Below are 41,102 nucleotides of genomic sequence, written 5' to 3' on the forward strand. Positions count from 1 at the left end.
CCCCCGCAACCCCCTCCCCGCCGCCCGAAGGCCCCACGCCGCCCGAAGGCCCCACGCCGGCCGCAGGCCCCACGCCGGCCGCAGGCCCGACGCACGCCGCAGGCCCGAAGTCGGCCCCAGGCCCGAGTCCGTTCGTCGACCTCACCCGGGACCAGTGGAGCGCCCTGCGCGACCGCACCCCCCTCCCGCTCACCGCCGCGGAAGTGGAGAAGCTGCGCGGCCTTGGTGACGTCATCGACCTCGCGGAGGTCGAGGAGGTCTACCTCCCGCTCTCCCGCCTGCTCAACCTCTACATCGCCGCCCACAGCGGCCTGCGCGGAGCCCTCAACACCTTCCTCGCGGGAACCGCCGGCGACGGCGGCGCCCCGCAGCCGGGCACGCCCTTCGTGATAGGCGTGGCCGGCAGCGTCGCGGTCGGGAAGTCGACCACCGCCCGCCTCCTCCAGGCACTGCTCGCGCGGTGGCCCGAGCACCCCCGGGTCGAGCTGGTCACGACCGACGGCTTCCTCCACCCGAACGCCGAGCTGGAGCGCCGCGGGCTGATGTCGCGCAAGGGCTTCCCGGAGTCATACGACCGGCGCGCGCTGACCCGGTTCGTCGCGGACGTGAAGTCCGGCAAGCCCGAGGTCACCGCCCCGGTGTACTCGCACCTGTCGTACGACATCGTGCCCGGCGAGCGGCTGGTGGTGCGCCGCCCGGACATCCTGATCGTCGAGGGGCTGAACGTGCTGCAGCCCGCGCTGCCCGGCAGGGACGGCCGCACCCGCGCGGGCCTCGCGGACTACTTCGACTTCAGCGTGTACGTCGACGCCCGCACCGAGGACATCGAGCAGTGGTACCTCGGCCGCTTCCGGAAGCTGCGCGAGACGGCGTTCCAGAACCCGGACTCGTACTTCACGAAGTACACCCGCGTCGCGGAGCCCGAGGCGATGGACTACGCCCGGATGATCTGGCGCACGATCAACCGCCCGAACCTGGAGGAGAACGTCCTCCCCACCCGCGGCCGCGCGACCCTGGTGCTGCGCAAGAACCAGGCCCACAAGGTCCGGCGCCTGTCGCTGCGCAAGCTCTAGGACGGGCCGCGCCCGGCGGGGGCGAGAACCCCCACCGGGCGCGGCCCGTCCGTCAGAGCCCCGGCGGTCAGCCCAGCGCCGACTTCACCGCGTCCGCGAGCCGGCCCGCGACCGCGCGCGCGTGGTCGATGTCCGCGGCCTCCACCATGACGCGTACCAGCGGCTCCGTCCCGGACGGGCGGAGCAGCACGCGACCGGTGTCACCCAGCTCGGCCTCGGCCTCGGCGACGGCGGCGGACAGCTCCGCGGAGGTGTGGACGCGGCTCTTGTCGACGTCGGGGACGTTGACGAGCACCTGCGGCAGGCGCTGCATGACGGACGCGAGGTCGGCCAGCGAGCGGCCGGTCTCGACGACGCGGGCGGCGAGCAGCAGGCCGGTCAGCGTGCCGTCGCCGGTCGTGGCGTGGTCGAGCACGATGACGTGCCCGGACTGCTCGCCGCCGAGCGCGTAGCCGTGCTCCTTCATGGACTCCAGGACGTAGCGGTCGCCGACCGCGGTCTGCACGAGGGTGATGCCCTCGCGCTCCATCGCGAGCTTGAAGCCCAGGTTGGACATGACCGTGCCGACGACGGTGTCGTGCCGCAGCTGGCCTCGCTCGCGCAGCGCGAGCGCGAGGATGGAGAGGATCTGGTCGCCGTCGACCTCCTCGCCGTTGCCGTCGACGGCGAGGCAGCGGTCGGCGTCGCCGTCGTGGGCGATGCCGAAGTGCGCGCCGTGTTCGAGGACGGCGGCCTTGAGCGGTTCGAGGTGGGTGGAGCCACAGCCGTCGTTGATGTTGAGGCCGTCGGGGCGGGCGCCGATCGTGATGATCTCGGCACCGGCCCGGGAGAAGGCCTCGGGCGACACGCGGGACGCGGCGCCGTGCGCCTCGTCGAGGACGACGGTGATGCCGTCGAGGCGGTTGGGCAGGACGCCGATGAGGTGGGCGACGTACTGGTCGAAGCCCTCGTCGTAGTCGCGGACGCGGCCGACGCCGTCACCGGTGGGGCGCACCCAGGGCGCACCGGTGCGGTGCTCCTCGTACAGCTTCTCGATGCGCTCTTCGAGGTCGTCGTCGAGCTTGTGGCCGCCGCGGGCGAGGAACTTCACGCCGTTGTCGGGCATCGCGTTGTGGCTCGCGGACAGCATGACGCCGAGGTCGGCGCCCAGCGCGCCGGTGAGATACGCCACCGCCGGGGTGGGCAGCACACCGACCCGCAGGACGTCCACACCCGCGCTCGCGAGGCCCGCGACGACGGCGGCCTCCAGGAATTCGCCCGAGGCGCGTGGATCGCGCCCGACCACCGCGACGGGCCGGTGCCCGGCGAAGCTGCCGGCCTCGGCGAGTACGTGCGCCGCGGCGACCGACAGGCCGAGCGCCATCTCGGCGGTGAGATCCGCGTTGGCGATGCCCCGCACCCCGTCGGTGCCGAAGAGTCGTCCCACTGTTGTGTCCTCCGATGTGTTACGGCTGCGCTGCCGTCTCGGCGATGTGCTGCGCCTGCGGCGCGCCCGCGGCGCGTCGTGCTGCACGGGCCTGCGCCGTCCGGTGCCGCCCGCGTCGTCCCGACACGGGCCTGGCAGCTCTTTGACGCCCGACGCCCTGCCTTTGGTTGTACCAGTCGTACAACCCGATGTCGCACAAGCGGACGTCCTACAACCCGATTAATACGCGCGCGACGCCCCATGCGAACGCCCCGGAGGCCATGGTGTGCCTCCGGGGCGTTGCGATACGGCTACGGCGTGCCGCCGACGACGGCGACCGCGCGTATGGCCCAGCCGAAGGGCCGACGGCGCAGAGCGCCGCCGATTAGCGCTTGCTGAACTGCGGCGCCTTGCGGGCCTTCTTCAGACCGGCCTTCTTCCGCTCGACCGCGCGGTCGTCACGGGTCAGGAAGCCGGCCTTCTTGAGCGGGCCGCGGTTGTTGTCGACGTCCGCCTCGTTGAGCGCACGGGCGACGCCCAGCCGCAGCGCACCGGCCTGGCCGGAGACGCCACCGCCGCTGATGCGGGCGATCACGTCGTAGCGGTTGTCGAGTTCGAGCACCTTGAAGGGCTCGTTGACTTCCTGCTGGTGCACCTTGTTCGGGAAGTAGCCCTCAAGGGTGCGGCCGTTGATCTTCCACTTGCCGCTGCCCGGGACGATCCGGACGCGGGCGATGGAACGCTTGCGGCGGCCGGTACCGGCAGCCGGCTGCGGGTCTCCGAAGCGCGAGGCGAGGGACTCGGAGGTGTACTCCCCCTCGACCGCCTCGGACTCGAAGGTAGTGATCTCCTCGTAGGACTCTTCGCCCTCGACGACGTTCTCGGCAGTGGTCTCAGCCACGACTCTCCTCTGATTCCTTCTGGTAGCTGGTGGCCGGAACTACTGCGCGACCTGGGTGATCTCGAACGGCACCGGCTGCTGAGCAGCGTGCGGGTGCTGGTCGCCCGAGTAGACCTTGAGCTTGGAGAGCATCTGACGGCCCAGGGTGTTCTTGGGGAGCATGCCCTTGACGGCCTTCTCGATGGCCTTCTCCGGAGCCTTGGCGAGCAGCTCGTCGTAGCGCACCGAACGCAGACCGCCCGGGTAACCGGAGTGGCGGTAGGCCATCTTCTGGGTGCGCTTGTTGCCCGAGAGGTGGATCTTGTCGGCGTTGATCACGATGACGAAGTCGCCGGTGTCCACGTGGGGCGCGTAAATGGGCTTGTGCTTGCCCCGGAGGAGGGTCGCGGCCTGGGTCGCCAGACGGCCCAGGACAACATCCTGCGCGTCGATGACGTGCCACTGGCGCTGAACGTCGCCGGGCTTGGGGCTGTACGTACGCACGGTCGTAGCCTTCGCTTCTTCTCAGTAGTGGTTTCTCCCGCTCGCCCGCGGGCCGCGGAAGAAGGGTCCTGACAAGGCCACCCGGACGATCACGACAGCCATGGCGGCACACGGCGACGCAACCGTGTCCCTGCCGCTGGTCATCGGCCCGGTGGACCGGCGTAAGGGCCCCTCACGTGAGATAGAGCAAGCCAATACGCATAACAAACCAAGAGGATACCCGGGCGCCCCCGGCAGGGTCAAAACGCGCCCCTTCGGGTGACGGGCCCCTCACCGCTCCCGTACGACCCGCGGCTCGTCCCACACCGGCTCCCTCGTCTCGCGTACGGTGCCGTCCGCCGCGAAGAGCAGGAAGCGGTCGAAGGTGCGGGCGAACCAGCGGTCGTGCGTCACCGCCAGCACCGTGCCGTCGTAGGACTCCAGGCCCTCCTGGAGGGCCTCCGCGGATTCCAGGTCCAGGTTGTCGGTGGGCTCGTCCAGCAGCAGGGCCGTGGTGCCCTGGAGCTCCATGAGCAGGATCTGGAAGCGGGCCTGCTGCCCGCCGGAGAGCTTGTCGAAGGGCTGGTCGCCCTGCCGCTCCAGCTCGTAGCGGCGCAGCACCGACATCGCGCGGCCGCGGTCGCGCGCGTGCTCGGCCCACAGGATGTCGACGAGGGTGCGGCCGGCCAGCTCGGGGTGGGCGTGCGTCTGCGCGAAGTGGCCGGGCACGACGCGCGCGCCCAGCTTGAAGTCGCCGGTGTGCGCCACACTGCCGTCCCCGGCGAGCAGCCGCAGGAAGTGCGACTTGCCGGAGCCGTTGGAGCCGAGCACCGCGACCCGCTCGCCGTAGAAGACCTCCAGGTCGAACGGTTTCATCAGGCCCGTGAGGCCGAGCTGCGCGCAGGTGACGGCGCGGACGCCGGTGCGGCCGCCCTTGAGCCGCATGCTGATCTCCTGCTCGCGCGGCGGCTCCTGCGGGGCGCCCGCGTCCTCGAAGCGCTTCAGCCGGGTCTGGGCCGCGTGGTAGCGGGAGGCCATGTCGGGGCTGTTGGCCGCCTGCTGCCGCAGCCGCAGCACGAGCGCCTTGAGCTTGGCGTGCTCCTCGTCCCAGCGGCGGCGCAGCTCCTCGAAGCGCGCGAAGCGCTCCTTGCGGGCGGCGTGGAAGGTGTCGAAGCCGCCGCCGTGCACCCACGCGGTGGCGCCGGTCGGGCCGGTCTCGACGCTGACGATCTTCTCGGCGGTGCGCGACAGCAACTCGCGGTCGTGGCTGACGAACAGGACGGTCTTGCGGGTCTGCGCGATCTGCTCCTCCAGCCACCGCTTGCCGGGCACGTCCAGATAGTTGTCCGGCTCGTCCAGCAGCAGCACCTCGTCGGGGCCGCGCAGCAGCGCTTCGAGCACCAGCCGCTTCTGCTCGCCGCCGGACAGCGTCCGCACCTCGCGCCACTGGGCCCGCTCGTACGGGACGCCGAGCGCGGCCATGGTGCACATGTCCCACAGCGTCTCGGCCTCGTAGCCGCGCGCCTCCGCCCAGTCGCCGAGCGCGTGGGCGTACGCCATCTGCGCGGGCTCGTCGTCCTGCGCCATGATCGCCAGCTCGGCCGCGTCGACGGCCTCGGCGGCGGCGCGGATACGCGGGTGGGCGACGGAGACCAGCAGGTCGCGGACGGTCGAGTCGTCGCGGACACTGCCGACGAACTGCCGCATCACGCCGAGCCCGCCGCTGGACGTGACGGCGCCGCCGTGCGGGGCGATCTCGCCGGAGATCAGCCGCAGCAGAGTGGTCTTCCCCGCGCCGTTCGCCCCGACGAGCGCGACGGCCGCGCCTTCCCCGACGCGGAAGGAGACGTCGCCGAGCAGCGCCCGCCCGTCCGGCAGGTAGTACTCCAGATGCGCTGCTTCCACATGTCCCATGCAGCCGATTGTCCCTGCCCGGCCGGATGCCCCCCAACCCGTTTTTGCCGCTCACCGGTCGCCGGGGAGCGGGCCCCGCGGACGGCCGCGGATACGGCGCCGGGGGCGGGGCCGGCGGCGGTAGGCCGGGGGGCGGCGCGGCAATATGATGCGCGACATGACCGATGGCCCCGGGCAGCAGCCACCGCAGGAACCGCGTCGCAACGCCGCCGACGGCGAGCGCGAAGTCCTTGAGGGACGTGTCATCCCCTCCCGCCGGAACTCCGCGGACCCGCGCGCGCAGTTCCGGCAGCAGACCTCGCCCCCGCAGGCTCCCGAGCCCGGCCCGGCCTGGTCCCCGCAGCCCGACGCGGGCGCGCAGTCCGCGCCGCCCGCCGAGCCCCGGCCGGGCGCGCCCTGGGCCCCCGGCCCGGGTGAGCAGCCACCCGCGCAGGACGCGCTGCCGCGCGACAACGACCCGGCGACGCAGGTCATCCGCCCCGTCCCGCGCCACCGCGGCCCCGCGGAGCAGCAGCCCCCGCAGGGCCCGGCCCCCGTCGAGCGCCCGGCGTACGCCGGCGAGCCCGCGCCCGCCCCGGCGCCCGGACCCGCTCCCGCGCAGCCGCAGCCGCAGCAGGCGTACGCGGCGACGCAGCAGACGCCGGTCGAGCCGCCGCCGTACGCGGGGCCGCAGCAGCCGCCGTACGCGGCGCAGGGGCAGGTCCCGGCCCAGGCCCAGGCGCCCGCGCCCGCTCCCGCCGAGCAGCAGCCGTACGTGCCGCCGCAGCAGCAACAGCCGCCGTCGCACTACGTCCCGACGCAGCCGTACGGGGCCCAGCCGCAGCAGCAGGCCCCCGCCCCGGCCCCGGCGCCCGCGCCCGCCCCGCAGCAGCCCGCGCCGAGCCGGCAGCAGGCCCCGGCACCCGCTCCGGCGACCTCCCCCGCCCCCGCCCCACGGCCGGACCGCGGCGGCGGCGACCTCGGCGGGACCCCCGACTGGAGCGCGCTCGCCGAGCAGCAGGAAGCTTCCGGCGCCCGCCGCAAGCGGGTCCTGATGCTCACCGGCGGGGCCGTCGCCGTCGCCGTGATCGCCGGAGGTGTCGCCACGGCCGTGGTGATGTCCGGCAAGAGCGGCGACGACAAGCCCGTCGCGTCCCCGTCCGCGTCCGGCAGCACGTCCGCGAGCCAGGAGCCGCTGCCGCCCGCCCCGTCCTTCTCCTCCGTCGCCCCGCCGCCGCCCGCGAACCCGCTCGACTACATCGGCACCGCCGCGAAGGACAAGGCGCCGCTCACCCCGGACAGCCTCTTCCCCGGCAAGCAGTTCGTGTGGGAGGGCCGCGCGTACGTCAAGACGAAGACCGACGTCACAACCTCCTGCGCGGCGAACGCCCGCGCCGCCCTCGCCCCGGCCCTCACCGCCAACGGCTGCCAGAAGCTCATCCGCGCCACGTACACGAACGGAGCGCTCGCCGTGACCGTCGGCGTGGCCGTCTTCGAGGACGCCGCCCACGCGAAGAAGGTCCAGGCCGTCTCCCAGTACGTCGCGCCCCTCAACGGCGGCGCCGTCCCCTCCTTCTGCCGCGGCGTCCGCTGCCAGATGACCTCCAACGCGGTCGGCCGCTACGCCTACTTCGCGATCTCCGGCTTCAAGAACGGCACGACGCTCGCCGCGAACGACACGGTGGGCAAGCAGGCGGCGAACGATGCGAGTGATTTCGCGTTCACGCGCATCGTCCAGCGCGGCAAGGACGCGGCTGCTGCGGATCCCGCTCGTCGGTAACCCCCGCGGCGGGGTGGCCCGGCGGCGTGCGCCCCGGACTGCCCCTCCCCGCGGGGCTCGGCAGCGTGCGCCCCGGACTGCCCCTTGCGGTGGGGTTCGCGACCGTCCGCCGGTGGTGGGCTGGTCGCGCAGTTCCCCGCGCCCCTGAAAACGCTCACCCTGCGCGACAAGCCGCGGACCCAGCGGCAGCCGCCCTGCAAGGGCAAGGGGCAGCCCCTTACTCGCCCGTACCCCGCGGAGCCTTACGCGCACGTACCCCGCGGAGCAAGCGTGCGGAGGTTGCGGGATTCGGCGTTGCGCTGCGCCAGCAGGTGGGGCGGGGGGTAGCCGACCTCTTCCAGGGTGAGGCCGTGGGGGCGGACGACGTTGACGGCGGAGTGGCGGACCCGTCCGGCAAGGACCTCCGCGGGGAAGCCGACGTGCTTGTGGCCGTCGCCGACGAGAATCATCGCCCCGACGAGCGCCCGCACCATGTTGTGGCAGAAGGCGTCGGCCTTCACCGTGGCGACGGCCACCCCGTCCTCCCGCCGCTCCCAGCTGACCTGGAGCAGCCGGCGGATCGTCGTCGCACCCTCCCGCTTCTTGCAGTAGGCGGCGAAGTCGTGCTCGCCGAGCAGCAGCTGCCCTGCCTCGTTCATGGCGGCGACGTCGACGGGCCGGTCGTGCCACAGGACGTGCCCGCGCAGCAGCGGGTCCACCCCGCCCGGGTGGTCCCCCACCCGGTAGGCGTACCGCCGCCAGATCGCGGAGAAGCGCGCGTCGAAGCCCGCGGGGGCCTCCGCGACGCCGAAGACCCGGACGTCCCACGGGAGCCGCCCGGCGAGCCGTCGCCGCAGCTTGTCCCGCTCGGCGTCCCACACCTCACCCGGCAGGTCGACGTGCGCGACCTGCCCCCGCGCGTGCACGCCCGCGTCCGTCCGCCCGGCCACGGTCAGCTCGACGGGCTCCGCGAGCCGCAGCACGGTGCGGATCGCGTCCTCCAGCTCCCCCTGCACGGTCCGCCGCTCCCGTTGCTTGGCCCACCCGGAGAAGTCGGCCCCGTCGTACGCCAGGTCCAGCCGGACCCGTACGGAGCCGGGTGCGGGCTCGTCGCTCACGATCAGTCCTCCTCAACAGGGAACGGACCCGCACCCCCGGGAGGGTGCGGGTCCGTTCCGTCGACCTGCGGGACGCCTCAGGCGTCCTTGGCCTCGTCCGACTCCTCGGACGGCTTGGCGTCCTCGGTGTCCTCGACGGTGTCGTTCTTGACCTCGGCGAGGGCGGCGTCGCCGGCCGCGTCCTTGGCCTTGTCCTTCGCGGAACGCTTGGTCGCGGCCTCGGCCTCGCCCACGGCGGACTGCTGGACGGTCAGGGCCTCGACCAGCTCGATGACCGCCATCGGGGCGTTGTCGCCGCGACGGGGGCCGACCTTGGTGATGCGGGTGTAACCACCCGGGCGGTTCTCGTACCGCGGGCCGATCTCGGTGAAGAGCGTGTGCACGATGCTCTTGTCCGTGATGACCTGCAGGACCTGGCGACGGTTGTGGATGTCGCCCTTCTTCGCCTTGGTGATCAGACGCTCCGCGACCGGGCGCAGCCGGCGCGCCTTGGCCTCGGTGGTGGTGATGCGGCCGTGCTCGAAGAGCGACTTCGCGAGGTTCGCGAGGAGCAGCTTCTCGTGCGCGGCGCTGCCGCCCAGACGGGCACCCTTGGCGGGCTGAGGCATGGGTCTTTCTCCTTCTTCGCTGCACCGGCCGTATCAGGTACCGATGTCAGTGCGAACCGGCTGGCCGCCGGCTCGTGTGTCCCGGGGCCGAGCCCCGGAGTCCCCAGGGCTGCCGCCCTGGGAGGCTTCCATTCTGCCCCGAGGGGCAACTACACAAGGGGCGCGCAGGCACCTCCCACGCGCCCCCGAAAACGCTCACCCCCCGCGGCAGGGGAACGCCCCGCCGCGGCAGCGGCAGAAACGCTCACCCTGCGCGGCAGGGAGACGTCCGCCCGGAACGGGGCGCGGAAAACGCACCCCGCAGGGGCTAGTACTGCTCGGTCTCGACGAAGCCCGCGTCCACGTCGTCGTCCGCGCCGAAGGCGTCGGCGGCGGCGGTGGGGTCGAATCCGGGCGGGCTGTCCTTGAGGGCCAGGCCCATGCCGGCCAGCTTCGCCTTGACCTCGTCGATCGACTTCGCGCCGAAGTTGCGGATGTCGAGCAGGTCCGCCTCGGAGCGGGCGACGAGCTCGCCGACCGAGTGGATGCCCTCGCGCTTGAGGCAGTTGTAGGAGCGGACGGTGAGCTCCAGCTCCTCGATCGGCAGGGCGAGGTCCGCGGCCAGGGCGGCGTCCGTGGGGGACGGGCCCATGTCGATGCCCTCGGCGTCGACGTTCAGCTCGCGGGCCAGGCCGAACAGCTCGACCAGGGTCTTGCCTGCGGACGCCATGGCGTCGCGCGGGCGCATGGCCTGCTTGGTCTCGACGTCGACGATGAGCTTGTCGAAGTCGGTGCGCTGCTCGACTCGGGTCGCCTCGACCTTGTAGGTGACCTTGAGCACCGGGCTGTAGATGGAGTCGACCGGGATGCGGCCGATCTCCTGGCCCTGCTGCTTGTTCTGGACCGCGGAGACGTAGCCGCGACCGCGCTCGACGGTCAGCTCCATCTCCAGCTTGCCCTTGGCGTTGAGGGTCGCCAGGACGAGGTCCGGGTTGTGCACCTCGACGCCGGCCGGCGGCGCGATGTCCGCGGCGGTGACGACACCCGGGCCCTGCTTGCGCAGGTACATCACGACCGGCTCGTCGTGCTCCGAGGAGACGACGAGCTGCTTGATGTTGAGGATGAGGTCGGTGACGTCCTCCTTGACACCCGGCACGGTGGTGAACTCGTGCAGGACGCCGTCGACCCGGATGGAGGTGACCGCGGCACCCGGGATCGAGGAGAGGAGCGTACGGCGCAGGGAGTTGCCGAGGGTGTAGCCGAAGCCCGGCTCCAGCGGCTCGATCACGAACCGGGAGCGGAATTCGTCGACGACCTCTTCGGTCAACGAGGGCCGCTGAGCGATCAGCATGGTGTGAGGTCCTTCTGTCGTGGGCGCCCGCTATTTGACGCCCCCTGTACTACGAGGGTACGGGCGGCGCGGCGAAACCGTCGGGTGACGGCGGCCGCACCGCCCGTGACCACGAGCTTTCCCGAAGAAAGTACAACGCTGTGACGTACAGCGATTACTTCGAGTAGAGCTCGACGATCAGCTGCTCCTGCACCTGGGTGTCGATCACCTGGCGCTCGGGCAGGCTGTGCACGAGGATCCGCAGCTTGCCCGCGTTGGCCTGGAGCCACGCCGGCACGGTCTTGTCGCCGGCCTCGCCCTGCGCCACCTGGAAGGGGGTCAGGGTGCGGGACGACTCGCGGACCTCGACGATGTCGTTCACGGCCACGCGCGCCGACGGGATGTCGTTCTTGCGGCCGTTGACGGTGATGTGTCCGTGACGGACCAGCTGACGGGCGTGGTCGCGGGACTTGGCGAAGCCGGCCCGGTAGACCACGTTGTCGAGGCGGGTCTCAAGGATGCGCAGAAGGTTCTCACCGGTCTTGCCGGACTTCTGGTTCGCTTCCTTGTAGTAGTTCACGAACTGCTTCTCGAGGACACCGTAGATACGCGCGCACTTCTGCTTCTCACGCAGCTGAAGCAGGTACTCGCTGTCCTTGGTGCGCCCGCGTCCGTGCTCACCCGGGGGGTAAGGACGGATCTCGATCGGGCACTTCGCGCTCTCGCACTTAGCTCCCTTGAGGAAGAGCTTCTGCTTTTCCCGACGGCATCGCTTGCAGTCGGCCCCGGTGTAACGCGCCATTGTCTCGTTTCTCCTGTGTCAGCTGGTCAGACGCGGCGGCGCTTCGGCGGGCGGCAGCCGTTGTGCGGGGTCGGGGTGACGTCCTGGATCGACCCGACCTCGAGGCCGGTGGCCTGGAGGGAGCGGATCGCGGTCTCGCGGCCGGAGCCGGGACCCTTCACGAAGACGTCGACCTTGCGCATGCCGTGCTCCTGCGCCCGGCGGGCTGCCGACTCGGCGGCCATCTGCGCGGCGAAGGGGGTGGACTTGCGCGAGCCCTTGAAGCCGACGTGGCCGGCGGAGGCCCAGGAGATCACGTTGCCCGAGGGGTCCGTGATCGAGACGATCGTGTTGTTGAACGTGCTCTTGATGTGCGCGTGACCGTGAGCGACGTTCTTCTTTTCCTTGCGGCGCACCTTCTTGGCTGCACCCTGACGGCCCTTAGGAGGCATGTGTCATCTTCCCGGTGAGGTGGTCGGTCCTACGAAGCGAAGACCGCGGATGGGGTCCTGCTTGCGGACTACTTCTTGCCCGGCTTCTTCTTGCCGGCAATCGCGCGACGCGGGCCCTTGCGGGTGCGGGCGTTGGTGTGAGTGCGCTGGCCGTGGACCGGAAGGCCACGGCGGTGGCGCAGACCCTGGTAGCAGCCGATCTCGACCTTGCGGCGGATGTCGGCCTGGATGGAACGACGGAGGTCACCCTCGGTCGTGTAGTTGTCGTCCACGTACTTGGCGATCTTGACGAGGTCTTCCTCGGCGAGGTCGCGCACGCGGACGTCGGGGCTCACACCGGTGTTCTTCAGGATCTCCTGGGCGCGGGAGCGCCCGACGCCGAAGACGTAGGTGAGGGCGATCTCCACGCGCTTCTCGCGCGGGAGGTCAACGCCTGAAAGGCGTGCCATGTGTCTGGCTCCTGGTGATTCGGAGGTCTTCCGCAGTGCCTGTTCCCGGCGGCCGTGTCAGGTACCGGCCGGGTCCCCGGCCTCCGCCGGGGGTGTCGTCGCCCTTGGAGCAGGGGACGGGCACTGCGTATGTACGGATGTGCGTCGCGCGAAGTTCTGCGGGGTGCAGAAGGTGGAGGTCGTGCGTCAGCCCTGGCGCTGCTTGTGGCGCAGGTTGTCGCAGATGACCATGACCCGGCCGTGGCGGCGGATCACCTTGCACTTGTCGCAGATCTTCTTGACGCTCGGCTTGACCTTCATGGGATCAGGTTCTCCGGGTCGTGAGATCTACTTGTAGCGGTAGACGATCCGTCCGCGCGTCAGGTCGTAGGGAGACAGCTCCACGACGACCCGGTCATCCGGGAGGATACGGATGTAGTGCATCCGCATCTTGCCGCTGATGTGCGCGAGGACCTTGTGACCGTTCTGCAGCTCCACCTTGAACATCGCGTTCGGCAGAGACTCGATCACGGTGCCCTCGATTTCGATGGCGCCTTGCTTTTTGGCCATGTCCTGCTTTCGGGATCGGCTACCTTGGTCGACTGCGGGCATGACGGAAGACATGCGAGAGCCGACGTGTCAGTCTACGACACGGTTCGAAGAAAGACGAATCCACTGTGTATGCCCGGACACGGTGATCATTACGCCACCGGATCGGGAGCGGTCGTGATGCCGTACTCGGCGAGCTTGGCACGGCCGCAGTCCGGCGCGGTCAGCACGAGCGGGCCCTCCTCGGTGAGGGCGACGGTGTGCTCCCAGTGCGAGGACCACGACCCGTCGTCGGACTTCACCGTCCACTCGTCCTCCAGCACATGGGTGCGCGGTGTGCCCAGCGTCACCATGGGCTCGATCGCCAGGCACAGCCCGGGGACGAGCTTGATGCCGCGGCCGCGCTTCTTCGTCACGTAGTTCAGCACGTGCGGCTCCATGTGCATCGCGGTGCCGATGCCGTGGCCGCCGTACTCCTCGACGATGCCGTACTTGCCGGACGCCGGGCGCGGCTGGCGGCGGATGTAGCCCTCGACGGCCTTGGAGATGTCCTCTAGCCTGTTGCCCTTGCGGAAGGCCGCGATGCCGGCCCACATCGACTCCTCCGTCACCCGGCTCAGCTCGATCAGCTCGGGGGCGTGACCGGTGCCGACGAAGGTGGTGAAGGCGGCGTCGCCGTGCCAGCCGTCGACGATCGCGCCGGCGTCGATGGCGATGATGTCGCCGTCCTTGAGCACGGTCTCGCGGTCCGGGATGCCGTGGACGACGACGTCGTTGACCGAGGTGCAGATGTTGCCGGGGAAGCCGCCGTAGCCGAGGAAGTTCGGCTTGGCGCCGTGGTCGGCGATGACCTTGGCGGCGACCTCGTCGAGGTCCTTGGTGGTCGCGCCGGGCACGGCCGCGGCGCGGGTCGCCTCGTGGATCGCGGCCACGACCAGTCCGGCCCGCCGCATCGTGGCGATCTGCTCGGGGGTCTTGATCTCCACCATGCGGCTGACGCCTTCCTCGGGTCGTGGGGGGGTTGCGGGAGGTGCGGGGGTACGGAAAAAGGGCTCGTTCAACGATACGGCCGTGGTGCCCGGTCGGGCACCACGGCCGTACGTCTCGCTGCTGCCGGTCGCGCCTAGGCGGCGCCGTCCGCCCGTCGGTCCTGGAGGGCGGTCATCGCACGGGCGGTGACCTCCTCGACGGAACCGAGCGCGGAGATCGTGACCACCAGGTTCTGCCGCTTGTAGTAGTCGATGATCGGCTCGGTCTCGCGGTGGTAGACGTCGAGGCGGTTGCGCACCTTGTCCTCGGCGTCGTCGCTGCGCTGGTACAGCTCGCCGCCGCACGCGTCGCACACGCCCTCGGCCGCGGGCTTCTTGTACTCGACGTGGAAGACGTGGGCGCTGTTGTTGCGGCACACCCGGCGGCCGGCGATGCGCTTGACCACCTCGTCCTCGGGGACCTCCAGGTCCAGCACGCCGTCCAGCGTGAGGCCGTGGGCACCGAGGTAGGCGTCGAGCGCCTGGGCCTGGTGCTCGTTGCGCGGGAAGCCGTCGAGCAGGAAGCCCTCGGCGGCGTCGGGTGCGTTCAGGCGGTCCTCGGCCATGCCGATGGTGACCTCGTCGGGGACCAGGTCGCCCGCGTCCATGTAGGCCTTCGCCTGCTTGCCGAGGTCGGTGCCCTGGCTGATGTTGGCGCGGAAGAGGTCGCCCGTGGAGATGTGCGGGATCGACAAACTCTTGGTGAGGACCTCAGCCTGTGTCCCCTTGCCCGCGCCGGGCGGCCCGACCAGGACGATACGCATCAGCGGAGGAACCCTTCGTAGTTACGCTGCTGGAGCTGGCTCTCGATCTGCTTCACGGTTTCCAGACCCACACCCACGATGATGAGGATGCTGGTGCCGCCGAGCGGGAAGTTGCCGTTGCTCCCGTTGAAGATCGCGATGGCGACCGTCGGCACGAGTGCGATGAGACCCAGGTACAGCGAGCCCGGCCACGTGATGCGGTTCAGCACGTAGCTCAGGTATTCGGCGGTGGGGCGACCTGCCCGGATGCCCGGAATGAACCCACCATACTTCTTCATGTTGTCGGCGACTTCCTCGGGGTTGAAGGAGATCGCGACGTAGAAGAAGGCGAAGAACACGATCAGCAGGAAGTAGGCCGCCATGTAGATCGGGTGGTCGCCCTTGGTGAAGTTCCGGCTGATCCACTGCGCCCAGCCGGCCGTCGAACCGGAGAACTGCACGATCAGCGCCGGGATGTACAGCAGCGACGAGGCGAAGATGACCGGGATGACACCGGCCTGGTTGACCTTGAGCGGGATGTACGTGGACGTGCCGCCGTAGGACCGCCGGCCGATCATGCGCTTGGCGTACTGCACCGGGATCCGGCGTTGGGCCTGTTCGACGAAGACCACGAGGCCGACGATCGCCAGGCCGACCGCGATGACGGCGAAGAACTCGACCCAGCCGCCGGCGATGGTGCCGGACACCTTGATCGCCCACAGGTTGCCGGGGAAGCCGGCCGCGATGGAGACGAACATCAGGATCGACATGCCGTTGCCGATGCCGCGGTCGGTCACCAGCTCGCCCAGCCACATGATCATCACGGTGCCCGCGGTCATCGTCGTGACCATGGTGATGGTGGTGAAGATCGACTGGTTGGGCACGATGCCGCTGGCCTCGTTGCAGCCGGAGAACAGGCTGCCGGAGCGGGCGGTGGCCACCAGGCCGGTGCCCTGCAGCACCGCGAGGGCGACGGTCAGGTACCGCGTGTACTGCGTGATCTTCGTGGTACCGGCCTGGCCCTCCTTCTTCAGGGCCTCCAGGCGCGGGATGACCACGGTCAGCAGCTGCAGGATGATGCTCGCGGTGATGTACGGCATGATGCCGAGCGCGAAGATCGTCAGCTGGAGCAGCGCGCCACCGCTGAACATGTTCACCAGACCGAAGAGGCTGTTGTTGCCCTTCGTCTCGCTCACACACTTGTTGACGATCGTGTAGTCGACGCCTGGGACCGGGACGTGCGCCCCGAGGCGGTAGACCACCACGATGCCCAACGTGAACAGCAGCTTCTTGCGCAGGTCGGGCGTCCTGAACGCCCGTGCGAACGCGGTGAGCACGGTGCCTCCTGCACCCCCCGCGACAGCGCGGGCGGACGGTTTTGAGGTATCTGACGACACTGACGGGGTCTGGCGGTAGCACAAAGATGACAGCAGCGTCGGTCAGCCTACCGGCGACGTAGCCCCGCAAGGAATGACCAACCGGGGAAGGAAATCACAGGAACGCACGACCGGGGACGCTCTGGTCTGTTCAGAGCGTCCCCGGTCGTGGTGGGCATCGGGCTCAGACGAGCTCGGTGACCGTGCCGCCGGCAGCGGCGATCTTCTCCTTGGCGGAGCCGGAGACCGCGTCAACGGTCACCTGCAGCGCCACGGAGACCTCGCCGGTGCCGAGCACCTTGACGAGCTGGTTCTTGCGCACCGCACCCTTGGCGACCAGGCCGGCCACCGTCACCTCGCCACCCTCCGGGTAGAGGGCAGCGAGCTTGTCCAGGTTGACGACCTGGTACTCGGTACGGAACGGGTTCTTGAAGCCCTTGAGCTTCGGGAGGCGCATGTGGAGGGGCATCTGCCCGCCCTCGAAGCGCTCCGGAACCTGGTAGCGGGCCTTGGTGCCCTTGGTGCCACGACCGGCCGTCTTGCCCTTGGACGCCTCGCCGCGACCCACACGGGTCTTGGCGGTCTTGGCGCCCGGGGCCGGACGGAGGTTGTGGATCTTGATCGGGTTGTCACCCATGATCAGTCGACCTCCTCGACCGTGACGAGGTGGCGGACGGTGTGGACCATGCCGCGGATCTCCGGGCGGTCCTCCTTGACCACGACGTCGTGCAGGCGCTTGAGCCCGAGCGAACGCAGGGTGTCACGGTGGTTCTGCTTGCTGCCGATGTAGGACTTGGTCTGCGTGACCTTGAGGCGCGCCATCAGACACCCACCCCGGCACGAGCCCGCAGCAGGGCGGCGGGCGCGACGTCCTCGATCGGCAGACCGCGGCGGGCGGCGATCTCCTCGGGGCGCTGCAGCCCCTGGAGCGCGGCCACCGTGGCGTGCACGATGTTGATCGCGTTGTCCGAGCCGAGGCTCTTGGACAGCACGTCGTGGATGCCCGCGCACTCCAGCACGGCGCGCACCGGGCCACCGGCGATCACACCGGTACCGGGGGAAGCCGGCTTGAGCAGGACGACGCCCGCGGCCTTCTCGCCCTGGATGGGGTGCGGGATGGTGCCCTGGATACGGGGGACCTTGAAGAAGTGCTTCTTGGCCTCCTCCACACCCTTGGCGATGGCGGCCGGCACCTCCTTGGCCTTGCCGTAGCCGACACCCACGGTGCCGTCACCGTCGCCCACCACGACCAGCGCGGTGAAGCTGAAGCGACGACCACCCTTCACAACCTTGGCGACGCGGTTGATCGCGACGACCCGCTCGACGTAAGCGGTCTTCTCGGCCTGCTGGCCGCCGTCCCGCCTGTCCTTACGGTCCCGCCGCTCGCCGCCACCGGCACCGCTTCCGCGGCGCTGGGGTCCAGCCATTGGAATTACCTCTCGATCCTTTTAGCGTTTCTCCGCTGGTGACGGACGGCTAGAACTTCAGGCCGGCTTCACGGGCGGCGTCCGCGAGGGCGGCGATGCGCCCCGCGTACTGGTTGCCGCCACGGTCGAACACGACGGCCTCGACGCCCTGGGCCTTCGCACGCTCGGCCACGAGCTGGCCGACCTGCTTCGCCTTGGCGCTCTTGTCGCCTTCGCCGCCGCGGATGGACGCGTCGAGGGTCGACGCCGACGCGAGCGTGTGGCCCGCGAGGTCGTCGATGACCTGGGCGACGATGCCGCGGTTGGAACGCGTCACGACCAGGCGCGGGCGCTCGGGCGTACCCGAAATGCGCTTGCGGACCCGGATGTGGCGACGCTTGATCGCAGCGCCCTTGTACGCCTTGCCCTTGGCGATCTTCACACCGTATGCCATGGCTACTTACCAGCCTTTCCGACCTTGCGGCGGATGACCTCGCCGGCGTACTTGACGCCCTTGGCCTTGTACGGGTCGGGCTTGCGCAGCTTGCGGATGTTCGCCGCGACCTCGCCCACCTTCTGCTTGTCGATGCCCTCGACGGAGAACTTCACCGGGGACTCGACCTTGAAGGAGATGCCCTCGGGGGCCTCGACGAGAATCGGGTGGCTGTAGCCCAGGGCGAACTCCAGGTTGGAGCCCTTCGCCTGGACGCGGTAGCCGACACCGCTGATTTCGAGCTGCTTGCTGTAGCCCGCGGTCACGCCGGTGATCATGTTCGCCACCAGCGTGCGGGACAGGCCGTGCAGGGCCTTCGAGACACGCTCGTCGTTGGGGCGGGTGACCAGCAGAGTGCCGTCCTCGCCCTTGGCGATGTCGATCGGCGCGGCAACGGTGTGGGTGAGCGAGCCCTTGGGGCCCTTCACCAGCACCGTGCGGCCGTCGATGGTGACGTCCACTCCGGCGGGAACCGAGATGGGCAGCTTGCCGATGCGCGACATTGCTTTACCTCGCTTTCCCGGTTACCAGACGTAGGCGAGGACTTCCCCACCCACGCCCTTCTTCTGAGCCTGCTGGCCGGTGAGCAGCCCGTGCGACGTGGAGATGATCGCCACGCCGAGGCCGCCGAGCACCTTCGGCAGATTGGTGGACTTTGCGTAGACCCGCAGACCCGGCTTGCTGATCCGCTTGATGCCGGCGATCGAACGCTCGCGGTTGGGGCCGAACTTCAGCTCGAGGACGAGGTTCTTGCCGACCTCGGCGTCCTCGACCTTCCAGCCGGTGATGTAGCCCTCCTGCTGGAGGATCTCCGCGATGTGCGACTTGATCTTGCTGTGCGGCATCACGACGTCGTCGTGGTACGCCGAGTTCGCGTTACGCAGACGGGTCAGCATGTCTGCGATGGGGTCGGTCATGGTCATGAAGTGGCCCTGGGCCTCTCTCGCCGGGGTTTCCTGGTGCGACGTCCCTCTCCCCCGGCTGTGCGGGGACGGGTGCGATGCGGTGGACCTACGGCGTAGTAAGTCGATGCGGGCGGCGAACGCCCAACCCTTCTACCTTACGGGAAGAAGAGCGGGGCGCTCACCGGCCCAACTGCTTACCGAGAGTCCTGGTGATCCGGGGAACCGGATCTACCAGGAGCTCTTGGTCACGCCCGGCAGCTCGCCACGGTGCGCCATCTCACGGAGGCACACGCGGCACAGGCCGAACTTGCGGTAGACGGAGTGCGGCCGGCCGCAGCGCTGGCAGCGGTTGTACGCGCGCACCGCGAACTTGGGCTTGCGCGAGGCCTTGGAGATCAGTGCCTTCTTAGCCACGGTCAGTTCTCCTTGAACGGGAAGCCGAGGTGACGCAGCAGGGCACGGCCCTCGGCGTCGTTGACCGCCGTGGTGACCACGGTGATGTCCATGCCCCGGACCCGGTCGATCTTGTCCTGGTCGATCTCGTGGAACATGACCTGCTCCGTGAGACCGAAGGTGTAGTTGCCGCGGCCGTCGAACTGCTTGGGCGACAGGCCCCGGAAGTCGCGGATACGCGGCAGCGCCAGCGACAGCAGCCGGTCCAGGAACTCCCACATGCGGTCGCCGCGCAGCGTGACGTGCGCACCGATCGGCTGGCCCTCACGCAGCTTGAACTGCGCGATGGACTTGCGGGCCTTGGTGACCTGCGGCTTCTGGCCGGTGATCGTGGCGAGGTCGCGGATCGCGCCCTCGATCAGCTTGGAGTCGCGGGCGGCGTCGCCCACACCCATGTTGACCACGATCTTGGTCAGACCGGGGATCTGCATGACGTTCTCGTAGGAGAACTCGTCGCGCAGCTTGCCCGCGATCTCCTCGCGGTAGCGCGTCTTGAGACGCGGCGCCGTACGCGTGGTTTCGGTGGCGGTGCTCATCAGATGTCCTCACCGGTCCGCTTGGCAACGCGGATCTTGTTGCCCTCGTCGTCGAAGCGGTAGCCGACGCGGGTCACGACCTTCTTGCCGTCCTTCTCCACCACCAGCTGAACGTTGCTGACGTGGATGGGGGCCTCGGTGGTGATGATGCCGCCGGTCTGCGAACCACGGTCGGTCTGGCCGGCCTTGGTGTGCTTCTTGACCCGGTTGACACCCTCGACGAGGACCCGGTCCTGAGCGGGGTAGGCCACGATGACCTTGCCCTGCTTGCCCTTGTCCTTACCGGTGATGACCTGGACCAGGTCGCCCTTCTTGATCTTCATCGGTTACAGCACCTCCGGCGCGAGCGAGACGATCTTCATGAACTTCTTCTCGCGCAGCTCACGGCCGACCGGGCCGAAGATACGGGTGCCGCGGGGGTCGCCGTCGTTCTTGAGGATGACGGCGGCGTTCTCGTCGAACCGGATGTACGAGCCGTCGGCGCGACGGCGCTCCTTGACGGTCCGGACGATGACCGCCTTGACGACCTCGCCCTTCTTCACGTTGCCACCGGGGATCGCGTCCTTGACGGTGGCGACGATGACGTCACCGATTCCCGCGTAGCGGCGACCCGAGCCACCGAGAACACGGATGCAAAGGATCTCCTTGGCACCAGTGTTGTCGGCGACACGCAGTCGCGACTCCTGCTGGATCACGTCTTACTCCTGAAGTGTCGCGTCGGTTCCCGGCAGCCACGCAAGCCGGCCTGCGTGGACGACTTGCGTGGGCTGCCGAGCCTGACGGAACGGTCCTGAGCGGGTGCGCCCGCTCAGGGATTACTCGGCCTTACTTGGCCTTCTCAAGGATCTCCACGACGCGCCACCGCTTGGTGGCGGACAGCGGCCGGGTCTCCATCAGGAGGACGCGGTCGCCGACGCCTGCGGCGTTCTGCTCGTCGTGGGCCTTCAGCTTGTTGGTGCGGCGGATGACCTTGCCGTACAGGGCGTGCTTGACGCGGTCCTCGACGGCGACGACGACGGTCTTGTCCATCTTGTCGCTGACGACCAGACCCTCACGGGTCTTGCGGAAGCCCCGCTGCTCGCTGCTCTCAGTCACATTCTTCTCGCTCATCAGGCGCTCTCCACCGTCTCCACCGTCTCGATGCCCAGCTCGCGCTCACGCATGAGGGTGTAGATCCGGGCGATGTCCTTGCGGACGACCCTGAGCCGGCTGTTGTTCTCAAGCTGCCCGGTGGCCGCCTGGAAGCGGAGGTTGAACAGCTCCTCCTTGGCCTCACGCAGCTTCGCGACGAGCTCCTCGTCGCCGAGCTGGCGCAGCTCGGTCACCTTGGTACCGGCGGCCATCACGCCTCACCTGCCTCGCGCCGCACGATGCGGCACTTCATCGGAAGCTTGTGCGCGGCGCGGGTGAGCGCCTCGCGCGCAGTCTTCTCGTTCGGGAACGACAGCTCGAACATCACCCGACCGGGCTTGACGTTCGCCACCCACCACTCGGGCGAGCCCTTGCCGGAACCCATGCGGGTCTCGGCGGGCTTCTTCGTCAGCGGGCGGTCCGGGTAGATGTTGATCCAGACCTTGCCGCCGCGCTTGATGTGGCGCGTGATGGAGATACGAGCGGACTCGATCTGCCGGTTGGTCACGTACGCCGGGGTCACGGCCTGCAGGCCGTACTCACCGAACGCCAGCTCGGTGCCGCCCTTGGCCATGCCGTCACGCTTGGGGTGGTGCTGCTTGCGGTGCTTGACCCTGCGGGGGATCAGCATTGTTACTCAGCCTTCCGTTCCGGGGGTCTCCGCCGCCGGAGCCTCAGCGACGGGAGCCTCGGCGGCCTTGGGGGCCGACTGGGCGCCTTCCGTCTGAGGACGACGGCCGCGGCCACCGCGCTCGCCACCGCGGCGCTGCGGACGCTCGTTGCCGCCACCGCGCGCCGGACGGTTGCCCGCCCGGGCGGCCGCGTTGTCGGCGCGGACCTCGGCGATGTTCTTGACGTCGCCCTTGTAGATCCAGACCTTCACACCGATGCGGCCGAAGGTGGTCTTGGCCTCGAAGAAGCCGTAGTCCACGTTCGCGCGCAGGGTGTGCAGCGGCACACGGCCCTCGCGGTAGAACTCGGACCGGGACATCTCGGCGCCGCCGAGACGGCCACCGCACTGGATCTTGATGCCCTTGGCGCCGGCCTTCAGCGTGCCCTGCATGCTCTTGCGCATGGCACGGCGGAAGGAGACGCGGGAGGACAGCTGCTCGGCGACGGCCTGGGCCACCAGCTGAGCGTCCATCTCCGGGTTCTTGACCTCGAGGATGTTCAGCTGGACCTGCTTGCCGGTCAGCTTCTCCAGGTCGCCGCGGATACGGTCGGCCTCCGCGCCGCGACGCCCGATGACGATGCCCGGGCGGGCGGTGTGGATGTCGACGCGGACGCGGTCGCGGGTGCGCTCGATCTCCACCTTGGAGATGCCGGCCCGCTCCATGCCCTGCGTCATCATCCGGCGGATGGCGACGTCTTCCTTGACGTAGTCCTTGTACAGCTTGTCGGCGTACCAGCGGGACTTGAAGTCCGTGGTCACACCGAGCCGGAACCCGTACGGGTTAACCTTCTGGCCCATTACCGGGAACCTTCCTTGCTGGCGACGACCACGGTGATGTGGCTGGTGCGCTTGCGGATCCGGTAGGCACGGCCCTGGGCGCGCGGCCGGAACCGCTTCAGGGTCGGACCCTCGTCGACATACGCCTCGCTGATGTACAGCGAGCCCGCGTCCGTGTGGTCGTAGTTGTGCGCGGCGTTGGCGATGGCGCTGTCCAGCACCTTGCCGACCGGCACGCTCGCGGCCTGCGGGGTGAATCGCAGGACCGCCTGAGCCTCCGTGGCATCCATGCCACGGATCAGGTCCACCACCCGGCGGGCCTTCATGGGCGTGACACGGATGTACCGTGCCTGGGCCCTGGCTTCCATGGTCGTCCCTTCAGTGTCTGTCTTCGTCGTCACGATTCAGCCCGCTCAGCGACGCCGCGACTTGCGGTCGTCCTTCTCGTGCCCGCGGAAGGTGCGGGTCGGGGCGAACTCGCCGAGCTTGTGGCCGACCATCGACTCGGTGACGAACACCGGGACGTGCTTGCGGCCGTCGTGCACCGCGATCGTGTGGCCCAGCATCGCCGGGACGATCATCGAGCGGCGGGACCAGGTCTTGATGACGTTCTTGGTGCCTGCTTCGTTCTGGACGTCCACCTTCTTGATCAGGTGGTCGTCGACGAAGGGCCCCTTCTTGAGACTGCGCGGCATCTAAACCCGCTCCTAGCGCTTCTTGTTCGTCTTGCGGCGGCGGACGATGTACTTGCTGCTCGCCTTCTTCGGCGAACGCGTACGTCCTTCCTTCTGACCCCACGGCGAGACCGGGTGGCGGCCACCGGAGGTCTTGCCCTCACCACCACCGTGCGGGTGGTCCACCGGGTTCATGGCGACACCGCGGACGGTCGGGCGGACGCCCTTCCAGCGCATACGGCCGGCCTTGCCCCAGTTGATGTTCGACTGCTCGGCGTTGCCGACCTCGCCGATCGTGGCGCGGCAGCGGACGTCGACCATCCGGACCTCGCCGGAGGGCATACGAAGGGTGGCCATGGTGCCCTCCTTCGCCAGCAGCTGGACCGAAGCGCCCGCGGAGCGGGAGATCTTCGCGCCGCCGCCCGGACGCAGCTCGATCGCGTGGATCGTGGTACCGACCGGGATGTTGCGCAGCGGCAGGTTGTTGCCGGGCTTGATGTCGGCGTTGGCGCCGTTCTCCACCCGGTCGCCCTGCTGGAGCTTCGCGGGGGCGAGGATGTAGCGCTTCTCGCCGTCCGCGTAGTGCAGCAGCGCGATGCGCGCGGTGCGGTTGGGGTCGTACTCGATGTGCGCGACCTTGGCGGGCACGCCGTCCTTGTCGTGCCGACGGAAGTCGATGACACGGTAGGCGCGCTTGTGGCCACCGCCCTGGTGGCGGACGGTCACACGACCGGCGTTGTTACGGCCGCCCTTGCTGTGCAGCGGGCGGACCAGCGACTTCTCCGGCGTGGACCGCGTGATCTCGACGAAGTCGGCGACGCTGGAGCCACGACGGCCCGGGGTCGTCGGCTTGTACTTGCGGATACCCATTTCTCAGTCCTCGGAATATTCCGGACTTCAATCGGCCGGTCCCCGTTAGGAGACCGGGCCGCCGAAGATGTCGATACGGTCGCCCTCGGCGAGGGTCACGATGGCGCGCTTGGTGTTGGCGCGCTTGCCGAAACCGGTGCGGGTGCGCTTGCGCTTGCCCTGCCGGTTGATCGTGTTGACCCCGGTGACCTTGACCTGGAAGACCGTCTCGACGGCCTGCTTGATCTGGGTCTTGTTCGCGCGCGGGTCGACGACGAACGTGTACTTGTTGTCGTCGAGCAGCGCGTAGCTCTTCTCGGAGACCACGGGCTTGATCAGCAGGTCACGGGGGTCCGTGAAGGTCTTGCTGGTGGTCACGGTCTGCTCGGCCATCAGGCGTCGCTCCCTTCCAGCTCGGCCTCGTCCGCGGCACCGGCACCGGTGAAGCGGTCGAACGCGCCCTTGGTGAAGACCACGTCGTCCGAGACGAGCACGTCGTACGTGTTCAGCTGGCCGGCCTCCAGGATGTGCACCTGGGGCAGGTTGCGGGCGGACAGCCAGGCGGCCTCGTCCGAGCGCTCGATGACCAGGAGCACGTTCTTGCGCTCGCTGATCTTGCCGAGCAGCGTCTTGGCGGCCTTGGTGGACGGCGCCTCGCCCTCGACCACGCCGGAGACGACGTGGATGCGGTTGTGCTGCGCCCGGTCGGTCAGGGCCCCGCGCAGCGCGGCCTTGATCATCTTCTTGGGCGTGCGCTGCGAGTAGTCGCGCGGCACGGGGCCGTGGACGACGCCACCGCCGGCGAACTGCGGCGCGCGGGTCGAGCCCTGACGGGCGCGGCCGGTGCCCTTCTGCCGGTACGGCTTCTTGCCACCACCGCGGACCTCGCCACGCGTCTTGACCTTGTGCGTGCCCTGACGGGCGGCGGCCAGCTGCGCGACGACGACCTGGTGGATCAGCGGGATGCTGATCTTGGCCTCGAAGATCTCGGCCGGGAGCTCTACGGTCCCGGCGGTGTCGCCGGAGGGCGACAGAATGTCAATGGTGCTCATATCCTCAGGCCCCCTTGGCCGCGGTGCGGACCAGGACGAGGCCGCCGTTCGGACCAGGAACCGCGCCCTTGATCAGGAGCAGGCCCTTCTCCGCGTCAACGGCGTGGACGGTCAGGTTCTGGGTGGTGACCCGCTCGTTGCCCATGCGGCCCGCCATGCGCAGGCCCTTGAACACGCGTCCGGGGGTGGCGCAGCCGCCGATGGAACCCGGGGAGCGGTGCTTGCGCTGCACACCGTGGCCGGCGCCGAGGCCCTTGAAGTTGTGGCGCTTCATGACACCGGCGAAGCCCTTGCCCTTGCTCTTGCCGGTCACGTCGACCTTGACGCCGGCCTCGAACACGGTGGCCGTGATCTCCTGGCCGAGCGTGTACTCGGCGGCGTCGGACGTGCGCAGCTCGACGAGGTGGCGGCGCGGGGTGACGTCCGCCTTGGCGAAGTGGCCCTTGAGCGGCTTGTTCACCTTGCGCGGGTCGATCTCGCCGAAGGCGATCTGTACCGACTCGTAGCCGTCGGTGTCATTGGTGCGGACCTGGGTCACGACGTTCGGACCGGCCTTGACGACGGTCACCGGGACGACACGGTTGTTCTCGTCCCAGACCTGGGTCATGCCGAGCTTCTCGCCCAGGATGCCCTTGATCTGCTTGGTCATCTTCTCCGCGCCTCTCAGAGCTTGATCTCGATGTCGACGCCGGCCGGCAGGTCCAGGCGCATCAACGAGTCAACGGTCTTGGGCGTCGGGTCGAGGATGTCGATCAGGCGCTTGTGCGTGCGCATCTCGAAGTGCTCGCGCGAGTCCTTGTACTTGTGCGGCGACTTGATGACGCAGTACACGTTCTTCTCAGTGGGCAGCGGCACCGGGCCCGCGACCTGCGCACCGGTACGGGTCACCGTCTCGACGATCTTCTTCGCCGAGGAGTCGATGACCTCGTGGTCGTAGGCCTTGAGCCGAATGCGGATCTTCTGTCCCGCCATGGCTACTCCGTAGTCCTTGTCTCTTCTCAGCTCCGGCATCCGCTTGCTCCGACCCACGCGGTCGGGCGTGTCGCGCCCCTCGCACATGGTTTTCCGCAAGCGGAATCCCTGATCAAGGGGTTTGCGTGGGAGAAGTCACCCACCGGATGCCTGGTCTGCTCCGCACTGACACTTCCCGGAAGATTCCCGTACGTCCGCCCCAGCGCTGCCACCTGGGCAGTTGGAGCGACGAGTACCGTGGGACTCGCTTCCGGTCCCCCCGACGGGAGGCGCGCAGCATCGGCGCTCGACCGAGCAACTTGAGTAGTCTGCCATACGCCCCACAAGGGGCGCCAATCGAGCCGGGTAGCTTACCCCTCGGTGACAGCTGCGCAAACGCGGGTGCGGACGCCACTGCGCGCGGTCCCGCGGAAATCCCGTCGCCGCCGCGCGGGGCGTCCCGTTAGGGTCGGCGGGTTCACCCGCACCCGTTCGCGCGTTCCCGGAGGAAACGGACCATGCCCCAGGTCATCGTGCTCAACGGCGGGTCCAGCTCGGGAAAGTCCAGTATCGCCCGGTGCCTCCAGGAGATCCTGCCCGAGGCGTGGCTCGGTGTGAGTGTCGACACGTTCGTGGACGCGCTGCCGCCGCGGCTCCGGGAGGGCGGTGAGGGTCTGCTGATCGGCCCGGACGGCGAGGTGACCACCGGGCCCGCCTTCGACGAGCTGGACGCGGCCTGGCTCGCCGGGATCGCCGCGATGGCCCGGGCCGGCGCGCACGTCGTCGTCGACGACGTCTTCCTCGGCGGCCCCCACTCCCGGGCCCGCTGGTCCCGCGCCCTGACCGGCCTCGACGTCCTGTGGGTCGGCGTCCGCTGCACCCCCGGGGCTGCCACCGCCCGCGAGACCGCCCGCGGCGACCGCACCCCCGGCATGGCGGCGAAGCAGGCGGCCGTCGTCCACGAGGGCGTGCCGTACGACCTGGAGGTCGACACGACGTCCACCTCCGCTGCCGACTGCGCCCGCGTCATCGCGGAGTACGCGGCCGGGCACGGAGCGTAAGGAGAAGGCATGTCACGCAGGAGCGGCAAGGCCCGCCGCCTGCTGGTCGGCGAGGCTGCGTACCGCTGGTCGGTACGGCACCGGCACCACGTCCCTGACGCGGGCGGCTACGACGACTGCACGGAGGTCGTCACGCTGCGCCGCGACGGCGCCCGCGGCGCGGTGCGCGTCAGCTTCGCGGGCGGCCCCGGCCACTACGTCCCGGACGGCATCCTGCACTCCGGCGCCGTCGGCACGGACGAGGGCTTCCTCAACCTCCACGAGCCCGGCACCGCCCGCGCCCTCCTCGACGAGGCGCTGTCCCGCGGCTGGGACCCCGACGTCCCGTCCCCGCTGCTCCTCGACGGCTGGGCCCTCTTCACCGCCGTCCGCGCCCGCACGGCGTGAGGGCGGCCGTTTCGTTCAAGCCGCGCGCGGGCGGGCCGCACTAGCGTCGGCGGGATGAACAGCCCTTCGCACGAGTCCCGCCACGTCGCCGTCCGCATCGCCCGCCCCGCCGCGGAGGTCTACGCGTACGCCGCCGACCCCGCCCACCTCCCCGCCTGGGCGCACGGCCTCAGCGGCGCGATCCGCCACGAGGGCGGGGTCTGGGTCGCCGACTCCCCCATGGGTCGGGTGACCGTCGCCTTCGCCCCGCCCAACCCCTTCGGCGTCCTCGACCACGACGTGACCCTCCCCTCCGGCGAGACCGTCCACAACCCCGTCCGCGTCCTCCCCGACGGCGACTCCGCCAGCGAGGTCGTCTTCACCCTCCGCCGCCTCCCCGGCGTGACGCGGGCCGACTTCGAGCACGACGCCGCCATCGTCACGGCGGACCTGGAGCGGCTGCGGGGGGTGCTGGAGGCGAACTGAGGGGCGGGCGGGCGGAGTTGGCGGAACGCGGGCACGTCGGCGCACGGCCGGACGCGCGTCCCGGTCCGGCCGGGGGCCGCTCACCAGGTGGTGCCGGCCTGGGTGCCGTTCACGCGGTTGAGGCGGTTGAAGAAGTTGGTCAGGGCTGTCTCCAGGATGATCGCGGCGAGCTGGGACTCGGTGAAGTGGGACGCGGCCGCGGTGCGGATCTCCGGGGTGACGGCGGGGGCGCCGTCCTGGAGCCGGGTGGCGGCCTCGGCGAGGGTGAGGGCGGCGCGCTCGGCGGTGCTGAAGAAGGGGGTCTCCCGCCAGGCCGCCACGGCGTGCAGCCGCTCCTCGGACTCGCCGTGCTTCTTCGCCGCCGCGACACCCGCGTGGACGCAGGGGCTGCACCCGTTGATCTGGCTGACCCGCACGTGGACGAGAGCGAGCAGCCGCGGGTCGGCGCCGCCGTCCTGGACGGCCTTCGTGAGGTGCCGGATTCCGGTGATCACGTCGGGGTGGGGGACGCCGGTGGCGCGTGCTTCCATCGGTTCTGCTCCTTTGCCGGTTACCCGTGCCCGGCCGGGCACGTCATCCCCCATGACGGAGCGGTTCCGAGGGAGGTAACGGCATGCCCGGCAGCAGCACCGCCGACACGTTGGCCGAGGTGTTCGAGGGGCAGCGCGCGCGGCTGCACGCCGTCGCCCACCGCATGCTCGGCTCGCACGCCGACGCCGAGGACGTCGTCCAGGAGGCGTGGCTGCGGCTGTCCCGGCAGGACGCACCGGCGATCGGCAACCTCCCCGGCTGGCTCACCACCGTCGTCGGCCGGATCAGCCTCGACGTGCTGCGCACCCGCCGCTCCCGCCCGCAGGCGTCGTACGACGACGGGTGGCCCGAGCTGGCGGTGCGCGCCGACGACGGGGCCGGGCCCGAGGACGGCGCGGCGCTCGCCGACGCGCTCGGCGCGGGGCTGCTGGTCGTCCTGGCGTCGCTGCGGCCGGACGAGCGGCTGGCGTTCGTGCTGCACGACCTCTTCGCGGTGCCCTTCGCCGAGATCGCCCGCATCCTGGGGCGTTCCGCCGCCGCGGCCAAGATGCTCGGCAGCCGCGCCCGCGCGAAGGTCCAGGCCGCGCAGCCCCCGGCGGCGGCCGCCGGCCCCGGGCAGCGGCAGGTGGTCGACGCCTTCCTCGCCGCATCCCGCGACGGCGACTTCGCGGGCCTGCTGCGCGTCCTGGACCCGCAGGTGCGGCTGACCGTCGACACGGCCGACGGCCAGGTCGTCGCCCTGGGCGCGACCCGCGTGGCGAGCGGTGCCCGCACGGGGGCGGATGCCGCGGGGCGGGGACGGGCGGTGCAGGTGCTGGTGCGGGTGCCCGTGGCGGGCGGAGTGCCGGACGGGACCGCCGGACCGGTGTGGCTCCCGGGCTTCCTGGCGTGGCGCCCGGACGGCTCACCGCTGACGCTCGCGGCCTTCGCCGTGGCCGACGGCCGGATCACCGCGATCCGGATGGTGACCGACCCCGCGCTGCTGGCGTCGCTGGAACTGCCCGCCCCCGTGTGAGCGGGCCGGTGCGCCGCCCCGGCGGGCTGCGCGCGGAGCACTCACCGGACGGGCGAAGCCCCCGGCCCCGGCGGGCCGGATCGCCCGCATGGTCCCGCATTCCCGGCGCGGGCAGTCCGGCGCGTATTCCCCTCGCCGGTCGCGGCCCCGGGTGGCTACGGTCGGGCGATGCGGATACTCCATCTCTCGGACACCCACCTGGACCGGCACGCCGCCCCCGACGCCGACGGTGCCGACGGGACGGCCGCGCTGCGGCTGCTGCTCGCCGAGCTGGGGCACCTCGACGGGATCGGCGCGGTCGTCGTCACCGGGGACGTCGCGGACGACGGCTCGCGGGAGGCGTACGGGCGTACGCACGAGCTGCTCAGCGCGTACGCGGGCCCGCGCGGGGCCCGCGTCCTCTACGCGACCGGCAACCACGACGACCGCGCCGCCTTCGCCGACGTGCTCGGCAGCGGGCACGCCGAGCCCGACGCGGTGTACGACGGCCCGGCGGGCGAGCGCGCCGCGGCCAGCACGGTGCAGGGGTACCGGCTGGTCACCCTCGACTCGCTCGTCCCCGGCAAGGGCTACGGCCACCTGTCCGCGGGCCAGCTCGACTGGCTGCGCGGCCTGCTGGCCGCGCCCGCGCCGCACGGCACGGTGCTGGCCTTCCACCACCCGCCCCTGGCGCTGCCCTCCGTCGAGGTCCAGCGCGTCTTCGGGCTGCGCAACGCCGCGGAGCTGGCCACCGCGATCGACGGCACGGACGTCGGCCTCGTCCTGTGCGGCCACTTCCATCTCCAGCTCACGGGCCGCCTCGGGCAGGCGACCGTCTGGGTCACGCCCGGCGTCGTGACGCGCATCGACCTGACCGCGCCGCCCGGCACCGAGCGCGCCGTCCACGGCCCGTCCGCGACCCTCGTCGACCTCGCGGCCCCGTACGGCCCTCTCCTGCACACCCTGCACGCGCGCGACCCGCGCATGGGCGCGACCGTCTACGAGGCCGACGCCCCCGAGATGAGCGAGGTCATCGCCCGCCTCGGGCTGTGACGCGGCGGGGCCGCAGCCGTACACAGCCGCCCGCGGCCCGCACGACCAAAGCGACCGGCACCGCGACCGGAGGTCATCGCCCGCCTCCGGCCATGACACCAGCACGACCGGCACCGCGCCGGAATGCGGCGAGCACACTCAGCGCCGCCCGCCCGCAGCGCCTCGGCCCGCCCGGCGTGAGGTTCGGGCTCAGCCGGTGGCGGCGGCGACCACTTCCGAGAGGGAGCCGAAGCAGGGGCCCGGCCAGTCGTCCTCGCGGGCGTGGGCGTCGTTGGCCGCCCAGTCGTCGGCGCGCAGCATCACCGCCGTCATGCCCTGCGCCGCCGCGCCGGTCAGCTCGCTGCCGCCGCCGTCGCCGACGTAGAGGCAGGAGGCGGGGTCGGTGTCCAGGGCCGCCGCTATCCGCCGGAAGAGCTGCGGGGCGGGCTTGCGGTGGCCCTCGCTGCAGGACAGGACGGCCGCGTCCACGAGCCCTGCGAGCGGCAACTCCTTCCAGCTCACGGCGAGTTCGACCGTGCAGTCACTCAGGACGCCGATCCGTACGCCCGCGCCGCGCAGGCGCTCCAGCGTCGGGACGGCGTCCTCGCGCAGCACCAGCAGCTCCCGCTGGCAGGCGAGCCTGACCGCGGCGGCCGCCGCGACCGCGTCCTCGCCGGGTTCGACCCCGCAGCGCCGGGCGAGCGTACGGATCGTCTCCGGCAGGTCACCCAGCGCGCCGACGGCCCGCTCCGGGAAGGAGGCGTTCAGCGCCTCCCGCCACTGCCCCGCGGGAATCCCCAGCGGGACCGCTCCCAGCGCCGCGTGTCCGTCCCAGACCGCGGTGGGCGTGCTCGGGGTGAGGGTGCCGTAGAAATCGAAGATCACGGTGGGAAAGGCCATGCCGGGACGCTACCGGGTGCGCGGACCGCTCGGCCTTCGCGTCACAGCGGTGCCGCCCGCGGGGCCGCAGCGCGTACGCGGGTGGCCCCGGATCGGCCCCCACGCCCGCCGGGCGGCCGTGCGCCGGTGGGGCCGGCCGCCGTACCGGCCCCGCGTCAGTGGCGCGACCTGCGCCATGCCACTGCGCCGCGCACCACACTGATCACGAAGAGCAGCAGCGCGACCCCGGCGAGTATCTCCAGGAACCACTTGTGGTCGGTGATGGAGTCCGACGCCCACCACGCCAGCAGGGCGGACGTGATCAGGTAGAGGGGCGCCATGATCAGCGCCATGCGCACCCGGGGGTCGCGGGCGCGGGGGCGGGCGTGGGCCGGGCCGCCCTTGGTCCGCTCGGTGTCCTCCGCCGGGGGCTTGTACATCGTGGTCACGGCAGCCTCCTTCGCTCCTGGCTTCGGACAAAACGTGACCAAAGCCATGACCCTCGGCTTACCGGCAGGCGGCGTCGCAAACCGCGGCCATGAACCGGTGCGAGGTGGGAGGGGCCGGCCCCGGCGCACACGGGTGCGCCGGGGCCGGCCGTGGAGGTGCGGGCGGGATCAGCTCGCGCAGGTCAGCCGCGGCTCCGCCCAGTCCGCGTGGTCGTGGGCGTTGCCGTCACCGCCGTCGTCGGCGACCAGGTCGAGCTGCTGGACGCCGGTCACGTCGGCGTCCAGCGCGACGCCCGGCGTGTCGCCGGTGACCACCGGCGTGCCGGCGATCGTCTTCCCGTCGGCGACCAGGTGGAAGCCCACGGAGCCGTAGGGCGCGACCTCGTCGTCGATGCCGACCGTGGCGGTGAACCGGGTGCAGTTGCCGCCGAGGAAGAACGCCACGTCACTGCCCGCGTGGACGCCGATCCCCTTGGTGTAGGCCGTACCGCGCAGCGTGATCGGGCCGCCGTCGCCCGCCGCCTGCTCGCCGTTGGACAGGTCGCGTTCGACCGGCCCCCAGCCGTTGGTGGCGGAGACGAACGACAGGTCGCTGAGGTACGGGGTACCGGTGGGCGCCGGGATCGGCACGGTGGTGGCCGCCGAGCCGTACGTCCAGTGCCGCACGCCGCCGCGCGCGTAGCGGCCGAGCGGCGAGAACGCCGCGGACACCGGGGAGTCCGCGGCGGTCGGCGCGGTGACGGTCCAGGTGACACTGACCGTCCGGCCCGCGGGGACCTCGGGGAAGACCGTCGGCCCGGCGGGCGTCGCGGTCCAGCCCGCGGGCGCGCCCGGCGTCAGCTCCAGGTCCGTGACGGCGGGCGCGGAGGCCGGGTTGGTGAACGTGACCCGCTCGGTGGCGGTCGCCCCCCGCTCGATCCGCTCCGGCAGCGTCGCCGTCACGGTCGCGGGCGCCGCGGTGTGGGCGTGCACGGGCGTGATCCGCAGGTTGTCGAACTCGTCGGTCAGGTAGCCGACGACGCCGATCCCGACCTGCCCGGCCGCGTACGAGGCGTCGTCCACGGCCCCCACCCGGCTGCCGTCGACGAGCGCGGTGATCGTGGTGCCGTCGAAGCCGAGGCCGAGGGTGTGCCAGCTGTGGACGCCCAGCGCCTTCGCGGTGCCCTCGGCGAGGGTGGTGAGTCCGCCCGTGGTGCTGCTCTTCACGATCGACCAGCGCCCGCTGTCGGCCACCCGCAGGAAGTACCCGGCCTGGTGGGACTGCGGCCGCTGCTGCTGACCCGCCCGGCCCAGCAGTTCGACGGTGCCCGCCTGCTCCATGTACACGTCCGACGTGACGGTGTAGTCCGTCCAGGAGGTGTCCCCGAGCAGCGCGAAGGCATCGCTGTCGTCCTGCCACTCGATGGGCTGCTGCGCGGCCATCTGCCGTACGCACCCGCCCGCCCGGCCGCCGTCGCAGCGCGCCGTCTCGAACGAGCCCTGCATGTCGGACAGGTACCGGGCCTCCTGGTTGGGGGTGGCCCGGTCGAAGGAGTCGGTGTAGGGCAGCGCCAGGTCGGCCGGGCGCGGGCTGGCGGCCGTGCCCTTGCCCTGGCCGGTGGTGGTCGTCAGCGAGTAGACGTACCCGGGCTCGAAGGTGAAGGAGTAGTGCCCGTCCTGCGGGGTGAGGTCCGCGGTGTGCGCGAACTGCTGTGCGGGATCGGTCGATTGGAGACTCGTCGCCCACACGTGGACCGTTCCGGTCGGCAGCCCGCCGGAGAGCGTGAAGTGCGCGGTCTGCGGGGCGTTCGCCGTCGAGGTCTCGACGATCGTGCTGTACGCGGACGCGTCCGGCGACCGCAGGGTGACGAAGCTGCCGTTCGCCCGGTCGCCTGCGAGGTAGCCGCTTGCCGCGTCGACGAACGACCAGCCCGGCTCGGTGACCTGGGTGACCTGCGCCGTCGCCCACAGGCTCGTGCCCAGGCTGTACGCGCCGGACCACGGCTGCGACGCCACCGCGAGGCCCACCGTGTCGTACGGCAGGTTCGGGTAGACCGCGGCGAGCAGCGGCCAGTTGAGGTAGGAGGTGAACTTGCCGTCGATGTAGCCGCGGGTGATGGAGCGGATCAGCGGGCCGGAGCCCGCGTCGTCGTCCTGGGAACCGTTCTCGCTGGCCCACAGCGGCTTGCCGGTCGCCTTGGCGTTCGCGGAGCTGTCGCAGGTGGTGGCGCTGCCGCCGTCGCCGCCCTCGCACGGGTAGTGCGCGCCCACGATGTCGACGGCCTTGTCGAAGGCGGGGTCCTTGAGCATCTCGTCGGCCACGTCGAGACCCGAGTCGGCGCCGACCACCTGGATCGGCAGGTGCGCGGCGGCGAGTGCCGCGTGGAGCTTCTCGTACCAGGCGGTGTCGTAGCCGCGCTCGTTCCAGCCGCCGAGGTAGTCCATGGCCAGTCCGTGCTGCTTGGCGCAGCCGAGCCAGGTCGTCAGGTAGTCGATCATGTCCTGGGACCAGAAGTTCCCGCCGCCGGTGGTGCCGGAGGTGTTGCCGATCCAGCCGGGCGCGCCCCAGGCCAGGGCGTAGAGCTTGATGTCCGGGTTGCGCTTCCTGGCCTGCTCCATGAGCCACCACTCGTAGCCGCTGGTGCAGTTCACCGCGCCCTTGGTGTGCTCGATGCTGGGCTCGGAGCCGTCGGTGGAGTTGGTGTCGCCGCCGATCTCGACCTTGAGCATCTGGAGGGACGCGCCGTAGCCGGGCGTGAAGAGGTAGTCCAGGATGCGGCTGCGCTGCGGCTCGGGGTAGTCGATGAGCAGCCGCGAGTTGCCGCCGCCGCCGCTGATCGCGCCGATGCCGTCGAAGGTGCGGCCTGTGCCGGTGCCGTCGAGCGGGATGTCGGTCTCGCCGGGCGGCGGCGCCTGGCCGTCGAACTCGGCCCGGTCCACGACCACGGCGGTCCCGGTGGCCGCGGGGTTCTTGCGGCCGGTCCAGGCGACGGTGAACGTGTGGGGGCCGTCGGCGAGTTCAGGGCTCGTCCACAGGGCGGCGTCGCCGGTGCGGGAGGCGCTGTAGAAGTCCACGTCGACCGGCGTGCCGCCGTCCACGGACACCGCGCCGATGCCGTGGCCGGGGTCGGTCACCCCGTGGAAGGTCAGCCGGGTGCCGGTGAACCGGAAGCTCACGGTGTCGCCGGTGTGGTCGGTCCAGCTGTTCGTCCCCTGGTACGGGTCGGCCGGGGCGCCCTCCCCGGAGGCGTGGCCCCAGCCGGACCCCTGGTAGTCGAACTGGTCCTGGCCGGTGCCCTGGACCGAGTCGTCGACGGAGACGCTGCTGTTCGCCGCTGCGGCGGGTGCGGCGGGGGCGGGCGTGGCGCTGACGGCCGCGGTCCCGGAGAGCAGCAGGGCGGTCGCGCCGAGGGCCACACCGGCCGACCGGCGCAGGCGGGACAGGCGACGACGGGCAGAGGGGGGCGGGGGTGACGGCTGCGGTGGCACGGATCTGGCTGGCATGAGGGCTCCCAAGAGGCGGAGGCGGAGGGATCGACTCCGCACGCGGGCGCCCAAAGATCTACATCATGCAACGTGATCGGACAATGGATCGGACATAATTCAACACGCCGGGGGCGGCGGGCGCTTGGGGTGGGCCGGAAGCCGGGGGTGGAGGGGCGGACCCGGCCTGGGGGCGGAACGGGGCTGGGCCTGCTTGCGTGTGCGTTCCCGGGCGGGGCGGTCGGCCGGTGGGCCGGTACGGTGCCGGGATGATGACCGCCGTGACCGTACGGGCCCTGTCCGAGGCCGACCTCCCCGCCGTGTCCGCGATACGGGTGACCGGGTGGCAGACGGCCTACGCCGGGATACTGCCCCGGTCCTACCTCGACGCCATGACGGTGGAGGCCGATCTCCCGCGCCGCAGGGCACGTTTCGCGAAAGGGGCGCCGCCCCGCACGGCCGAGTTCGTCGCCGTCGACCGCGACGGCCGGGTGGCGGGCTGGACATGCCTCGGCCCCTACCGCAGCGACGTCTACAGCGAGGGCGGTGCGGGCGGTGAGGTGCCCGCGACCGCCGGTGAGCTGTACGCGCTGTACGTGCGGCCCGCGCTCATCGGCTCCGGCGTCGGCCTGGCACTCGTCGGCGCCGCGCACTCCCGGGCGCGCGAGGAGGGGTTCGGCGAGCTGCTGCTGTGGGTCCTCGCGGACAACGCCCGCGCCCGCCGCTTCTACGAGCGCGCGGGCTACGCGTCGGACGGCGCCGTCCAGGCCGAGGCCTACGACGGCGTCCCCGTCCCCGAGGTCCGCTACCGGCGCTCCCTCGGCGGCTGACGCCGCCGTCCTGCGAGGGGGTTGCCACCCCGCCGGACCGCCGACCGCGCGCCGCTCAGCCGGACGTACGGCGGTAGGTCCACATCTCGGCCATCCGGCCGCCCCGCAGCCGGACCAGCCAGACGAGGTGGCTGTCGACGACCCCCGGGCGGCTCGCGTCGCCCACCCCGCCGACCACGGAGAGGAGTTCGTCCCCGCTGCCGAGGACCGTCTCGACGTGGAAGCGGAGTCCCGGGCGGGCGGTGCGGATGCGCGTCACCGCGCTCTGCACGTCGGCGACGCCCGCCAGGTCGGGGTGCGCGTGGTCGGTCCAGTCAGGGCACAGGACGTCCGGGGCGATGGAGATGTCGCCCGAGTTCCACATCTCGAAGTACCGCCGCACGGTGGCGTGGGCGGGGCCGACCGCCGCCCCGGCCTCCTCCGCCGCCGCCCCCGTCACACCTCGTACGACGCCGCGTACGCCAGGAACGCCGCCCACGCGTGGGGCGTGACGCTGAGGCGGGGCCCGTCGGGGTCCTTGGAGTCCCGGACGAGGATCTCCTCGTCGCTCGCCTTCACTTCCACGCACTCGGGCCCGTCGTTGGTGCTGTGGCTGCTCTTGGTCCAGCCGACCTCGACGCAGGCAGGGCCGTCGTTGCTGCTGTAGCTGCTCTTGACCCAGGCCACTTCAACGCAGTCGTTGTTGTTACCAGCGCTGTAGCTGCTCTTGCTCCACCTCAGCGCTGAGCCGACTCCGGTAGAGGGCTTGAGGGTCATGTCTCTCCCCGCACTTTCTCGATGAAGGCCAGCGACTCACGAGGCGTGAGAGCCTGCGATCGGATCATGCCATACCTCATGTCGAGGATCTGGACCTCTTTCGGAAGCGAGATCAGTCGGCTCGTCAGCTGAGCCTCGGAGTAGCCGACTGTTGCCCCGTCGCTGAGCTTCAGCAGGTTGATCTCGCCGCCCATTCCAGCGTGATCCTCGCGATCCGTTGGCATCACCTGAAGCGAGACATGCCTCAACTGGCCCACTTCGAGGAGGTGGTCCAGCTCGCCCCGCAACACGGACTTGCCGCCGAGAGGGCGTCGCAGAGTGACCTCCTCCAGGACGAACGACAGGAGCGGGAACGGTCGCCGGTCGAAGATTGACTTTCTCGCCATGCGGGCCTCGACGAGCCGATCCACCTCGTCAGGCGTGTACGAGGGGCGACGCATCTCGAACAGGGCACGGGCATACGCCTCGCTTTGAAGGAGGCCCGGCACAACCGTGCTGCCGTACGCCCCCAACTCGACCGCATCAGCCTCAAGCTTGGCCAGGTCACGTACCTTCTTCGGGTACCGGACCTCCGCAAGGTCCGGCTTCATCGCGGAGATCTTGCCTTCCGCCTTCAGGACCCGGTCCGCGCTGTCCAGGTACACGGGCTTCGGGGCCCGCACGCCCCGTTCGACCTTCGAGACCATCTCCTCGCTGTAGCCGATCGTGGCGCCGAAATCCGTCTGCGTGAGACCCGTCGACTCGCGCCACAGCTTGATCTGGCGGCCGATCGCGCGCATGACCGCTGTCGATTCGTCCTCGGCGCCGGAGTCCCAGTCAGGGGTGTCGGAGCCGTCCGTCGTGTAGTTGGGGCCTGAGCCTGGTGCCATCGTGACCACCGCCGTTAGCGTCGATTCGTACTGCGCACGCTAAGCGCCCACACCTTCGCGTGTCCGGAAAACTGACTGAAAGTCACCTGTCCGGGAGGAGCCTCCGGAGCGCAGGGGGCGCACACGGACCCGTACAACCCGTACAAGCGGGCGCCGGGCGCGGGGCCGACCCGTACAAGACACGCCCACACCCGGACAGCCACCCGCACAGCCCGCACCCTGGCGGTCGAACGTGCTGGTCAGCGGGTAGGCGGGAGCGCCACTCTCGGAGGCGTGACGAATGACACTCCTCCCGAAGAAGTGGACGCGCCCGCGCGGCGGTTCAGCGTCCAGTTGCCCTCCACCCGGCGCGGAGCGCACCGCGCGCGTCTGCTCGCGACGGCGAAGCTCGACCGGTGGGGGCTGCCTCCGGACCCGGCGGCGCACGTAGTAGCGGAGCTCGCGGCGAACGCGGCGGTGCACGGCCGGGTCCCCGGGAGGGACTTCCGGCTGACGCTCGACGCGGACGGCAGTCCGGGGACGCTGAGGATCGAGGTGACGGACGCGCGGGCAGAGCGGTTGCCCGCGATCGCGCGGGACGCGGGTGGGGCGGAGTCGGAGTCCGGCCGGGGGCTGCTGCTCGTGACGGTGCTGGCCGCGCGGTGGGGGGTGACGTCGGGGCCGTTCCCGACGAAGACGGTGTGGGCCGAGGTGGACCTCGACAAGGGGTGAGGCTTCAGACGTGGGAGACCTTCGTGCAGGTGAAGGTCGCCGTGACGGTCACCGACGACCGGTTGCTGACGTCGGTGATGTCGCTGAGCTTCGCGCCCGTGACGGTCACGGTCCAGACGTCGCCGTTCTCCCGCGCCGAAAGGCCCGCCGTGGAGTCGAGGTTGTCGAACTCCTGCTTGTCCGCGGTGATGAGGGAGATGCCGCCGCCGCGCGTGGTGGCGGAGAAGGAGGGGGCGGTGGAGCCGTCGCGGTCGCTCGGTGCGAGGACCGCGGCGAACTTGCCGTCCTGGAGGATGCAGCCGACGTCCGTGGTGATGTCGAAGCCGCCGGTAGCGGAACCGGCGTAGGAGACATGGCCGTTGGGGCCGTGCACCTTCTCGGCGGTGCTGTCGTGACCGCTGGACGAGGAGCAGCCGGTGAGCGCCGCCGCTGCGGCGAGGGGCAGCGCGAGGCTCGTCAACGTCGTCCGTGCGTGCGGCACTTGGTCCCCCTCGATACGTGGTCGGCGGGACGCACCGTACACGGCGGCAAGGGCGTCCCGCGGGCGTACCGCCGGTGCACCGGCGCAGGGGGCGGGCCGCCCGTGCGGGCGGGGCTATGTGCCGGAGACCTTCGTGCAGGTGAGGGTGCCGTTGACGGTGACGGAGCCGCCGGAGGTGTCGACGGCGCCGAGTTCGGTGCCGGAGAGCTTGACGGTGTAGGTGCCGTTCTGCTCGGCGGCGGAGATGCCGTCCGCGCCGAGCTTGACGAAGGTCTTCTTGTCGGCGGTGACGAGGGTCGCCATGGCCTGGTCACCGATGGTGGCGACGAACGACGGCGTCGTGGACTCGCCGCTGTCGGGCGCGGGCGCGGTGACGGCGACGACCTTGCCGCCCGCGGTCGCGCAGGACACGCTCATGGTGACGTCGAAGCCGCCGGTGACGGAGCCGGTGTAGTCGAGGCGGCCGTGGGTGCCGCCGTCGGAGGTGGCACCGGTCGTCGCGGCGGGTGCGCTCGACGCGGGGGCGGTGGACGTCGGCTTGCCGTCGTCGTTCTTGTCCTTGTCCTTCGACGACGAGCAGGCGCTCAGCGCGGCGACCGCGGTCACCGGCAGCAGTGCGGCTGCCAACGCCTTTGAGATACGCGGCACTTGTCCCCCTTGGTCCGTCACACAAGTCGCGTGCAGCGGAAGGCTACCGAAGCCCTTCGCCGTCCCGCTCGAACGTGCGCCCGGCCTGCGGTTAGTGTGACCAGCACCACCGGGGCGCGGGCCCCGCCAGAAGGGGAGCCACCTCGTGCACAGTGACCCTGACCTCGTCGCGCCGCGTCCGGCGGACACCCGGCCCTTCCGCCTCATCGTCACCGGTGGCGGAACCGGCGGGCACACGTATCCCGCGCTCACCGCGATACGCACGCTGCGGGCCCGACTCGCGGACGACGGGCGGGCGTTGGAGGTGCTGTGGGTCGGCACCAGGGACAGCCTGGAGGAGCGGGTCGCGACCGGCGAGGCGATACCCTTCCGGGCGGTCGCGACCGGCAAGGTGCGCCGCTCGGCGAATCCCCTGATGCTCTTCTCGCTCGCGAACCTGCGGGACATGGGGCGCGTGCCGCTCGGCGTGCTCCAGGCGCGGCGCGTGGTCGCCGACTTCCGGCCGGACGTGGTCCTCGCGACGGGCGGTTACGTGGCGGTGCCGCTGGGGCTCGCGGCGAAGGCGAACCGGCGGCCGCTGGTGGTGCACGAGCAGACCGTGCGGCTCGGCCTCGCGAACCGGCTGCTGGCGCGGGTGGCGACGGCTTTCGCGGTGTCGTCGGAGTCGACGCTGCCGCTGCTGCCGAGGCGGGCGCGGGCGGCGGCGGCCGTGACCGGCAACCCGGTGCGGCCCGAAGTCCTCGCCGGGCGCGCCGACAAGGCCGTGGAGTCGCTCGGGCTCGGCGGCTTCGACCGCTCGCTGCCGACCGTGTACGTGACGGGCGGCGCGCAGGGCTCGCAGCAGATCAACGACGTGATCGTGACCGTCCTGCCGTGGCTGCTGGCGCAGGCGAACGTCATCCACCAGTGCGGGCCGGGCAACTTCGCGTCGCTGCGGTCCACCGCGGCGCTGCTGCCCCGGGAGTTGGCGGGGCGATATCTGCTGACGCCTTACGTGAGCGCGGAGTTGCCGGACGTGCTGGCGCTCGCGGACGTGGTGATCTCGCGCAGCGGCGCGGGCACGCTCGCCGAACTCACCGCGCTGGGCAAGCCGTCGGTGCTGGTGCCGCTGGCCTCGTCGGCGGGCAACGAGCAGGTCCACAACGCCCAGCACCTCGCGGAAGCGGGCGCGGCGGTGGCCCTCGTCCACACCGTGACCCCGGACACGCTCTCGTCGGCGGTGGCCCCGCTGCTGGCCGACCCCGCCCGCCGGGCGGCGATGGCGGAGGCGGCGAGGGCGCACGGCCGCCCGGACGCGGCGGAGCGCTTGGTGGACACGGTGCTGGGCGCGGCGCTGCCGGTGTCTGCTGCGGAGGAGCCGGTGGCTGCGGCGCTGCCGGTGGCGAATGCGGAGAGGCCGCTGCCGGCGGCGGAAGAGCCAGTGGCTGCGCCGCTGCCGGTGGCGAACGCGGAGGAGCCGCTGCCGGTGGCGGAAGAGCCGGTGGCTGCGCCGCTGCCCGTGGCCGAGGAGCCGGTGGTACCCGTACCGAGCCCGGTGCAGGCCCCGCCGGTCGCGGCGGCGGAGGAGCCGAGCCCGGCCGAGGCCGCGAAGGAGCCGAGCCCGGAAGCGCCGAGCCCCGCCGCGGAGGAGCCCGCGCCCGAGCCGCCCGCCGAGCCCGCGACGCCCCCGCTGCCCCCGGCTGAGCCCGCCGCCCCGCCCGTCCCGGCCGCCCCGCCGCTGCCCCCGACCCCGCCGCGGCCCCCGGCCCCCGCCGCCCCGCCC

The 41,102-nt window shown here is 71.0% G+C and carries 54 protein-coding genes and 1 pseudogene; 10 read left to right on the forward strand and 45 right to left on the reverse strand.

Annotated elements, in window-relative coordinates; all coding sequences use genetic code 11:
- On the forward strand, positions 1 to 1,073 hold a 1,073-nt coding region (gene coaA / locus IH54_RS0134670), incomplete at its 5' end, for a type I pantothenate kinase (RefSeq protein WP_234344178.1).
- Positions 1,074 to 1,140: 67 nt separating this feature from the next.
- Here coaA and glmM read toward each other — a convergent pair.
- From glmM to IH54_RS0134690, 4 genes are all read right to left on the reverse strand, one after another.
- Positions 1,141 to 2,499 carry a phosphoglucosamine mutase gene (gene glmM / locus IH54_RS0134675; protein ID WP_031524741.1) on the reverse strand — a complete coding sequence of 453 codons (1,359 nt, stop codon included), beginning with the start codon at positions 2,497 to 2,499 and terminating at the stop codon, positions 1,141 to 1,143.
- A 364-nt stretch (positions 2,500 to 2,863) separates the two neighbouring features.
- Positions 2,864 to 3,379 (reverse strand): 30S ribosomal protein S9, encoded by a 516-nt coding sequence (gene rpsI, locus IH54_RS0134680; protein ID WP_031524743.1) that lies wholly within the window; start codon positions 3,377 to 3,379, stop codon positions 2,864 to 2,866.
- A 39-nt stretch (positions 3,380 to 3,418) separates the two neighbouring features.
- The gene (gene rplM, locus IH54_RS0134685) at positions 3,419 to 3,862 is read right to left on the reverse strand and encodes a 50S ribosomal protein L13 (protein ID WP_031524745.1); all 444 of its coding nucleotides are present in this window, start codon (positions 3,860 to 3,862) and stop codon (positions 3,419 to 3,421) included.
- Positions 3,863 to 4,132: 270 nt separating this feature from the next.
- A complete protein-coding gene (locus IH54_RS0134690) occupies positions 4,133 to 5,755 on the reverse strand; it encodes an ABC-F family ATP-binding cassette domain-containing protein (RefSeq protein WP_031524747.1) in 1,623 nt (540 codons plus the stop codon).
- A gap of 157 nt (positions 5,756 to 5,912) precedes the next feature.
- Between IH54_RS0134690 and IH54_RS46370 the strand changes: the two genes are divergently transcribed.
- Positions 5,913 to 7,514, forward strand: coding sequence for a hypothetical protein (locus IH54_RS46370; protein ID WP_199923514.1), 1,602 nt, complete (start codon positions 5,913 to 5,915; stop codon positions 7,512 to 7,514).
- 242 nt (positions 7,515 to 7,756) lie between these two features.
- Here IH54_RS46370 and truA read toward each other — a convergent pair whose 3' ends face one another.
- The 32 genes from truA to rpsJ all read right to left on the reverse strand — a co-directional run bounded on the left by truA (position 7,757) and on the right by rpsJ (position 25,806).
- Positions 7,757 to 8,611, reverse strand: a complete 855-nt coding sequence (gene truA, locus IH54_RS0134700) for a tRNA pseudouridine(38-40) synthase TruA (protein ID WP_031524751.1) — start codon at positions 8,609 to 8,611, stop codon at positions 7,757 to 7,759.
- 77 nt (positions 8,612 to 8,688) lie between these two features.
- On the reverse strand, positions 8,689 to 9,219 hold the full coding sequence (gene rplQ / locus IH54_RS0134705; RefSeq protein WP_031524754.1) for a 50S ribosomal protein L17: 531 nt from the start codon (positions 9,217 to 9,219) through the stop codon (positions 8,689 to 8,691).
- 307 nt (positions 9,220 to 9,526) lie between these two features.
- A complete protein-coding gene (locus IH54_RS0134710; protein WP_031524756.1) occupies positions 9,527 to 10,549 on the reverse strand; it encodes a DNA-directed RNA polymerase subunit alpha in 1,023 nt (340 codons plus the stop codon).
- 154 nt (positions 10,550 to 10,703) lie between these two features.
- On the reverse strand, positions 10,704 to 11,330 hold the full coding sequence (gene rpsD / locus IH54_RS0134715; RefSeq protein WP_031524758.1) for a 30S ribosomal protein S4: 627 nt from the start codon (positions 11,328 to 11,330) through the stop codon (positions 10,704 to 10,706).
- A gap of 26 nt (positions 11,331 to 11,356) precedes the next feature.
- Positions 11,357 to 11,761: a 30S ribosomal protein S11 gene (gene rpsK / locus IH54_RS0134720; RefSeq protein ID WP_003956432.1), complete on the reverse strand. Its 405-nt coding sequence runs from the start codon at positions 11,759 to 11,761 to the stop codon at positions 11,357 to 11,359.
- Positions 11,762 to 11,829: 68 nt separating this feature from the next.
- Complete coding sequence (rpsM, locus tag IH54_RS0134725) at positions 11,830 to 12,210, reverse strand: 30S ribosomal protein S13 (protein WP_031524761.1); 381 nt, start codon at positions 12,208 to 12,210, stop codon at positions 11,830 to 11,832.
- Between the two features lie 186 nt (positions 12,211 to 12,396).
- The gene (rpmJ, locus tag IH54_RS44970; RefSeq protein WP_003956441.1) at positions 12,397 to 12,510 is read right to left on the reverse strand and encodes a 50S ribosomal protein L36; all 114 of its coding nucleotides are present in this window, start codon (positions 12,508 to 12,510) and stop codon (positions 12,397 to 12,399) included.
- 27 nt (positions 12,511 to 12,537) lie between these two features.
- Positions 12,538 to 12,759, reverse strand: a complete 222-nt coding sequence (infA, locus tag IH54_RS44975; protein WP_003956442.1) for a translation initiation factor IF-1 — start codon at positions 12,757 to 12,759, stop codon at positions 12,538 to 12,540.
- 131 nt (positions 12,760 to 12,890) lie between these two features.
- Positions 12,891 to 13,727, reverse strand: coding sequence for a type I methionyl aminopeptidase (gene map / locus IH54_RS0134740; RefSeq protein ID WP_031524764.1), 837 nt, complete (start codon positions 13,725 to 13,727; stop codon positions 12,891 to 12,893).
- 134 nt (positions 13,728 to 13,861) lie between these two features.
- Positions 13,862 to 14,530, reverse strand: a complete 669-nt coding sequence (locus IH54_RS0134745; RefSeq protein WP_031524766.1) for an adenylate kinase — start codon at positions 14,528 to 14,530, stop codon at positions 13,862 to 13,864.
- On the reverse strand, positions 14,530 to 15,846 hold the full coding sequence (gene secY / locus IH54_RS0134750; RefSeq protein WP_031524768.1) for a preprotein translocase subunit SecY: 1,317 nt from the start codon (positions 15,844 to 15,846) through the stop codon (positions 14,530 to 14,532). Before secY ends, IH54_RS0134745 begins: the two co-directional genes overlap by 1 nt.
- A 223-nt stretch (positions 15,847 to 16,069) precedes the next feature.
- Positions 16,070 to 16,522 (reverse strand): 50S ribosomal protein L15, encoded by a 453-nt coding sequence (gene rplO / locus IH54_RS0134755; RefSeq protein ID WP_031524770.1) that lies wholly within the window; start codon positions 16,520 to 16,522, stop codon positions 16,070 to 16,072.
- Positions 16,523 to 16,524: 2 nt separating this feature from the next.
- Entirely contained in the window at positions 16,525 to 16,707 is a 183-nt protein-coding gene (rpmD, locus tag IH54_RS0134760; RefSeq protein ID WP_031524772.1) for a 50S ribosomal protein L30, read from the reverse strand.
- Positions 16,707 to 17,312 (reverse strand): 30S ribosomal protein S5, encoded by a 606-nt coding sequence (rpsE, locus tag IH54_RS0134765; RefSeq protein WP_031524774.1) that lies wholly within the window; start codon positions 17,310 to 17,312, stop codon positions 16,707 to 16,709. Before rpsE ends, rpmD begins: the two co-directional genes overlap by 1 nt.
- A gap of 49 nt (positions 17,313 to 17,361) precedes the next feature.
- On the reverse strand, positions 17,362 to 17,745 hold the full coding sequence (gene rplR, locus IH54_RS0134770) for a 50S ribosomal protein L18 (RefSeq protein ID WP_031524776.1): 384 nt from the start codon (positions 17,743 to 17,745) through the stop codon (positions 17,362 to 17,364).
- Between the two features lie 2 nt (positions 17,746 to 17,747).
- Positions 17,748 to 18,287 (reverse strand): 50S ribosomal protein L6, encoded by a 540-nt coding sequence (gene rplF, locus IH54_RS0134775; protein WP_031524778.1) that lies wholly within the window; start codon positions 18,285 to 18,287, stop codon positions 17,748 to 17,750.
- Between the two features lie 21 nt (positions 18,288 to 18,308).
- A complete protein-coding gene (gene rpsH, locus IH54_RS0134780; protein ID WP_031524780.1) occupies positions 18,309 to 18,707 on the reverse strand; it encodes a 30S ribosomal protein S8 in 399 nt (132 codons plus the stop codon).
- A gap of 210 nt (positions 18,708 to 18,917) precedes the next feature.
- On the reverse strand, positions 18,918 to 19,103 hold the full coding sequence (locus IH54_RS0134785) for a type Z 30S ribosomal protein S14 (protein WP_031524782.1): 186 nt from the start codon (positions 19,101 to 19,103) through the stop codon (positions 18,918 to 18,920).
- 2 nt (positions 19,104 to 19,105) lie between these two features.
- Positions 19,106 to 19,678 (reverse strand): 50S ribosomal protein L5, encoded by a 573-nt coding sequence (gene rplE / locus IH54_RS0134790; protein WP_031524784.1) that lies wholly within the window; start codon positions 19,676 to 19,678, stop codon positions 19,106 to 19,108.
- Positions 19,678 to 20,001, reverse strand: coding sequence for a 50S ribosomal protein L24 (gene rplX, locus IH54_RS0134795; RefSeq protein ID WP_031524786.1), 324 nt, complete (start codon positions 19,999 to 20,001; stop codon positions 19,678 to 19,680). The genes rplE and rplX overlap by 1 nt, the downstream gene beginning before the upstream one ends.
- 3 nt (positions 20,002 to 20,004) lie before the next feature.
- Positions 20,005 to 20,373 carry a 50S ribosomal protein L14 gene (gene rplN, locus IH54_RS0134800; RefSeq protein ID WP_031524788.1) on the reverse strand — a complete coding sequence of 123 codons (369 nt, stop codon included), beginning with the start codon at positions 20,371 to 20,373 and terminating at the stop codon, positions 20,005 to 20,007.
- Positions 20,374 to 20,503: 130 nt separating this feature from the next.
- Entirely contained in the window at positions 20,504 to 20,788 is a 285-nt protein-coding gene (rpsQ, locus tag IH54_RS0134805) for a 30S ribosomal protein S17 (protein WP_031524791.1), read from the reverse strand.
- On the reverse strand, positions 20,788 to 21,021 hold the full coding sequence (rpmC, locus tag IH54_RS0134810) for a 50S ribosomal protein L29 (RefSeq protein WP_031524793.1): 234 nt from the start codon (positions 21,019 to 21,021) through the stop codon (positions 20,788 to 20,790). The genes rpsQ and rpmC overlap by 1 nt, the downstream gene beginning before the upstream one ends.
- Complete coding sequence (gene rplP / locus IH54_RS0134815; protein WP_031524795.1) at positions 21,021 to 21,440, reverse strand: 50S ribosomal protein L16; 420 nt, start codon at positions 21,438 to 21,440, stop codon at positions 21,021 to 21,023. The genes rpmC and rplP overlap by 1 nt, the downstream gene beginning before the upstream one ends.
- 6 nt (positions 21,441 to 21,446) lie before the next feature.
- A complete protein-coding gene (gene rpsC, locus IH54_RS0134820; protein WP_031524797.1) occupies positions 21,447 to 22,280 on the reverse strand; it encodes a 30S ribosomal protein S3 in 834 nt (277 codons plus the stop codon).
- The gene (gene rplV / locus IH54_RS0134825) at positions 22,280 to 22,627 is read right to left on the reverse strand and encodes a 50S ribosomal protein L22 (protein ID WP_031524799.1); all 348 of its coding nucleotides are present in this window, start codon (positions 22,625 to 22,627) and stop codon (positions 22,280 to 22,282) included. Before rplV ends, rpsC begins: the two co-directional genes overlap by 1 nt.
- A 45-nt stretch (positions 22,628 to 22,672) precedes the next feature.
- Positions 22,673 to 22,954 carry a 30S ribosomal protein S19 gene (rpsS, locus tag IH54_RS0134830; RefSeq protein ID WP_014178772.1) on the reverse strand — a complete coding sequence of 94 codons (282 nt, stop codon included), beginning with the start codon at positions 22,952 to 22,954 and terminating at the stop codon, positions 22,673 to 22,675.
- A 12-nt stretch (positions 22,955 to 22,966) separates the two neighbouring features.
- Positions 22,967 to 23,803 carry a 50S ribosomal protein L2 gene (gene rplB / locus IH54_RS0134835; protein ID WP_031524803.1) on the reverse strand — a complete coding sequence of 279 codons (837 nt, stop codon included), beginning with the start codon at positions 23,801 to 23,803 and terminating at the stop codon, positions 22,967 to 22,969.
- A 45-nt stretch (positions 23,804 to 23,848) separates the two neighbouring features.
- Positions 23,849 to 24,175, reverse strand: a complete 327-nt coding sequence (rplW, locus tag IH54_RS0134840; protein ID WP_031524805.1) for a 50S ribosomal protein L23 — start codon at positions 24,173 to 24,175, stop codon at positions 23,849 to 23,851.
- Positions 24,175 to 24,834, reverse strand: a complete 660-nt coding sequence (rplD, locus tag IH54_RS0134845; RefSeq protein WP_031524807.1) for a 50S ribosomal protein L4 — start codon at positions 24,832 to 24,834, stop codon at positions 24,175 to 24,177. The genes rplW and rplD overlap by 1 nt, the downstream gene beginning before the upstream one ends.
- Before the next feature lie 4 nt (positions 24,835 to 24,838).
- Entirely contained in the window at positions 24,839 to 25,483 is a 645-nt protein-coding gene (gene rplC / locus IH54_RS0134850; RefSeq protein WP_031524809.1) for a 50S ribosomal protein L3, read from the reverse strand.
- Positions 25,484 to 25,497: 14 nt separating this feature from the next.
- Positions 25,498 to 25,806 (reverse strand): 30S ribosomal protein S10, encoded by a 309-nt coding sequence (gene rpsJ / locus IH54_RS0134855; protein WP_014144312.1) that lies wholly within the window; start codon positions 25,804 to 25,806, stop codon positions 25,498 to 25,500.
- A gap of 497 nt (positions 25,807 to 26,303) precedes the next feature.
- On the opposite strand from rpsJ, the gene cpt reads away from it, so the two are divergent.
- Genes cpt through IH54_RS0134870 form a run of 3 tightly spaced genes read left to right on the forward strand, consistent with a single transcriptional unit; the run spans position 26,304 to position 27,698 of the window.
- Entirely contained in the window at positions 26,304 to 26,846 is a 543-nt protein-coding gene (gene cpt, locus IH54_RS0134860) for a chloramphenicol phosphotransferase CPT (protein WP_031524812.1), read from the forward strand.
- 9 nt (positions 26,847 to 26,855) lie between these two features.
- Complete coding sequence (locus IH54_RS0134865; protein ID WP_031524814.1) at positions 26,856 to 27,233, forward strand: hypothetical protein; 378 nt, start codon at positions 26,856 to 26,858, stop codon at positions 27,231 to 27,233.
- 54 nt (positions 27,234 to 27,287) lie between these two features.
- Positions 27,288 to 27,698: an SRPBCC family protein gene (locus IH54_RS0134870; RefSeq protein ID WP_031524816.1), complete on the forward strand. Its 411-nt coding sequence runs from the start codon at positions 27,288 to 27,290 to the stop codon at positions 27,696 to 27,698.
- 80 nt (positions 27,699 to 27,778) lie between these two features.
- On the opposite strand, the gene IH54_RS0134875 is transcribed toward IH54_RS0134870, so the two are convergent.
- On the reverse strand, positions 27,779 to 28,228 hold the full coding sequence (locus IH54_RS0134875) for a carboxymuconolactone decarboxylase family protein (protein ID WP_031524818.1): 450 nt from the start codon (positions 28,226 to 28,228) through the stop codon (positions 27,779 to 27,781).
- An 83-nt stretch (positions 28,229 to 28,311) separates the two neighbouring features.
- Here IH54_RS0134875 and IH54_RS0134880 point away from each other — a divergent pair, with 83 nt between their 5' ends.
- Both IH54_RS0134880 and IH54_RS0134885 read left to right on the forward strand, forming a co-directional pair.
- Positions 28,312 to 29,244 carry a sigma-70 family RNA polymerase sigma factor gene (locus IH54_RS0134880; RefSeq protein WP_031524821.1) on the forward strand — a complete coding sequence of 311 codons (933 nt, stop codon included), beginning with the start codon at positions 28,312 to 28,314 and terminating at the stop codon, positions 29,242 to 29,244.
- A 168-nt stretch (positions 29,245 to 29,412) separates the two neighbouring features.
- Positions 29,413 to 30,276 (forward strand): metallophosphoesterase family protein, encoded by an 864-nt coding sequence (locus IH54_RS0134885; protein WP_031524823.1) that lies wholly within the window; start codon positions 29,413 to 29,415, stop codon positions 30,274 to 30,276.
- Between the two features lie 189 nt (positions 30,277 to 30,465).
- On the opposite strand, the gene IH54_RS0134890 is transcribed toward IH54_RS0134885, so the two are convergent.
- The 3 genes from IH54_RS0134890 to IH54_RS42150 all read right to left on the reverse strand — a co-directional run bounded on the left by IH54_RS0134890 (position 30,466) and on the right by IH54_RS42150 (position 34,979).
- Entirely contained in the window at positions 30,466 to 31,155 is a 690-nt protein-coding gene (locus tag IH54_RS0134890) for an HAD family hydrolase (RefSeq protein ID WP_043183179.1), read from the reverse strand.
- Positions 31,156 to 31,310: 155 nt separating this feature from the next.
- On the reverse strand, positions 31,311 to 31,583 hold the full coding sequence (locus tag IH54_RS0134895; protein WP_031524828.1) for a hypothetical protein: 273 nt from the start codon (positions 31,581 to 31,583) through the stop codon (positions 31,311 to 31,313).
- A 168-nt stretch (positions 31,584 to 31,751) separates the two neighbouring features.
- Positions 31,752 to 34,979, reverse strand: a complete 3,228-nt coding sequence (locus IH54_RS42150; RefSeq protein ID WP_052398201.1) for an NPCBM/NEW2 domain-containing protein — start codon at positions 34,977 to 34,979, stop codon at positions 31,752 to 31,754.
- 335 nt (positions 34,980 to 35,314) lie between these two features.
- Between IH54_RS42150 and IH54_RS0134905 the strand changes: the two genes are divergently transcribed.
- Positions 35,315 to 35,875 (forward strand): GNAT family N-acetyltransferase, encoded by a 561-nt coding sequence (locus tag IH54_RS0134905; protein WP_052398202.1) that lies wholly within the window; start codon positions 35,315 to 35,317, stop codon positions 35,873 to 35,875.
- Between the two features lie 55 nt (positions 35,876 to 35,930).
- Here the strand turns inward: IH54_RS0134905 and IH54_RS0134910 are convergent, their stop codons facing one another.
- The 3 genes from IH54_RS0134910 to IH54_RS0134920 are packed head-to-tail and all read right to left on the reverse strand — an operon-like array spanning position 35,931 to position 37,500.
- Complete coding sequence (locus IH54_RS0134910) at positions 35,931 to 36,314, reverse strand: nuclear transport factor 2 family protein (protein ID WP_031524834.1); 384 nt, start codon at positions 36,312 to 36,314, stop codon at positions 35,931 to 35,933.
- The gene (locus IH54_RS40630) at positions 36,311 to 36,631 is read right to left on the reverse strand and encodes a DUF397 domain-containing protein (RefSeq protein WP_043183182.1); all 321 of its coding nucleotides are present in this window, start codon (positions 36,629 to 36,631) and stop codon (positions 36,311 to 36,313) included. The genes IH54_RS0134910 and IH54_RS40630 overlap by 4 nt, the downstream gene beginning before the upstream one ends.
- Positions 36,628 to 37,500, reverse strand: coding sequence for a helix-turn-helix domain-containing protein (locus IH54_RS0134920; protein ID WP_031524838.1), 873 nt, complete (start codon positions 37,498 to 37,500; stop codon positions 36,628 to 36,630). Before IH54_RS0134920 ends, IH54_RS40630 begins: the two co-directional genes overlap by 4 nt.
- Positions 37,501 to 37,773: 273 nt before the next feature.
- Between IH54_RS0134920 and IH54_RS0134925 the strand changes: the two genes are divergently transcribed.
- Positions 37,774 to 38,211 (forward strand): ATP-binding protein, encoded by a 438-nt coding sequence (locus IH54_RS0134925; protein ID WP_052398203.1) that lies wholly within the window; start codon positions 37,774 to 37,776, stop codon positions 38,209 to 38,211.
- A gap of 4 nt (positions 38,212 to 38,215) precedes the next feature.
- Here IH54_RS0134925 and IH54_RS0134930 read toward each other — a convergent pair whose 3' ends face one another.
- Together IH54_RS0134930 and IH54_RS0134935 are read right to left on the reverse strand one after the other, a co-directional pair.
- Positions 38,216 to 38,692, reverse strand: a complete 477-nt coding sequence (locus IH54_RS0134930) for a hypothetical protein (RefSeq protein WP_159012243.1) — start codon at positions 38,690 to 38,692, stop codon at positions 38,216 to 38,218.
- A gap of 114 nt (positions 38,693 to 38,806) precedes the next feature.
- Positions 38,807 to 39,340 (reverse strand): hypothetical protein, encoded by a 534-nt coding sequence (locus IH54_RS0134935; protein ID WP_159012245.1) that lies wholly within the window; start codon positions 39,338 to 39,340, stop codon positions 38,807 to 38,809.
- A 205-nt stretch (positions 39,341 to 39,545) separates the two neighbouring features.
- On the opposite strand from IH54_RS0134935, the pseudogene IH54_RS0134945 reads away from it, so the two are divergent.
- A pseudogene (locus IH54_RS0134945) lies at positions 39,546 to 40,673 on the forward strand (UDP-N-acetylglucosamine--N-acetylmuramyl-(pentapeptide) pyrophosphoryl-undecaprenol N-acetylglucosamine transferase); the annotation flags it as partial.
- Positions 40,674 to 41,102 lie beyond the last annotated feature (429 nt).

The sequence above is a fragment of the Streptomyces sp. NRRL F-5123 genome (genome assembly GCF_000721495.1).
GTDB lineage: Bacteria > Actinomycetota > Actinomycetes > Streptomycetales > Streptomycetaceae > Actinacidiphila.

Coding starts and splice junctions, on each gene's coding strand:
- IH54_RS0134690 (WP_031524747.1), bottom strand. CDS start 5,755: ATGGGACATGTGGAAGCAGCGCATCTGGAGTACTACCTGCCGGACGGG.
- IH54_RS46370 (WP_199923514.1), top strand. CDS start 5,913: ATGACCGATGGCCCCGGGCAGCAGCCACCGCAGGAACCGCGTCGCAAC.
- rplQ (WP_031524754.1), bottom strand. CDS start 9,219: ATGCCTCAGCCCGCCAAGGGTGCCCGTCTGGGCGGCAGCGCCGCGCAC.
- IH54_RS0134710 (WP_031524756.1), bottom strand. CDS start 10,549: ATGCTGATCGCTCAGCGGCCCTCGTTGACCGAAGAGGTCGTCGACGAA.
- rpsD (WP_031524758.1), bottom strand. CDS start 11,330: ATGGCGCGTTACACCGGGGCCGACTGCAAGCGATGCCGTCGGGAAAAG.
- rpsK (WP_003956432.1), bottom strand. CDS start 11,761: ATGCCTCCTAAGGGCCGTCAGGGTGCAGCCAAGAAGGTGCGCCGCAAG.
- rpsM (WP_031524761.1), bottom strand. CDS start 12,210: ATGGCACGCCTTTCAGGCGTTGACCTCCCGCGCGAGAAGCGCGTGGAG.
- rpmJ (WP_003956441.1), bottom strand. CDS start 12,510: ATGAAGGTCAAGCCGAGCGTCAAGAAGATCTGCGACAAGTGCAAGGTG.
- infA (WP_003956442.1), bottom strand. CDS start 12,759: ATGGCCAAAAAGCAAGGCGCCATCGAAATCGAGGGCACCGTGATCGAG.
- map (WP_031524764.1), bottom strand. CDS start 13,727: ATGGTGGAGATCAAGACCCCCGAGCAGATCGCCACGATGCGGCGGGCC.
- IH54_RS0134745 (WP_031524766.1), bottom strand. CDS start 14,530: ATGCGTATCGTCCTGGTCGGGCCGCCCGGCGCGGGCAAGGGGACACAG.
- rplO (WP_031524770.1), bottom strand. CDS start 16,522: ATGGGTGACAACCCGATCAAGATCCACAACCTCCGTCCGGCCCCGGGC.
- rpmD (WP_031524772.1), bottom strand. CDS start 16,707: ATGGCGCGCCTCAAGGTCACGCAGACCAAGTCCTACATCGGCAGCAAG.
- rpsE (WP_031524774.1), bottom strand. CDS start 17,312: ATGGCTGGACCCCAGCGCCGCGGAAGCGGTGCCGGTGGCGGCGAGCGG.
- rplR (WP_031524776.1), bottom strand. CDS start 17,745: ATGGCATACGGTGTGAAGATCGCCAAGGGCAAGGCGTACAAGGGCGCT.
- rplF (WP_031524778.1), bottom strand. CDS start 18,287: ATGTCGCGCATCGGCAAGCTGCCCATCTCGGTTCCCGCCGGAGTGGAC.
- rpsH (WP_031524780.1), bottom strand. CDS start 18,707: ATGACCATGACCGACCCCATCGCAGACATGCTGACCCGTCTGCGTAAC.
- rplE (WP_031524784.1), bottom strand. CDS start 19,678: ATGAGCACCGCCACCGAAACCACGCGTACGGCGCCGCGTCTCAAGACG.
- rplX (WP_031524786.1), bottom strand. CDS start 20,001: ATGAAGATCAAGAAGGGCGACCTGGTCCAGGTCATCACCGGTAAGGAC.
- rpsQ (WP_031524791.1), bottom strand. CDS start 20,788: ATGAGCGAGAAGAATGTGACTGAGAGCAGCGAGCAGCGGGGCTTCCGC.
- rpmC (WP_031524793.1), bottom strand. CDS start 21,021: ATGGCCGCCGGTACCAAGGTGACCGAGCTGCGCCAGCTCGGCGACGAG.
- rplP (WP_031524795.1), bottom strand. CDS start 21,440: ATGCTGATCCCCCGCAGGGTCAAGCACCGCAAGCAGCACCACCCCAAG.
- rpsC (WP_031524797.1), bottom strand. CDS start 22,280: ATGGGCCAGAAGGTTAACCCGTACGGGTTCCGGCTCGGTGTGACCACG.
- rplV (WP_031524799.1), bottom strand. CDS start 22,627: ATGGAAGCCAGGGCCCAGGCACGGTACATCCGTGTCACGCCCATGAAG.
- rpsS (WP_014178772.1), bottom strand. CDS start 22,954: ATGCCGCGCAGTCTCAAGAAGGGGCCCTTCGTCGACGACCACCTGATC.
- rplB (WP_031524803.1), bottom strand. CDS start 23,803: ATGGGTATCCGCAAGTACAAGCCGACGACCCCGGGCCGTCGTGGCTCC.
- rplW (WP_031524805.1), bottom strand. CDS start 24,175: ATGGCCGAGCAGACCGTGACCACCAGCAAGACCTTCACGGACCCCCGT.
- rplD (WP_031524807.1), bottom strand. CDS start 24,834: ATGAGCACCATTGACATTCTGTCGCCCTCCGGCGACACCGCCGGGACC.
- rplC (WP_031524809.1), bottom strand. CDS start 25,483: ATGACCAAGCAGATCAAGGGCATCCTGGGCGAGAAGCTCGGCATGACC.
- rpsJ (WP_014144312.1), bottom strand. CDS start 25,806: ATGGCGGGACAGAAGATCCGCATTCGGCTCAAGGCCTACGACCACGAG.
- cpt (WP_031524812.1), top strand. CDS start 26,304: ATGCCCCAGGTCATCGTGCTCAACGGCGGGTCCAGCTCGGGAAAGTCC.
- IH54_RS0134865 (WP_031524814.1), top strand. CDS start 26,856: ATGTCACGCAGGAGCGGCAAGGCCCGCCGCCTGCTGGTCGGCGAGGCT.
- IH54_RS0134870 (WP_031524816.1), top strand. CDS start 27,288: ATGAACAGCCCTTCGCACGAGTCCCGCCACGTCGCCGTCCGCATCGCC.
- IH54_RS0134875 (WP_031524818.1), bottom strand. CDS start 28,228: ATGGAAGCACGCGCCACCGGCGTCCCCCACCCCGACGTGATCACCGGA.
- IH54_RS0134880 (WP_031524821.1), top strand. CDS start 28,312: ATGCCCGGCAGCAGCACCGCCGACACGTTGGCCGAGGTGTTCGAGGGG.
- IH54_RS0134885 (WP_031524823.1), top strand. CDS start 29,413: ATGCGGATACTCCATCTCTCGGACACCCACCTGGACCGGCACGCCGCC.
- IH54_RS0134890 (WP_043183179.1), bottom strand. CDS start 31,155: ATGGCCTTTCCCACCGTGATCTTCGATTTCTACGGCACCCTCACCCCG.
- IH54_RS0134905 (WP_052398202.1), top strand. CDS start 35,315: ATGATGACCGCCGTGACCGTACGGGCCCTGTCCGAGGCCGACCTCCCC.
- IH54_RS40630 (WP_043183182.1), bottom strand. CDS start 36,631: ATGACCCTCAAGCCCTCTACCGGAGTCGGCTCAGCGCTGAGGTGGAGC.
- IH54_RS0134920 (WP_031524838.1), bottom strand. CDS start 37,500: ATGGCACCAGGCTCAGGCCCCAACTACACGACGGACGGCTCCGACACC.